This is a genomic window from Blautia sp. BCRC 81119 (assembly GCF_003184505.1).
Taxonomy (GTDB): Bacteria; Bacillota; Clostridia; order Lachnospirales; family Lachnospiraceae; genus Blautia_A; species Blautia_A fusiformis.
In genome coordinates, this window is the sequence record NZ_QJHD01000035.1 from 1 (window position 1) to 46,971 (window position 46,971).

The window sequence follows — 46,971 nt, forward strand, 5'->3', positions numbered from 1 at the left end:
CCAGAGAGTCGGCATTTTCGTTTTAAGATAGGGAAATTCCTGTCTTAAAATTCTGGACGTATAGCCTTTAAATGACTTTACAGCTTTGTGGATGCCAAACTGAGGATCTACTTCCAAAAACATATGAACATGGTCTGGCATGATCTCCATTTCCAGGATGTCTACAGAAAGATTTGCAGCATACTCTGTGAGCAGCTCCTTCAGCCGGACGTCCACACCATTAATTAATACTTTTCGTCTATACTTTGGACACCATACTACATGGTATTTACAGGAATAGACGACATTGTTGTTTGATTTATATGTTGTGTTCATATTTGTATTATACTATGGTTTATTAGTTAATACAATTACTATTTTGTCCCTCTTCAATTATCCCCATAGTTGAAGCAAGGGGTTTTACGACGCATTGGATAAAATACTATATTCCAAAACGACACAAAAAAATCGCCGAACCCCAGTAAAATCAAAAGGTACAGCGATTTTTTTGTTTAGCAACTGTCAAAGACAGGAGTATAAAACGGTTTCTGACCAATGTCAAGCCAGAAAGATTTAAGCCCTCTTACATTGTCTGATTTGCAAGACAGAATTCTTATAATTCAGGAATCACTGTCGTCCATAGATGATTTCCTATTTTCTGGAAATCCCCCTCCAGAGACATTACAGTTACTACTGCATCCTTGTCAGGAAACGCCAGACAGAACTGACCATAATTTCCATCGGATCGATAGGAACCGGCTTCCGGATTCATGACAAACTGATATCCATATCCAAAACCGGAATAAAGATTTCCCGGACTTCCTGCCACTGAATTATCCACCAGATTGGACGTTGCCATCTTCATATACGACTCTGGCACCAGCTGTTTTCCATTATAATTTCCCTTGTGAAGAATCATCTGTCCATACCGGGTAAACTCATCAATATTCACATAAAGTCCATTAGCCGCATGCACATGCCCTTTCGGACACAAAGTCCAGTCTGGATTTCCAATTCCCAGCGGCTCAAAAAAGCGATTTCTCAAATATTCCAGAAGATTAACTCCCGCACGTTTTTCAATCGCGCAGCTGATCATATAAGTATTAAAATTGCTGTACAGCCATTCTGTTCCCGGTTTTTTTATCACTTTCGCATTCTCGAAGAAATATCGGATCCAGTCCGGAGTTGTGTAACGCTCCGGCCAGTCACAGAAAAACAGAGAGCTTTCCAAACCTGTAGTCATTGTCAGCATATTTTCCAGCGTTACATCCCCCAGATATCCTTCCGGATTCTCCGGTGCATACTCTGGAAAAATATCCACAATCTTCTCATCAAGTCGAATCAGCCCTTCATCAAGTGCGATTCCTGCCGCACAGGACACAACACCCTTGCAGGCAGACCAGGTGTTAAGGCGTGTCTTGACCGGCATTCTTTTATATTCTGCCGTTAACTGTCCTTCACGCCATATCTGCGCATACATAACATTGAGATTTTCTTTTAAAGTTTTGATAGCAAATTCATTGATCAGGTTCTGGTCTTTATTCATAAACATTAATCCTCCCACACACTTGTTTCCATCTTTACATCAGGACTTACACTTCTAAACCATCCGTAAGCCATGCATACTACAATGGCTATCAGACTGATGATTACTACCGGAAGTTTCAGGCTTCTGCAAGAATTGATAAAAATGCAGATATATGCAAACAGGCTCAAACAGCAGAGGAAATAATATTTTCCGTTAGAAATATGCATTGGTGATTTTTCCCATGCTTCTGCATGTTTTTTCGGAAGCTGGAAATACGCATAAATCTGCAGAAATGCCAATGCTGATGCCAGAAGCATAATATTATTTACAACATCACTGATAGAAAAGTCCAGTAACACAGGTAATATTCCCATAAGATAAGTAAATGTCATCAGTTTCCAGTAAGCCCCTCTTCTGTTCTGAGCTGCCCATGATTTCGGAAGCCATCCATCTTTACAGGACTGTGCAACCGGAATACAGTTATTGGAAATTGTTGAATTAATGGATGAAGACAGTGCAAGTACCGGACCACCAATCATAAATACTGTGAAAAGTGCCGGATTTAAAATATTTTTTGCAACCAGGGTAAGCGGCTGTCCGGCTACCTGATCCAGAGGAAGCACACCACTTGCTACAATTGCAACACCGCCATATACAACCATCAGTGTCGGAATACAGTACAGAAGTGCCTTTGGAATATCTTTATGCGCTTCTTTTGCCTGTTTACCATAATTCATAATGCAGGAATATCCGTTTGTTGAATATACATACAGCATAATTGCGGAAAAGAATCCGGATGGACCATTGGAGAAAAAGTCTGGTGCTGTAAACTCAAACACCGGATTTTTCAGCTGGAGGCATCCCAGAACAATAAACAGACCAAGTGCAACAAACAGCAGGATAACCAGAATTTTCTGTACCTTCGCCATTACATCCACACCACACAGATTGATGGCAAAGAACACACTCAGGGCTGCAATTCCAAACCATTTCGCATTGATCTGCGGCCACAGGGAATTTGCATACATACCAATTGCCACACCATAAGTCGCCAGATTGATCGTCTGTGGCAAAAATCCTACTGCATACATACCGGCAACTCGTTTGCCGGCCATATCTCCTACCAGAGAATAAAATCCTCCTCCAAGTTTCAGTGTAGATGTGATCCATGGAATTGGTGCAATCATCATAAATCCCCAGATACATGCAGCTACATATGCCAACCATGCCGACTGACCAGTCAAAAGAATTGCCGGTCCGATCAGTGTCAGAACACCCGATCCAATCGCCTGTCCTACACCGATTGTATAAAGATCACTTCGTTTCAGGTAACCTGTTTTTTCTTTTATTTCCTTTACTGTTGACGACATAAAAGCCCCCCTTTTTTATTGACTTTAATATTAATAGTGTAATTAATTCTTTTTCTGACGTCATGTGAATTATTTAATGCTATATTAGCATCTAGGTTTCAAGATTTCTATTGACAATATTATTAAAAATACACGCTTTAATTTGTGCATTATTTACATCTTTCTTGTATTAAGAAGAATTTTTTACTTCATTATATTGTAAGCAAACTTTACACCTGTTATAATTTATTATACTAATCGTACAATACAGGAGGTTTTCATGAAAATAGAACAGTTGATCCGTGAAAAAGTATCTTTCCTTTCTGCCGGTCAGAAGAAAGTCGCCGAATATATATTACAACACCTTGATTCATTCAGTTATTCCACCCTTGCCAAACTTAGCAAGGAAATTTCTGTGAGCGAAACCACTATCATACGCCTTGCCTATTCCCTGGGATTTGAAAGTTTTTCTGAAATGCAGCGTACTGTACAGAATGATATTCTTTCCGTTCCTACAGTTATAACAGACGATTCACGGCTGGATAGCGGAAATTTTTATCAAAACATCATTGCCAATGAACTCCATTCCATGGAAAGCTGGGCATCTCATCTGAATCAGGAAGATATGGATCAGATTGTTACCCATCTGAGCAATGCCAAAAAACGCCTCATTGTTGGTGCACGCTCTTCCTACAGTGCCGCTCTCTGGATGGGAACTCTGTTGAATCAGCTTCTTGGAAATACCAAGGTGGTTCACGAATTTTACGATTCCAATTTCGAATATCTCACAGAAGCATCCGAGGATACAGTTGTTCTTCTGATCTCTTTTGCCCGCTATACCAAATGGTCTCTGAAATATGCACAGATTGCCAAAAATCATGGTGCAAAGATACTCGCCATCACAGACAGCATTTCATCACCGGCATGGGCGCTGGCAGACCACGCTATCATTACAGAGATCAATCTCAATGAAATGGGATTTAACTCCTTCTCATGCCTCTATTGTCTGTTTGACAGTATTGTTGCAAAAATCCGCAAAACCAGGTGCAAATCTATCAGTACACGACTTCATGACCTGGAAGAACTTTATTCAGACTTTGATCTTTTTTACGAATAATAATTTCAGGGGGGGATTATCATGCAGGAAATTTTAGATATTTTTCTTGAGAAATCAAAGCAACATCATTCCAATATCATCTACGCACAGATATATAAAAATGATCTTCTAAAAGAAGAATTCAGACTTTTTCCGGTCAAAACCCGTTTAAATATATGGTCTATCAGCAAGCCTTTTGTTGCAATGGCCGCAGGTATCGCAGAACGTGAAGGACTGATCACTCTTGATGAATACATTTATCCCTGGTTTGAAAAATATTTCCCTTCCGACCCTTCTGAAAATCTGTACAAGATAAAGATCCGTGATCTTCTTACCATGTCATCCGGTCAGAAAGATCCGCTCTTTTTCTGCGATGGACCAGAGCGATACAGAGAAAAGGACTGGGTGAGATATTTCTTTCAGAATGATTCTTTTCCATATACACCCGGTACTCATTTTGTGTACAGCAATTTTTGTTCCTATATTTTATCTGTTCTTCTGGAAGAGAAATCCGGAACGGGTCTGCTGAATTATCTGCGATATCGTTTCTTTGAACCGGTTGGCATTCCGAATCCGGACTGGACCCTCTGCCCTCAGGGACATTGTATGGCAGCTAACGGACTGTATCTGACGATTGATGAATTGGCTCGTTTTGGACATCTGCTTCTGCATGAGGGTTCCCTGAACGGAAAACAGATCGTCCCAAAAAAATTCGTGATTGATGCCTGTCAGAAACATATCGATTCTTACAATCCACTGACGGAGCATCCGGATTACCAGAGCTATGGTTATGGATATTTCATATATATGGGACCTATGGAAGATACACTGATCCTGTCCGGCAATTACGGCCAATACTGCGTCGTTGATAAAAAACGTCAGATGGTATCCTGTGTCATGTCCCTGGATGGCAATGACCACAAAAAAATCCGTGATGATCTGGTGGATTCTCTTGCAGAATATTACGGTGTGAAAATTTCACATATATAAAAAAATGCCGCTCCCGCGGCCACATCATATGTTATTCGCAATCCGCTAACGCTACTTGCTCATAAAAAAATGCCGCTCCGCGGCATTTTTTTATATCACTAACCAATCCTCAACCATAGCTGTATTATGTAGCAGTACTGCCTCATTTCCCTTCGTTACAAAAATCCTCTGCACAAACACATCCACAACTTCGCCTTCCCGGACGGGTTCTTCGTCAAGGCTTCTTCTGGCGCTGAGTGTGGTGTTTCCTACACGGACTTTCAGTTCCAGGCTGCTGCCGCGGAATGCGACTCGTTCTACGACGCCCTCTGTTGCGGAGCTTTTATATTTCTGTTCCTCGTTCTTCTTAGTCACTTTTACAAACTCCGGACGGACAATGGCTTTTTCGCCTCCTGGAACTTCCTCGAAGTGATTGAACACCTGGTAATCATCGATCACAGAAGTCTGCCCGAAAAATCCCGCCGTAAACGCAGTATCCGGATTCTGATAAACCTCCAGTGGAGTTCCCTTCTGCTCGATCCGTCCACGGTTGGTAATAATAATTTCATCCGCCACCTCAATAGCCTCATCCTGGTCATGGGTAACAAAAATACTGGTGATCCCCAGCTTCTCGATCATATCCTTCAGCCAGCTTCGAAGCTCCGTACGGATCTTTGCATCGATCGCCGCAAAAGGCTCATCCAGAAGGAGAAGCTGCGGATTCGGAGCCAGAGCCCGGGCAAAAGCAACTCGCTGTCTCTGACCACCGGACAGCTGACTCGGATATCTTTTCTCCAGGCCCTTCAGCCCGATCAGCTCTACCAGTTCCATAACCCTCTGCTTAATATACTTCTTGTCCGCCTTCTGCACCTTCAGGCCAAATGCAATATTATCATACACCGTCATATACCGGAAAAGAGCATAATTCTGGAACACAAATCCAATGCCTCGCTCGCTGGCCGGCACATCATTGACCACTCTTCCGTCGATGATGATCTCCCCGCTGTCTGGCTGCTCCAGACCGGCGATCATACGGAGAATCGTAGTTTTTCCGCTTCCGCTGGGCCCCAGAAGACCGATCAGCTTCCCCTTTTCGATACCAAAACTTACGTTATCAGATGCCTTGTAATCCCCATATGTTTTATTGATATTTTTTAACTCAACGTACATCGCCTTTTTCCCCCTTTCCTTTATGCTCCAGAACATTTCTTGCGATCAGAAGGATCACCGCCAGGATCACCAGGATCGAAGAAACCGCAAATGCCGGAACATACTGGAATTCGTTATAAAGAATTTCCACATGAAGCGGAAGTGTATTTGTTTTTCCACGGAGATGTCCGGACAGTACGGACACGGCTCCAAACTCTCCCATGGCTCTGGCTGTACACAGCACAACACCATAGAGAAAAGCCCACTTGATATGCGGAAATGTCACCTTGGTAAAAATCGTCCAGCCTTTTGCTCCCATCAGTGCTGCCGCCTCTTCCTCATCGGACCCTATGGATTCCAGAACCGGTATGATCTCTCTGGACACAAATGGAAATGTGACAAAGATCGTTGCCAGGACAATTCCAGGAACTGCAAACACGATCTGTATCCCTGCACTTTCAAGAACAGAATAAAGAGGACTCTGCTTTCCAAAAACCAGGATATAGATAAGACCTGCGATAACCGGTGATACTGTAACCGGAACATCGATCAAAGTGGTAAGGAGCTTTTTTCCCCGAAAATGAAATCTGGTCATTGCCCATGCCGCACACAGACCAAAGATCGTGTTGCATACAACAGCCGCAGCCGTCGCCCCAATGGTCAGCTTCAGCGCTTTCAGCGTGTACTCATCTGTCACCGCCTGCACATAGCACTGCCAGCCCTTGCTCAGCGCCTGGGTTACAACAACCACCAGAGGCAGTACCAGCATCACAAAAAGAAAGATCACGGAAATCCCGATAAGGATCCATTTCACCGGCCCGGAAGCCTGCTTCTTTTTTTCATCCATTATGCATCCCTCCCTCTGATACGTTTCGTATTTCTTGCCTGCACCAGATTCACACCAAACAGGATCAGAAATGATACTGCCAGTGTAACCAGTGCGATAGCTGTTGCGCTTTCATAGTCAAACTCCTGAAGCTTTGACATGATGATCAGCGGCGTGATCTCTGTATAATAAGGCTTGTTTCCTGCGATAAAAACAACGCTTCCGTATTCTCCCAGGCAGCGTCCGAAGGCAAGTCCCGCCCCGGAAAGCATTGCCGGCAGAAGCTCCGGAAGAATAACCCTGCGGAAAACGGTGAATGGTTTTGCACCCATAACACGGGCCGCCTCCTCATAGGAACCGTCCAGTTTCTCCAGAACCGGCTGAATGGCCCTGACTACAAAAGGGATTCCCACAAAGATCAATGCCACCGTGATACCGATTCTGGTATATGCGATCTTAATACCGAAATTTGCAAAAAAGCTTCCCACCAGACCTTTATCGGATGTCAGGGATGTCAGTGAGATACCGGCAACTGCAGTCGGCAGTGCGAAAGGCAGCTCGATCATTCCATCCATGATCCTTTTTCCCGGAAAATCATATCTTACCAGCACCCACGCAAGGACCAGTCCCATAATAGCATTGATCACTGTGGCCGCAAATGCGGTAATAAAGCTTACATAGAATCCGGACAAAACCCTCGGCCGTGTGATCACCTCAATAAATTCCCGAAAACCCAGCCGCGCCGAGTAGACTGCCAGAGACGCAAGAGGGATCAAAACTACGATACTCAGCATCGCCAAAGTCACTCCCATTGTCAGTCCAAAGCCTGGTATCACACGTTTACTCTGTTGTTTCTTCATTTCTGTCTCCCCGCTTTTCTATTCTAAGTTTCTGGTCTGTTACAAATTCCCGGTCTGCTGCAAATCTCTGACTCTTCTACAACTCTCTGGTCTGTTACAAAATCTCAGGCTCTTCTACTCTTCATAGATCTCATCAAACACTCCGCCGTCTGCGAAATGCTTTTTCTGAACTGCATCCCAGCCGCCGAAATCTTTGATCGTTGTCAGCTTCACCTTCAGGTTAAAAGTATCTGCATGCTTTTTCAGGATCGTCTGATCAACCGGCCTATAGTAATTCTCCGCGATCAGCTCCTGAGCTTCATCGGAATACAGATATTTCAGATATGCTTTCGCAGCTTCTGCATTATCATGCTTTTTCACATTTTCATCTACAACAGCAACGGATGGCTGTGCCAGGATACTGATGCCCGGCGTTACGATCTCGTAATCATCCGGATTATCCCTTACAGAAAGAAACGCTTCATTTTCCCAGGCGATCAGCACATCCCCCTGCCCGTTTTCCACGAAAGAGGTTGTGGCACCTCTTGCTCCGGAATCCAGAACCAGGACATTTTTGTAAAGCTTCTTGATAAAGGCTTTCATCTCTGTCTCGTTGCCGTTATATTTCTCATTGGCATAAGCCCAGGCTGCCATGTAATTCCAGCGGGCACCACCAGAGGTTTTCGGATTGGGAGTGATCACCCCCACACCATCCTTTGTCAGATCATCCCAGTCGTGGATATTCTTCGGATTTCCCTTCCGAACAAGAAATACAATGGTGGAAGTATAAGGAGCACTGTCATCCGGATATTCATCGATCCAGCCCTTGTCGATCAGACCGGCATTCCGGATCGCATCAATATCATATTCCAGTGCAAGTGTCGCCACATCCGCAGGAAGTCCATTGGAAATCTCAAGGGCTTGCTTTCCGGAACCGCCATGAGACTGGATCACATCCACACTCTGACCTGTTTCCTCTTTCCAATATTTTGAAAAAATCTTATTATATGCTTCATAAAATTCTCTGGTCGGATCATAGGACACATTGATGATCTCCACATGATTTTTATCTTTTGTATTGTTTCCCGATACTGCAAAAGTTCCTGCCAGTACCACTGCTGCCAGTGTGATACAGACACCTGCAATGCGTTTTCTTTTCATGATCTGTGTACTCCTTTACAACCACATTTTTATTTGGAAATCTTTTTCCCACCAATGTAACTGCTTCATTTCGCTGTCAAATCATACCTGTTCTTTCCGTTTACTGTGGTTCTGTAATTTTTTTATTTGAATTGAATACATTAAACCATATTATTCCCATTAATTAAATAGGAATATCTGAAAACGTTTTCACGCAATACTCTGGTCATAGCGTAACCGCATCCTGTCTGTCACTATATCTGCGCATCCGCAACACTCAGATACAATAATCGCTCCACATACTGTCCTCCACACTGCTGCAGCTGTTCCGTATCATCAGTCTGCCTTCCAGCTCCATTCGCACAATACCGGAATGCCCGCCCTTCAGCCGGTCCAGCAGCAGGTATAATGCAAATTTTCCCATATCCTCCTTGGGCAGGCTCACCGTTGTCAGCATCGGTCTGGTAAACTGTGCCTCCTGTATATCATCGCTGGATATGATCGAAGGCATATAATACCGGTTCCGAAATTTATTCAGGCACTTCAGCATTCCGATCGCCGAAATATCATTGGCACAGTAGATTCCGGTTGGCATGTCGTCCGACTGAAAGAACTTTTCCATAGCCTCGTAGCCCTCGGCCTCAGTCTGCTTTGTTTCGATAACATACTCCGGTATCACATCCAGATCATACTTCTTCAGTGTTTCCAGATACCCGTTATACCGGTCCTCGCTGTGACACTGGCCAATATAACCGATATTTTTGTGCCCCAAGGAGATCAGATATTCCACTGCCGCTGCTGCGATCTTTTTCCCATCGCAAAGGACCTCATCCACTTCATAATTGGTAGAATTCCGGTTCACCGATACCACACTCTTATACTTCTTATTCAGCTTCTTCAAAGCCTCTTTATTACATCTGCCGATGATGATCAGTCCGTCCCTTTTCCCTTCCACCTCATCATACATTCCGTCGATCAGCCGGTCCAGATTCTCCCTTCGGCACTTCCGGTCATCGGAAAACACAGACATATACCATACTTTGGAAAGAATACAGTTTTTATCATGGATCTCACTTTCGATCACCCGAAGGAGCTCCGCAAAAAACGGATCCGTTGTGGAAGAATCGGTTCTTGTCATCAGGATATTGATGTACCAGGTTTTCTCCTGCTTTGCGGAAACGCCTTTTTTCAGATTCCGGGCCGCCTCGTTGGGCACATAATTCATCTCGATAGCTGTCTTCCATATCTTATCCCTGAGTCCGGGAACAGAACATTTATAATTGGGATTATTCAAAACTCTGGAAACCGTCGCCGGTGAAACCCCTGCCTTTTCTGCAATCTTCTTGATGGACATGTACCCGTCCCCTCCCTCTAAAAAAAGTCTGCCCGCTGCCAGTCCTGTACGCTGCTCAACGTCATCTATGTAACTCAGCATCATCAGTGTAACAGAATTTTTTATCATTCCTTATTTCATAGTAATTAAATATGTTTTATATGATAATAAGAGTTTTGAAAAAAGTCAATCTTATTTTGTGAAAACGTGTTCTTTTTTTGCCTGCAATATATAAAAACAGACTGAGAACCTGATATATATTCTTATCAAGCTCCAGTCTGTTTTGCGTGCTCAAACATATAAGATATAACTATGAGTAAATAACAAATGCTGATTACTAATATCCTTTGAATTATTTAACCGTTACCTTACAGGTCAGTTTTTTGGAACCACTCTGAACGGTAATGGTTGCAGTTCCTTTTTTGATGCCTTTTACAACACCTTTGGATGTGACCGTTCCCCCATTTTCCAATTCACATTTATACTAAAATTATAAATTTCCCATCACATTTAATCAAACTTTGTTTAGAATATTTTCGTCATATTTTGTCTGTTTACAGACATTTTTTAACATTTTTTCTACTATAAAAACCTGGCAGCTGCACATGTGAAACCTTTTGTACCTGCTTTATTACCAAAATACCAAAAATACGACGCACAGTTATTCAAAATAAATATCTGTACTTTCTTCTCCTGTTCATAATAATCTCAAATACTCTTTCTTTATATTCCTGCGGATAATAACTTTCCATATCCAATATTTCTTTTACGTCTTTTTTAGTAAATTCCAGACTTATCTGCTGACCATACAATTCTTCCGCAATCTCGATCTGCTCATCAAAATCTTCACACAGAGTTTTCGATCGTGCCTCCTCCATCAGATTATTTATGTTTTCTTCCATCGGATAATCCATCTGTATATCTGATAGCAGTCCTGCACCGTTATCAAATATTGGACATAAATGATATTTTTCTTCTGCATCCATTAAAACTCCAATATTATGCATATGCCGATCTTCATTCATAAAAAATGTATCAATTGCCAGGATCTTACTCATATACTTTCCAAAATCGCTAATTCCCGTAATGCGTTCCGTCTGATCTACTATAAATTCCAGTCTTTCCGAATGTTCTGGAATCGTGAATAATTTTTTATAAAGACTTTCATTATAAAATCCATAAAAAAGTCTTTCTAATGTAATAAGCTGCCATCCCTCAGGCAAAAAATTTTCACTTTTACATCCCAGATATTTTCTTCTCTTATAACTAATCTCTTCTGTTTTATATAAAACATACTCTTCCTGTTTCAGTGAAGATTTTTCCAACAAACGTGAAACAACATATTCCACCAATCCCTCATATCCCATATAATCAGCTTTATACCATACATTGTTCCTGCACCATTTCAATTGGTTTCCTTTTGACGATTGTCTGTCATTTGTTTTGATATCCTGTTCAAAAAGCTGCACCATCTTTACCTCTCAATCCTGATCCAGAAATCATCCTCTGCCATTCTTCCTTCGGTCTTTTCTATGATCATAAACGGATCATAGAATGGCAGATTCAAATCTTCTAATACCAATTTTATTTTGTCTCGTTGTCTCGGGAAACAACGAGATTCCAGAAATTCCTCGTATTCTTCAAAGGTTGGTTTTTCATTTCGGCCAAATGCTTTTTTAATAAAATTGTTTGTATAATTATATATTTTTACTTTTCTGCCTCTCTCATCCACATCAATAATCGTACATATTTCACTCTTAAACATGTACCATAAGCGTATCGGATATTCTTTTTCCGGCACGCGGAGGTTTTCCTCTATCTGAGGATACTCGTTTAAAATATGAACTAATGTCGTAACCGGTCCTGTAATATCCCGATTTTCACTTTCCCATCTTTCTATTGTTTTCTGAGATACATTTACTAACTTTGCAAAATCTTTTTGTGTAAGCTTCAATTTCTTCCTTAAAATTCGTATATCTTCTGCCCGTATCGAATGTTTCACAGCATATCCTGTCATTTTAGATTCCCCCTTTTCTATTAATATACCCTTATTTTAAGGGTATAACAAGCTATTTTATTCCTTATTTTAAGTGTTTCTATATTTATAAAAAACCCGGCAGCTGCACATGTGATAACTCTCCATGTTTCATCTGCCGGGCTTCTGTTTTTATTTTCTTTTGTATTCTTTCACTGTTATGGCGATTTTACGTACGCCTGCTTCATCGTTACTTCACCGTTATCTTACAGTTTAGTTTTTTCGCTCCGCTCTGCACGGTGATCACGGCCGTCCCTTTTCGGATTCCCTTTACAACACCTTTGGAATTTACCGTAGCGATCCTGCGATCCGAGGAACGGAAAAGAATCTTTTCGTCGCTGTAATACGGCACGGTCACTGCCTGGATCGTATATGTTTTTCCACGAAGTATGGTTTTTGTTTTGGGCACGCCGGTCATCTTTGCGGTCCTTACTGCGGCAGTATTGTTCAAAAAACGGAACCCATTTTTCTTTGCGTAAGTCTGAGCAGTAGAACCCTTTTTTCCGGCAATGACAAAAGTTTTATTTTTTCCACTATTGAAATTATAGCCGATCGCTTCTTTTTCTATCACTGTTTTACTGTTGAGGATCGTAATCTTTTTCATTGCCAGGCAATCATAAAAAGCATGGCTTCTGATCTTTTTCACACTGGCAGGTACTGTAATATTCCCCAGTTTTCGACAATTACTGAATACACCGTTCCCGATCTCTGTAAGCTTCTTCGGCAACGACACCTTTCTGAGATCTGGACAAAAAGAAAACGCACCTTCACCAATAACCGTAACACTGTCCGGAAAGCTTACTCCTGTCAAACCGCAATGCCGAAAGGCCGCTCTTTCTATCCTGGAAACGCCCTGTCCAAGCGTAACCTTTTTCAGCTTCATATCCGCCTCAAATAACGATTCCGGTAATATTTTCACACTTCCCGGAATGCTGACAGATTCCAGATTGTTACAGTAACTGAAAGCATATTCATCAATTTTTGTCACAGTTTTCGGTACATCCAGGCTCATAAGCTTACTCTGGTAAAAAGCATATGCACCAATGCTTTTCAGTCCATCAGGAAGCTTGATCCTGGTGATCGCAGTATCTCCAAATGCTCTTACTCCAATACTCCGCAGAGTTCCCGGCAACGAAATCCTCTTCATATTTCTGCAGTCTGAAAAGGTTCTGTCACCGATTCCCGTGATCCCAGATGCAACGGTTACCGTTTTTATCGTTGCTGATCTGTATGAAAAATCATCGGTAACCTTAACCTCCCCTTTTCCCTGTATCTGCAGGTTTCCATTGGAGTACAACCGGTAAACAGCTTTGCTTCCACAGGAGCCCTTCGCAACAAGCTTTGCAGTGCTCTGCACACCTGCTGCCGATGCTTCCTGTGCATATTCAGCCGCATAACCAGTCTGTGCATGTACAGCCACAGAAGATACACAGGACCCTGTCAGGATCATTGCCGTTGATAACAGTATTGCGATTTTTTTCCCAAACATAAAAGCTCCCTCCCTGAGAATCGATCGGATATCCACGATCTTCTCCCATGTAGCAACAAAAGGACCGACATACATCCGGTCCTCATGTTCATCATTTAGAATCTGTTGGTTAATCCAACCACATACATATCTTCTTTATATTCCGGAATCTTCACAAGAAGTCCTTCTGCAGTATCTTCAGTTTCTACCTTCACTGCCGGATCAAATGGTCTCAGCGCTCCGTGATAGCCCTTGATCAGGAATTCATTGGCGCCTTCCTTCAGATGATCTGCAAACACATTCAGATTTCCGTCTTTCTGTGTATAATGGAGCTCGATTCCACTCTCAAGCAGCTCAGATTCACGGTCACTGCAGCGTGTTCCGTAAATACCGTCATGGTTTACCTTCAGCCATGCACCCAGGATCTTCAGTCTTCTTACCTGCTCCTCCGGGATAGTTCCATCTGCCTTCGGGCCGATGTTCAGGAGAAGATTTCCGTTATTTGCCACTGTTCCGACAAGAAATGAGATCAGATCCGGAACAGAGATCAGCTTGTCATCGCCTTCGTTGGCATTATAACCGAAGGATAAGCCCATTCCACGGCACATCTCCCATTTCTCATTTCTGTTTACAGAACCGGATTTATATTCCTTAGTAAGGAAATCGTGATAACGTCCGTTGAAACGGTCATTTACCACACCCTCCGGAACCTTATTGTAATAATGTGCAAAGAAATACGGCATCATCTCTTCACTCTGTGTCGGCCATCCGATATCATTCCAGAACACACTCGGTGCATAATCATCTACAAGCTCTTTCATCTGATTATAGGAATAATCTGCATATGCAAATGTCGGGCTGGCTGTTCCAAACAGATCATCATCCTCAAAAATAGGATCGTTTGCATACTGCCAGTCGATCAGTCCGGAATAATACAGACCCATGCGGATTCCTGCGTCACGGACAGCTTCTGTCAGCTCACCGGTGATATTTCTCTTCGGTCCCATTTCTACGGAATTGAAATGTGTATATTTACTTGGGAACAGGCAGAATCCGTCATGATGCTTGGTTGTCAGAACAACATACTCCGCACCTGCTTCTTTGAAGATCTCTGCCCACTGCTTCGGATCCCAGTTTTCAGCTTTCCACATAGGAATAAAATCTTCGTATTTGAAATCTTTTCCGTATTTTTCTATATGATGCTTATATGTAGGGCCTTTTCCAATGTTCAGAGAATTGTAATACCATTCTGCATACGGATTATCCGCAAACCATTCCTTGGAATCAACCTCTCCCAGCTCCCATGTATGCGGTGCAAATGCCGGCACGGAATAAATTCCCCAATGGATAAAAATTCCAAATTTACAATCCTCATACCATTTTGGAACTGTGTGTGCATTTACAGAGTTCCAGTTTCCTGTGAATCTTACATCTCCCATAATTAAAATACCTTATCCTTTCTGTCCTTTCAAAAAGACATTATAATTTACTCGCTTCCCCCAACAGCTATTCTACTGTGATCTTCAATACCACCGGCATATCTCCCGCCTCAATAACCCCTCTTCCGCAGGAAATATCCAGTTCTTTATTTCTCGCAAATGCCGGATGCAGATCTGTTCCGAGGATCTCAATATCCCGGATCGTGGATTTCAAAAGCTTCATATCATTGCCAAGAGCTTTGATATGGATCTCTCCATCCTCCGGCCAGTGCAGAACAGTCGCATAAATATGATTGCTCTTACTTGTAAAACGGATATCCTCAGAAGTAAAGTGCTTATCATAGGTATCCGTGAAATGTCCTTCCGGAACCACCGTCGGTCCCTCTCCGAATATCTTCCAGTATCTGGTTCCGTATATCGCCTCTCCGTTTACCTTCAGCCATTTTCCCATTTCTCTCAGGCTATGTGCATCCTCTTCCGGAATTGTTCCATCCGGCTTCGGTCCGATATTAAGAAGAAGTGCACCATTTTTGCTGACTACATCGATCAGATCCAGCACTACATCGGAAGGCTTCTTATAATCATTTCCAATGGTATAGCACCAGGAATTCTTAGCTACAGACGTATCATTCTGCCACAGATCCGGTGTGATATGGTCTAACTGACCTCTTTCCAGATCATTGACTGCGCTGCCGTAAACATATGCGTCAAATTTGGCATCAATGGCTGTTTCTTTTCCCCACTGTGCAGAACGGTTGTAATAATATGCTGCAAATTTACGAAGATACGGTTTCCATGCATACTGCTGGATCCACCAGTCAAAATACACGATGGATGGCTGATATTTATCCACGATCTCGCAGGTGCGGACAAGCCAGTCCTGCATATGCTCCTCTGTCGGAGGATTGTCATAAATATCACTCATATCTCTGGTGATTCCTGCTGCCGGCCCATAAAGATCCGCATATTCCGGATCATTGACATCAGCCTCCGGGATCTGACGACCTCCATTAAAGAACCAGTAATGCTCTGCTCTGTGAGAAGAAGCACCGAGAACCATTCCCTCTTTCTCAACCTCTGTCTTCAGCTCTCCGAGAATATCTCTTTTCGGTCCCATCTCAGCAGCGTTCCAGCGACAAAGGTCACTTGCATACATCTGAAATCCATCGTGATGCTCCGCTACCGGAACTACGAATTTCGCCCCCGCCTCTTTAAATAAGGCCGCCCATTCCTTCGGATCAAACTTCTCAGCCTTAAACTGAGGAATAAAATCCTTGTAGCCGAATTTATCCAGAGTTCCGTATTTCTCTGTATGATGCAGGTTCTCCTTAGAGCCTTTCACATACATATTTCTGGGATACCATTCATTTCCGAAAGCCGGAACACTGTAAACACCCCAGTGGATAAAAATTCCGAATTTATCTCTTGCATACCACTTCGGCGTAGGATGCTCACAGAGAGAATCCCAGGTATCCGTGTACGGTCCCTGTGCGATCACCTCATCGATCAGAGAAAGGTATTCTTCTTTTTTCATCTGTTCGTCCTCTTTACATCTTTTATTTATATTGTATGGATGTCTCTATGTTATCATCAAACCTTTTGGTTGTATATGCCCAACAATCCACAAATAAAACGTTTCGTTTTTATACAAAACATACAACAAAAAAAAGACCTTGATGATGTTTTTGTTCCAACTTCATCAAAGTCTTTTCTTTTTTACATAATATTCTCTTCGATCACCTTTTCGATCCGTCTCTTCACTTCTTCTGCGAGCTCTGTGGTATGCATATCTTTGTATTCCTCATAATACATCGGAGGAAGGATATGCACCTGTACGGTGATCCTCTCTGTAGAACCGGTATCAAAAGCCTTAAAGGAATCGATCAGTGCAACCGGAACGATCGGGCATTTCGTCTTGGTGGCAGTCTTGAAGCTGCCGCCCTTGAACGGTCCCGGATGATTTCCGTTTTTACTTCTGGTTCCCTCCGGAAAGATCAGATAATTACGACCAGCCTTCACTTCCCGTATTACATTGACAATGACCTGCATGGACTGCTTCAGGTCTTCCCTGTCAATGATAAAGGCCTTCATACAGGCAAAAACCTGCTTCAGAAAAGGAATCTCTCCAACTTCCTTCTTGGCAACTACCGAAAAAGGAACCGGGCATGCCCGGATGATCGCCAGCACATCAAACAGTCCCTGGTGATTCGGAAAAAACATAAATCCCTTTTCTTTTGGGATATTTTCAGCTCCATGCACATCAATATGGATATTTCCGCCTTCGATGGCATGCTCATCTACCAGTCTCAGGAATGCGTATTTCTTCTCTTCCGGATAATCATCTGTATGCGCTGCATACCAGCAAAGCTTGATCCACCAGTAAGGAACAAAGACTATATTTCTGAGCACCATCAGCAAAATCCGCTTCATTCTTACATCCTCCCGCCTCTGCTTTATCCGTTCAGTTTCCCTGCGATCTTATCCTCGTATCCCGGATTCTTTTTCAGAAAAACCTCATAAGCCTTTGTATAATCTGTATAGGTTTTCGTAGTCATAAATTTCTGATAATCCTTGGCAGCCTGCTGGCTGATCTTATCTGAAATCTCAGAAGGCGCATACAGATAATACTTTTTGTCCTGGACCTTTACAAGATAGGTACTGATACATGGATATTCCTGCTCGTTCTCCAGAACAAGATTATAGCGGATATAAACATAAGAATAATTTTTGTTTTCAGAAATGGAGCCACAGCTGTCGATATTTACATCCTTTACTCCATGGGCCTGAAAATATTTTATCGTGGAGGAAATCTCTGTTTTCGCCTCATCCGATAACTTATCCGCACTGTAACAGCTCTGCATCTTTTTATTCTTGCCTGCTGCTGCCGCTTTGATGTAGCCTTCCACAACCCCCTCCGGAGTTCTGTGGCTGATCTTTCCGCAACCTCTGGCCGCCAGAACGATCACCAGCAGGATCAGAATGATCCCCGCCAGTGTCGCAATGTGGACAAAATTCAGTTTTTTATTAGAGTATTTCAGCTTCTTTACTGATTTTTTTCTGCGTTTTTTCTTTGTCGTCGTCATGACTTATCCTCGACCTTATTCCTCTTCACTGCCTGTGACAGTTTCCTCTGCAGAGCCTTCTTCGTTATCGCCGGTTTCTCCGTCAGCTTTTTCGGTAGTTGTATCTGCTTCCGGATCTTTATCTCTTACCTTGGCGATACTTGCAACGGTTACACCCTCTGTAAGATTGATCATCTTCACACCGGAGGTGATCCTTCCAAGAACAGAGATATCCGCACACTGCAGACGGATAATGATACCCTCTGTAGTGATCATCATGATCTCGTTCTCTTCGTTGACAGCCTTGGCGCCAACAACATTTCCGGTCTTCTCGGTGATCTTGTAGCACTTCACACCCTTACCGCCACGGTTCTGGACAACGAACTCACTCATAGCTGTACGTTTGCCCATTCCGTTCTCGGAAACTACAAGCAGATAATCTCCCTGAGTGTTCAGCTGCATGGCAACAACTTCATCACCGTCAGTAAGATTCATACCTCTTACTCCCATGGACGCACGGCCTGTGCTGCGGACATCCGTTTCCTTAAAGCGGATACACTGTCCGTCCCTGGTCACAAGAATAATATCTTTATTATTATCAGTAGCCTTAACCTCGATCAGCTCGTCATCATCACGAAGAACGATTGCTGTAAGACCTGTCTTACGGACATTCTCGTAATCCTTGATCGGAGTTTTCTTCACAAGGCCTTTCTTGGTGGCCATCATCAGATAATGCCCCTCTTCATATTTACGAAGCGGGATCACAGCTGTGATCTTTTCTCCCGGTGCAAGCTGCAGAAGATTGATGATCGCAGTTCCTCTGGCTGTACGACCAGCCTCCGGGATCTCATATACCTTCAGTCTGTATACACGTCCTGTATTAGTAAAGAACATGAGATAATGGTGCGTTGTCGTCATCAGAAGCTCTTCGATATAGTCATCCTCAATCGTCTGCATACCCTTGATTCCTCTGCCGCCACGGTTCTGGCTGCGGAAGTTGTCAACGGTCATACGCTTGATATAACCAAGCTTTGTCATTGCGATCACTGTATTTTCTCTCGGGATCAGATCCTCTGTAGAGATATCATATACATCGTATCCGATGGAAGTCTTTCTGTCATCGCCGTATTTCTCTGCAATGGCAAGGATCTCCTCTCGGATCACCCGGAGAAGGAGCTTGCGGTCAGCAAGGATTGCCTGGAACTTGCGGATCTTCTCCATAAGCTCTGCATACTCAGCCTCCAGCTTCTCTCTTTCCAGACCTGTCAGTGCACGGAGACGCATATCCACGATCGCCTGTGCCTGCACATCTGTCAACTCAAAACGGTCGATCAGCTCCTGCTTGGCGATCTGTACGTTGCGGGAACCACGGATGATGCGGATCACTTCGTCAATATTATCAAGTGCCTTCAGAAGGCCCTCCAAAATATGGGCTCTCTCCTGTGCCTTATTAAGATCATACTGTGTTCTTCTGCGAACTACATTCTCCTGATGCTCCAGATAGTACTCCAGCATCTCTTTCAGGTTCAGAACCTTCGGTTCCATACTTCCATGATTTGGAACAAGAGAAAGCATGATCACACCAAAAGTATCCTGCAGCTGTGTATGCTTGTAAAGCAGATTCAGGATCACGTTGGCATTGGCATCCTTACGAAGATCAATACAGATTCGCATACCCTCACGGCTGGAATGGTCGTTCAGGTCTGTGATCCCGTCGATCTTTTTGTCACGGACAAGCTCTGCGATCTTCTCGATCAGACGTGCCTTGTTTACAAGGTACGGGAGCTCGGTAACCACGATACGGGATTTACCGTTTGGCAAAGTCTCGATATTCGTCACCGCACGGACACGGATCTTGCCACGTCCGGTACGGTAAGCTTCCTCGATCCCTCTCGTTCCGAGGATGGTCGCTCCTGTAGGGAAATCCGGTCCCTTTACGATCTCAAGAAGCTCCTCCATAGCTGTTTCTCTGTCTTCTTCTACAATGTTATCAATGATCTTAACAACTGCATTGATAGTTTCACGAAGGTTATGCGGCGGAATATTGGTTGCCATACCTACCGCAATACCTGTAGTACCGTTTACTAAAAGGTTCGGAAAACGTGCCGGAAGTACAACCGGCTCACGCTCTGTTTCATCAAAGTTCGGCTGAAAATCAACCGTATCCTTGTTGATGTCAGCAAGCATCTCCATGGATATCTTGCTGAGACGTGCCTCTGTATATCGCATGGCAGCCGCACCGTCACCATCCACGGAACCAAAGTTTCCATGCCCGTCAACCAGCGGATATCTTGTGGACCATTCCTGAGCCATATTGACCAGCGCACCATAGATGGAGCTGTCACCGTGCGGATGATATTTACCCATGGTATCACCGACAATACGCGCACATTTTCTGTGTGGCTTGTCAGGACCATTATTCAGCTCGATCATAGAGTACAGAACTCGACGCTGTACCGGCTTCAGACCGTCTCTTACATCAGGCAAAGCTCGTGAGGCGATAACACTCATGGCATAGTCGATGTAAGATTCCTTCATCGTTTTTTCCAGATCCACTTCGTGGACTTTGTCAAAAATATTATCTTCCATTCTTCTTTATTCTCCTAGATATCAAGATTCTTAACGAATCTTGCATTTTCTTCGATAAATTCACGTCTTGGCTCTACCTTGTCTCCCATAAGAGTGGTAAATGTCAGATCGATCTCAGATGTGGCAGCTTCGTCCATGGTCACACGGAGAAGGATTCTCTTCTCAGGGTCCATAGTAGTCTCCCAGAGCTGCTCGGCATCCATCTCACCCAGACCTTTATAACGCTGGATCTTATTGTTTCCGTCACGTCCGATCTCGGTAAGGATATTGTTCAGCTCATCATCGTCATATGCATACCATACCTTTTTGTTCTTCTCCACTTTATAGAGAGGAGGCTGCGCCAGGTATACATATCCCTGCTTGATCAGCTCCGGCATGAAACGATACAGGAAGGTCAGAAGCAGTGTTGCGATATGCGCACCGTCAACATCGGCATCGGTCATAATGATGATCTTGTGATAACGAAGCTTGGAAATATCAAAATCCTCATGGATTCCGGTTCCGAAGGCAGTGATCATTGCCTTGATCTCTTTGTTTCCGTAAATCTTATCCAGACGTGCCTTCTCAACATTCAGGATCTTACCACGCAGCGGAAGGATTGCCTGTGTGGCACGGTTTCTCGCTGTCTTGGCAGAACCGCCCGCGGAATCTCCCTCTACGATATAGATCTCACAGTTCTCCGGATTCTTGTCAGAACAGTCTGCAAGCTTTCCAGGAAGTGACATGCTGTCCAGTGCGGATTTTCTTCTTGTAAGGTCACGTGCCTTTCTGGCTGCCTCTCTGGCTCTCTGTGCAAGAACAGATTTCTCAACGGTAGCCTTGGCAACTGCAGGATTCTGCTCCAGGAAAATCTCCAGCTGTTTACTTACAACACTGTCTACCGCACCTCTTGCCTCACTGTTTCCAAGCTTCTGCTTGGTCTGACCCTCAAACTGCGGATTCTCGATCTTAACACTGACGATCGCAGTCAGGCCCTCACGGATATCATCACCGCTTAAGTTCGGCTCACTGTCCTTGAGAAGCTTGTTCTTACGTGCATAATCATTAAATGTATTGGTGATCGCATTACGGAAACCGGTAATGTGTGTACCGCCCTCCGGTGTATTGATATTGTTTACAAAGCCATAGGTGTTCTCTGTATAGGAGTCATTATGCTGCAGCGCAACCTCTACAGACACGCCGTCCTTCTCACCCTCACAGTAAATGATCTCCGGGTAAAGAGCCTCCTTGCTTCTGTTCAGGTAGCTTACAAACTCACGGATACCCCCCTCATAGTGGAATACCTTCTCGCGCTCCTGACCCTCTCTCTTATCCTCCAGAACGATACGAAGACCCTTAGTCAGGAAAGCCATCTCACGAAGTCTCTGTTTCAGGATATCATAATCATAAACAGTCTCCTCAAAGATCTCCTTGTCCGGAAGGAAATAAACCTTCGTTCCTGAAAGCCCCGGATCACAGTCACCTACCACCTTCAGCGGGTACATAGTCTTGCCACGCTCATATCTCTGTTTGTATTCCTTACCCTCTCGGTAGATGATAACCTCCAGCCATTCGGAAAGTGCATTTACAACAGATGCACCAACACCGTGAAGACCACCGGAAACCTTATATCCTCCACCGCCGAACTTACCGCCTGCGTGAAGAATGGTAAATACAACCTCAACTGCCGGAATACCAGCCTTATGATTGATACCAACCGGAATACCACGACCATTATCTGTAACTGTAATGGAATTATCCGGATTGATATCTACATGGATCTCCGTACAAAAACCAGCCAGTGCTTCATCGACTGCGTTATCCACGATCTCATATACGAGATGATGAAGTCCACGGCTGGAGGTACTTCCGATATACATTCCAGGCCTCTTACGTACGGCTTCCAGTCCTTCCAGGATCTGGATCTGATCCGCGCCGTATTCTGTATTCTCTGCGCCCATGTCATTCCTCCTGTTCTTGTCGTCCGGACGTGTTTGAAAATTCATTTCTGCAGAACCATAGCAGCTTCAGAAATCATTACATCAAATCCTGAGCAAGATAAACTGATCTGTTAATTTCAGGAAATACTGTATTTTCATTTTGCAGAAAGCAATTCTCAAACCCGCTCCGGAAGTGTCATTTATACCTGTAAAATAAATATTTTTTACATACGAATACAGAGTTTATTATAGCACAAAAAAGCCTGTATTTCCACGCAAAATCATAGGAAATACAGTCAAAAAAGTATCTTATTAAATGCAATCCCAAAACATAGCACAATATGCTCTTAAAACATATGGAATATTCAGCTACTCCGGCAAAAGCCCAAATTCCTTTAACAATTTCTTCTGGTATTCCGGATCTGATGCCGATCTTATAATATCAGACGTCCTCCCCAGCTCAGCAAGGCAGAGGATCAAACTGTTAATACTATGTTCTCCCCGCTGCATTCCCTGCTGCATTCCCTGCTGCATTCCCTGTTGCATTCCCCGCTGCATTCCATCCTTTATTCCATCCTGCATTCCAATTCCATACCCTTCATCATAGCCAGCCTGTAAACTTTTTCTTATCTTTTCCTCGATCTGATCCTGTATGATCCGATTTAATGCTTCACACATACAATCCGCCTCCCTGAATTTTTCTTCATTAGCCCTTACGATCATCTGCATAACTGATTCGTACAAAGGATTTTTCTGCTTTTCTCTGTATTCATTGAGAAGTCGTTTCATATCTTCCTTATCTTTTATTCTATCAGTCAGACTTCTCAGCCACAGATTTTTCTTCTTTGACAACTGCTCTGTTACAATGACCTGGATTGGGATCTTAGATCCTGTTACGTAATAAATTCCTTCTTCCATCTTTTTTACCCGGCATTTCCAAAACTCCCTCAAATGACGGAGCATCTTCCGGGGATATGCCCTACTTACCAAAGAGATTGTAATCTCCTCAATTGGGATTTCATCCTCAGTTACCGTATCTGCTTTATAAAAAAAGGCATATCCACACACCTTATAAAAATCATTGATGCTTATATAATCCGTCGGACTCTTATATTCAATGATATTATATTTTCGGAAGATCCTTCCTATGTTTTTATTAATGGGGATATCTGATTTCTTTTTGATCACAAGCGCATCGATCTCCATTGGTTTCGTCCCAAGCTGATGCTCATTCTCAAAAATCAGATTCTCCCTTTCTGCCTCCAGTTCTATCTGGATATCAGCAAAAAATGCAGGATGCCACTGCCGCAGGTTAGAGCTGTTTGTTCTGTTATTGTTTACGATCATACACGACTCCTCTGTTTTGATCTCAAGGAGCCTCATCTGAAAACTCCTGCTGAAAAATGGAAAAAAGCATGAATTTTCTGAGATGACAGGCAATCTGCCTGATATATGAAATGTAATAGAAAAATAAGATTATTTTTAGAAAATATGCTTTTACAGCATTTCCATAGAATCCCGGAACTGCTTTTTATTTTTGATAAGATCAGCTTACCACAATATGGTCTATACTGCAAGCAAATCATTTCGACAAAATCCGCACAGTACTTTTTATTACCACAAAAAAAAGCCACATACGTTCCCAAAAATCCTTGGTCACAGTATGCAGCTTATTCAATCATCCACGATCACGTTACCTACGATCCGTACCACAATTACACCTGATCATTCAGCAGAATCTTCTCCATCCAGAAGCGCCTTATAAATATCCCGCTTGGAAACACCACGATCCTTGGCAGCAAGCTTCATGGCATCCTTCCTGGAATTCCCCTGCTGCTCATACATCGCCACATGCTCCGCAATGGAAATCTCCTCCCAGGAAGCACGCTTCTCCGCCTCCATCTCACTGCGGCTCCTGCCCTCGATCACAAGAACACACTCACCCAGCGGCTTCTCATCTTTATAAAAATCCATCAGATCATCGATCGTAGTCCGGAATGCCGTCTCATGCTTCTTGGTCAGCTCTCTGCAAAGAGTCATCCGGCGGTTGCCAAGCGCCTCTCTGAGCTCACCAAGAGTCCGTACAAGCCTGTGAGGTGCCTCATACAGAATAATAGTCCTGGTTTCACAGGAAAGCTCCTCCAGGATCGTTTTTCGTTCTTTCTTATCCGCCGGAAGAAAAGCCTCGAAAGCAAAACGCCTGGTATGCAGGCCTGACAAAGTCAGAGCAGTGATACAGGCAGCAGGACCCGGAAGTGAAGTCACTTCAATTCCGGCTTCATAACACATGGCGGCAAGCTCCTCCCCGGGGTCTGAGATACCCGGAGTACCTGCATCTGTGATCAACGCAATGTTTGTACCCGCCAGCAGCTTTTCCACGAGGACATGGCCCTTATCGATCTTATTGTATTCGTGGTAGCTGGTCATGGGGGTTTTTATATCAAAATGATTCAGAAGTTTTATGCTGTTGCGGGTATCCTCCGCAGCGATTAAGTCCACTTCCCGAAGGGTTCTTAGTACTCGAAGGGTGATGTCTTCGAGGTTTCCTATGGGGGTGGCGCATAAGTATAGTTTTCCGTTTTGTTTCATATTTGCCTCTTTTCTCGCTTGACCGCGGGGAGTTGTTTTCCACTTGGCCGTGGGGGAGTTGTTTTGCTTAACCGCGGGGGGATATTCCGCTTAACCGCGGGGGATATTCCGCTTGACCGCGGGGGTTTGTTTAAGTTTGGGAACTTTGAAAACCGCAAAGGGGCCGCAAAGCCGCGCCCCCTCTGCACACCCCTTGGGCTTTTTTTAAGTAGTGCAAGGGATTCGTTGTTCTTATTTGTTGACTTGTGTCTGTATGCTTCGGTATTCAGCGCACTACGCTGTGCCGATGTTGTTTTATTTCTTCACTTTCTCTGTGATTCACTTCCGGCAAGATGCCTGTATTCTTCGGTACTCAGCGCGCCACGCTGTGCCGATGTTGTTTTATTTCTTCACTTTCTCTGTGGTTCACTTTCGGCAAGATGTCTGTATTCTTCGATACTCAGCGCACTATGCGTTGCGATCTCTCGCTTTGAATCTCAGCCTGCCTCCCCTCGCCGTCCCTTCACCAACCGAAGTACCACAGCCACCACTACCTCCCAGCCATCCAGCGCAGCGCCGATGGCCCAAAACCTCCCGAGTAGCCTCCCAATCTCTCACAACCAAACAACCAACCAGGCAGCCACCCTAAGCCACAATATCACAACATTCACACCATCCGATACAACTCCAAAACATCCTCCGTATAAACCCCAGGCCGCTCATAAACCACCAGCGGCCGCTCAACCCGGATCCTGGAATTCCCGCCCTTACAAGCCTCGATCAACACCATATTCGGCTCCTTATCAATAAAAGGATACACCAGCTGCATCCTCTTAGGCTCCAGCTTATACTTCGTCAAAGTCGCCATCAGCTCCACCAGCCGAAACGGCCTGTGCACCAGAAAAAACCGCCCCCGGTCCTTCAGGACCCGGGCAGCCTGACAAGCCACATCATCAAACGAACACAAAATCTCATGCCTCGCGATCGCCTTCGGAAGATGCGGATTCGTCAACCCATGCTGCCCGATCATATACGGCGGATTACACGTCACCACATCAAAAGAAGCCGCCCCAAAAATCCCGGCAGCCTCCCTGATATCACCCTCAACGATCCGAACCCTGTCCTCAAGACCATTATACCTCACACTACGGTCAGCCATCTCCGCACACTCATGCTGGATCTCCAGCCCCGTGAAATGCTCCCCATCCGTACGATCAGAAAGCAAGATCGGAATGATCCCCGTACCGGTCCCCATATCCAGCGCAACCTCACCCCTCTTCACCCGGGCAAAGCCAGACAACAGAACCGCATCCATCCCAAAGCAAAACTTCTTCGGATCCTGGATCACAAACAACCCATTCTGAAGATCATCCACACGCTCACCGCAATAAACCAGATCACTTCTCATTCGGCTTCGAATCTCCCTTTTTAACCTCTTTCTCCTCGTGGTCAGCAGAACCACCCTTACCCTTTTTTCTCTTAGGGCGGAACCTCAGATCACGGACCGGAAACTCCTGGATCTCCTTCTCGTCATTCACCTCAACCACGATCTTAACCATCTGCCTGAGAACATTCACACTCTGGACCGTACCCGAAACACCCTGCGGCGTCGTTACCATATCACCGATACCCGGAAGATTCCGGTTCAGCTCCTCATAAGTCTCCTGCTCATTCTTCAGACAGCACATCAGACGACCACAGACACCAGAAATCTTCGTCTGGTTCAGAGAAAGATTCTGCTCCTTCGCCATCTTGATGGAAACCGGCGCAAACTCCGAAAGATACGTATGACAGCAAAGCGTCCTTCCACAGATACCAATACCGCCAAGGATCTTCGTCTCATCACGGACACCGATCTGACGAAGCTCGATCCTGGTCTTAAACACAGACGCCAGATCCTTAACCAGCTGCCGGAAATCAATACGGCCATCCGCTGTAAAATAAAACAGCACCTTGTTATTATCAAAGGTATACTCCGCATCGATCAGCTTCATATCAAGCCCATGCTCACGGATCTTCTTCTTACAGATCTTAAAAGCCTCTTTCTCCTTCTGGCGGTTCTCAGCCTCATGATCCTCGTCCTCCTTCGTTGCAACACGGAGAACCTCCTTCAGCGGATGGACCACCTCGTCCTCCTTCACGCTGCGCGGCTCCAGGACAACACGGCCATACTCCACACCACGGGCAGTCTCCACGATCACATGATCGCCGACCTTCACCTTATAATTCTTAGGATTAAAATAATAAATCTTACCAACGTTACGAAATCTGACTCCAACTACCTTTTCCATTCTATTTCTCCCTAATTGTCAGGAACAGGAGCTCCAAGGCAAGTTCGAGATTAACATTGGCACGGAGACGCACCTTCGTCTTCTCCAGTGCCTCAAGGATTTTTTCGATATTCTCATAAGAACGCTCGCTGGCCTGCTCTCTGATAAAATTAATCTCCTGTTTAAAAACCAGGTTGTCAATTTCCCTTGTTGCCTTAAACATCAGAACATCGCGGAACCAGAACTGGAAAATATCCAGATAATCATTGATATTATTCTTATCAGCAGTCAAAGTCTTGATCGCCTCTGTCAGCTCATAAACCTCCATGGAATTGGCATATTTCAAAATCTTCAGGGCATTGGCAGTCATATCTGCAAACTCCTGAGAAGTCGCAGCCTCCTTCGCCTTGCCGATACTGCCCTGCGCATAAGACGCATCGATCTCAGCCTGATAATCCGGCACCTGAAGATGCTCCATCAGATATTCCTTCACAAGACTGTCATCCACCACCTTCAGATCCAGACGCACACATCTGGAACGGATCGTAGGAAGAAGACTGTCGATATTGCTTGTCAGCAGCATGATCACCGCATATTCCGGCGGTTCCTCGATAGTTTTCAAAATGGCATTCTGCGCCTGCACCGTCATCATCTCCGCATCCGGAATGATATAGATCTTATACGGACTGCAGTACGGCTTGATATCCACATCACGCACAACCTGATCACGCACCTCGTCAATGCTGATGCTTCCAGGCTTCTCATGAGTTACTGTAATGATATCCGGATGATTCTTGCCGATCACCTTCTTACAGGAATCACAAGTCATACACGGTTCAGACTCTCCCGATTCACACTGCAGCGCTGCCGCAAAAGTCCCCGCAAGAAGCTTCTTGCCGGATCCCGGTTCCCCTGTAAAAATATAAGAGTGGGATACCTTCCCTGTCTCTATCGCATTCTTCAAATGCCTGATTATATCGTCATGGCCGATGATGTCATGAAATCCTGCCATAAGAATCACCTCTTTCTGCCTTTTGTGCCCTCCGTTATACCCGGCGGACATCTTTCAACTAATTATAACATAATCTTCTGTATAAAAAAAACTATTTTTCCTTATTGTACAGATTTTATATAATTTACGATCTCCTTCACACATTCATCCAGATTATGATTCTCAAAACGCTTCCATATACCTGCTTTAAGAATATTTTCCTCAGAAAAATCATTCTGGTCTGCAAGAAAACGCCTGCACATCTCCTCGTACTTCGGCACCTCCTGGGTCTTCTCCCTGGCAAGCGCACGCTCCAGACGCTCTCCGTCTTCCACCTCTATATAAACCGGCCACATCACTTCATTGCCGTAATACTCCCGGAGCCTCACAAAAGACTCCAGTGTACCGATCCCCAGATAGCTGTCATTACCCACAGACACCTGCCCGTCATCCGCAGTAAAATATGTCCACGGCCCGTAAACTGTCTGATAAGTACGCGCCTCGATCAGCTTCCCGTTTCTTCGGAACTCCTTCAGTTTATTCTCATCTGCAAAAAAATATTCTCTTCCGTTCTCCTCTCCATCCCGGATCGGACGGGTAGTATAGATCACAAGCCGCTTAAGCCCCAGCTCCTGGTTCCCCTCCAGCTGTCTGTAAATACTGTCCTTACCGGAAGAGCTTTTTCCCATAATGTAAAAAATCTTTCCCATATGTCTCCTCTGTTACATCTCATTTCTCACAACACACACCGTCTCACTGGTCTGGTCGCTCAGACCCTGGACCTCAAAGCCCTGTTCCAGGTATCTTCTCACATTTTTTACGAAATGTCCAGAAATCTGTTCCCCCGGAACGATCAGCGGGATCCCCGGCGGATAAAGATACGCAAACTCCCCGGACGTACGTCCGATACACTCATCCAGCGGACACCGCTCACTCTCCGCATCCATAGCCTGGGAGATCCGCATGATCTGCTTCATTTTTCCGTTTTTCAAAGGCTCCTTCTCCACAGCCTCTTCTCTGTATTTTAACGATTCACGGCGGTCAATTTCTTCAATAGCATCACAAAGCCGCTCAAAGCCCTCCGCCGTATCACCCACAGCCGCCAGCGCCAGCACATAATTCTCCGCCTCCATCTCCATTTCCAGATGAAACTCCCTCCGGAGGATCTGATGCAGCTCCCGTCCGTTCAGCGAACTGTTCACAGTAGAAAGCAATATCTTGGACCTGTCAAAATCAAAAACTCTCTGGCACTCACAGGCCTGCGGCGTTACCAGCCGGATATACTTACACTCGGAAAGACGCCTGCGTGCTTTTTCCAGATTCTCCGTAAACACACGGAACATCTCATCCCCCTCACGCTCCAGCTTATCCATGCACGCATCAATGCTGCCCATAAGAATATAAGAAGGACTGCTGCTCTGATAGATTCCTAGAAAACGCTTCAGTTTTTCCCGGCTCACACGATCACTGCACAGGTGGATCACCCCCGTCTGGGTCAGACAGGGCAGCGTCTTATGCACACTGTTGATCACCACATCCGCACCAAGCTGCGCCGCAGACACCGGAAAATAATCCGAAAACCGAAAATGCGCCCCGTGAGCCTCATCCACGATCAGCGGCACACCATAGTGATGCGCGATCTCCGCGATCCTCGCCACATCCGACACGATCCCGTCATAAGTCGGTGAAGTGATCAGCACCGCCTGGATCTCCGGATTTTCCGCCAGATACATTTCCACACGGCCGGGTGAAATCCCTCCGTTTATCCCCAATTTCGGATCCTCATGTGGATAAATATACGTGGCACTCAGCTCCCGCAGATAAATCGCATGGTAAACCGCCTTATGGCAGTTCCTTGCCACCAGGATCTGTCCCCCCTTATCCACAGCCGCAGACACCGCCGCCAGGATCGCCCCGGAGCTTCCATTAATACTGTAAAAACTCTCCGGCACACCATAAAGCCGTGCGACATCCTCCTGCGCCCTTTTCAAAATATCCTCAGCATGATGCAGGTTATCAAACCCGTCAATCTCCGTAATATCCCTCTCCACCGGAAAATCCCCCTCCACAGCCAGCGGATTCCTCTTATGCCCCGGCATATGAAACGGATAAAAATCACTCTTACCGTACGCTTCCAGTTTCTTGTATAATCTGTCTTCCATAATTCGTCCTTTTCATCCTAAAAACAAGGAGGGGCTATCACCAGACGATATTCCCCTCCATTTTTATCACATCTCAGCAAAATCGATCCTCAGATCCTCATAGATTCCCACCTTGATCAAATCCTGAAATGTATACTGCTCCGTATCCTCATTTTCAAAATCATACACCATTACCAGCTTCTTCACAGGATCCACGATCCAGTACTCTCTCACACCGGCAGTCCTGTATTTAAACAGCTTGGTATAATAATCCATACGCCTGCTCGCCGGAGAAACGATCTCGATGATCCAGTCCGGAGCCCCCTTACATCCCCTGTCATCCAGCTTATCCGGATCACAGATAACAGAAACATCCGGTTCCACATAAGTATTCGTCTTCTCATCCAGATACACCGCAAACGGTGCGGCAAACACCTCACATTTGCCCTTGTTAGAATCTATATAGTTACCTATCTTTCTGGACAAAATACTTGAAATCCTCTGATGCATCGTATTCGGCGGCGCCATATAATAAATATGTCCATCGATCAGTTCCGCTCTTTCACCCTCCGGCAAAGCATAAATATCCTCTATCGTATAAATTCTTTCCCTCAACAGCGGCATATCTCCACTCCTCTCAAAAGCACCCGACAGATCATACACCATCATTCCGATCTGCACTCATACACCTGCAACAGCTCCATCCGAAGCCTTCCCCGCAGGCTCACACCTTAAACCGGTACCCCACACCCCAGATCGTCTCAATATACTGAGGCTTGGCCGTATTAAACTCGATCTTTTCACGGATCTTCTTGATATGCACCGTAACCGTAGCGATATCACCCACAGACTCCATATCCCAAATCTCCCGGAAAAGCTCCTCCTTTGTAAAAACCCTGTTCGGATTCTCAGCCAGAAAAGTCAAAAGATCAAACTCCTTGGTAGTAAACGTCGTCTCCTCACCATTGACCCACACACGCCTGGCCGTCTTATCGATCTTAATACCACGGATCTCAATCACATCATTCTTATGCACATTGGAACCAACCAGCCGGTTATAACGCTCCATATGCGCCTTCACACGTGCAACCAGCTCACTTGGGCTGAACGGCTTGGTCATATAATCATCCGCGCCAAGACCCAGTCCCCGGATCTTATCGATATCATCCTTCTTGGCCGAAACCATAATGATCGGCGTATTCTTCTCCTCACGGACCTGCCGGCAGATATCAAAGCCATCCACCTCCGGAAGCATCAGATCCAGGATGATCAGATCAAACTCCTCCTTCATAGCACGTACAAGCCCCGTATCACCACGGTTCTCGATCTCCACTTCAAAACCCGAAAGCTCCAGATAATCCTTCTCCAGATCCGCGATCGCTTCCTCATCCTCTATGATCAAAATCCTACTCATTCATCGGTACCTCCTGATATTTTCTGAGAACAAAATACATGATCGTTCCGATCCCCAGCCGGCTTGTGGCCCAGACCTTTCCACCATGATCCTCCATGATCTTCTTTACGATGGAAAGTCCAATACCGCTTCCTCCCTTGGAAGAATTTCTGGAAACATCGGTACGGTAAAAACGGTCAAAAATATACGGCAGATCCTTGGCGGCAATACCCTTGCCGTTATCCTCGATCTCCACCTGGATAAAATCACCCACATCCTTCACCCGAAGCTGGATGATCCCCCTTGGCTTCTCCATATACTTAATGGCATTACTCACGATATTATGGATCACACGGCGGATCTGCTCACCATCCGCAATAACCTGCACACCCTTCTCCACATAATTGGCATACACAAGCTCGATCCCCCTGGTCTCCATCTCAAGCCCAAGCTCCTCCGCACAATCCGAAAAATAATCCTCCACATTCAGCTTGCTGAACGTATACGGAATACGGTTGGTATCGATCTTGGAATAAAAGGTCAGCTCATTGATCAGATGATCCATCTCATTGGTCTTATTATAAATGGTACGCACATACCGGTCCATCTTCTCCGGCGTATCCGCCACACCATCCATGATTCCCTCCACATAACCCTTCACCGCAGTGATCGGCGTCTTCAGATCATGGGAAATATTGCTGATCAGCTCCTTATTCTCCTTATCCATCAGGATCTTCTCTTCCGTGGACTCCTTCAGACGCTTACGCATCTCCTCAAAATCCTGGCAAAGCTGGGAAAATTCATCATTCCCCTCAACCTCCAGCACAAAATCCAGATTCCCCTCCTTGATGTTCTTGGTAGCCTTCTTAAGCTTCACCAGCGGAACCGCAATGCTCCGATAGATCCACAGCCCTACGGACAACGCAGTAAAAACAAGGATGATCGTTGCGGTCAGGATCATATCCTTGGCCATCAGCTTCACCTGGCTGCTGGAAGACTGCGGCAGCGAAATATCATAGACCATCTGGCTGGAATCCGAAGCCTGGCTGCTGCTCTCCTGCACATGCTTCGCCTGCGTCTGGCTGAACCCGTACAGACTTGCGGAAAAAAGAAGCAGCGGCAGCAGGATGATCGCAACGAAGCCCACAATAATACGTGTTTTTAACTTCATCTGTATCTCCGTCCTTTATAAATTCACACATTCACATACACGTATTATAACATAAACTATATTCCCTATCTCTAAATTTTCTATAAAAAACCCCATCTCACCATGCAAGAAGCCCCCGGTACTGGCACTACCGGGGGCTTCACTCTTTATTCTTCTGAAACGATTATTCGTAGCTGTTGCAAAGATACTTCTTCAGAGTCTCAACCTTGTCCAGATGCTCCCATGGAAGATCAACATCTGTACGGCCGAAATGACCATAAGCAGCAGTCTGCTTGTAGATCGGACGGCGAAGGTCAAGCATCTTGATGATACCAGCCGGACGAAGATCAAAATTCTCACGAACGATCTCAACAAGCTTAGTCTCAGAAAGCTTACCTGTTCCGAAGGTATTCACACTGACAGAAGTCGGATGCGCAACACCGATCGCATAGGAAAGCTGGATCTCACACTTGTCAGCAAGACCGGCTGCAACAATGTTCTTTGCAACATAACGTGCAGCATAAGCAGCAGAACGGTCAACCTTTGTGCAATCCTTACCGGAAAAAGCACCGCCGCCGTGACGTCCTGTTCCGCCGTAGGTATCAACGATGATCTTACGACCTGTCAGACCACTGTCACCGTGAGGTCCGCCGATAACAAAACGACCTGTCGGATTGATGAAATACTTCGTATCCGCATCAACCATATCAGCCGGAATGATCGCATCAAAAACATACTTCTTAATATCCTCATGGATCTGCTCCTGAGTAACATCCGGATCATGCTGTGTAGAGCATACAACAGCATCGATTCTCTTCGGCTTGCCGGCCTCATCATACTCAACAGTAACCTGAGTCTTTCCATCCGGTCTTAAATATTTCAGAGTGCCGTCCTTACGAACCTTTGTCAGCTGCTGAGCAAGCTTGTGAGCCATGTTGATGGCATATGGCATATACTCCTCAGTCTCATTGGAAGCATAACCAAACTGAAGACCCTGGTCACCGGCACCGATGGAATCCAGCTCGTCCTCATTCATATCGTCCTCTTTCTGCTCAAGAGCCTTGTCAACACCCATAGCGATATCTGTGGACTGCTTGTCAAGTGATGTGATAACCGCACAGGTATCTGCGTCAAAGCCATAATCCGCATTGTCATATCCGATCTCACGGATAGTATCGCGAACGATCTTCTGGATATCAACATTAGCCTTGGTTGTAATCTCGCCCATAACAAGTACAAGACCTGTTGTAGTAGCAGTCTCACATGCAACACGGCTCATCGGATCCTGTGCCATCATAGCATCAAGGATCGCATCGGAAATAGAGTCGCAGACCTTGTCAGGATGACCCTCAGTTACAGATTCAGATGTAAATAAAATTTTCTCCATAATCTTCTCCTTTTGTAATAAAACAATGGTTATATACATAAAAAACAGCCCGTACAATCCGGACTGTTTAAGTTCTGTAAACAATCCTCTTATTGTTCGATTGCTCGCTCAGGTTGGCACCTTCCTGGGTTCTCCGGGGTTGCCGTGGCTTCATAGATCCTTTGTATCTCCACCACTCTGAATAAAAGGCTATCTTTTATGAAATTTACTGCAACACATACAATATACTTATCATACCAAAATGTCAAGAGCAATTTTCGATAAAAAATATCACCCGCTGCTTTTTCATCCCCAATACGTAAATATTCCAAAAAAAGAACCGGGCATCCACATCGCCCGGTTCTTCCATCGATCATCCTTCAGAATGATCCGTTATTTATTTTTTCTTCTTTCTTTTAACTCCATAAGCTGCACCACCGCCAACAATGATCGCTGCTGCAAGGATTCCAACCCATACGCCGATCGGTGTATCATCGCCGGTCTTTACAGAACGTCTTGCTGTACCACTGGTATCGTTCGGAGCAGTTCCGCCCGCTGTACCGTTATTCGGGATCGGAGTGATCCGATCATTTCCACCATGATTTGTTCCAGGTGTAGCAGTCGGAATCGGTGTCGGCTCGGAAGAAAGACTGTTGGTGATCTCCTTTGTTACAGTATATCGGTTATCATTATTCAGTGTAACCTCACCCTGACCGGTAACTGTATACTTAAAGGTATCATCATCAACCGGATTTCCATCCTTATCCGTCTCCAGAACAGTATACGTAACACTGTTGATCTCCTGATCCTTTGGAAGATCCAACATTACCTGAACACTATCATTCTGTTTCAGAGTCACTACCTTCTCAAGCGTCAGCTCACCGTTACTCTCAGTGGAGAACACACCTGCATAGAACGTATCATCCACAGTAGAAGCAACACCATCGATCATCACATTCTTCTTAATGTTGATAAATCCGTTACGGCTGAATATATCGGAAATCTTTGTATAATAGTTATTTACATAAGCCGCTGCCTCAGTAGCACCACTATCTCCACCGATCACAACCTGATTGGACTTCTCTTCACTCTCACCATTCGGCTTCGTTACATTGTAGTAGTAAAGATTCTCCTCATCCACCTCGATCTTCGTATTCTGCTGAAGAAGATTTCCATCCTCATCCAGCTCAAATACATAATAGGTGCCATCCGGAACATCCGTCCATGTAGCTGTACCACTGGAAGCATTCTGGATATGGATATCCTGTAAATAATCATCACGGAACGGGATCGTACCTTCCTGATCCGAAAAAACGCCAACCTTATAAGTTACATCCTCTTTCGTTTCCAGAGGAATCACATTCCCGTTATCATCAACATTATAGATCCTCTTCGTAACCTGGATCTGTGTATGCTTCGGCGGATTACTTACAGACTTCGGATAAGCCTGTACATCGTACATCCAGCCCTGCTCCTGATCTGCAAAAGGAACGGAGATCAGCATCGGTGAAACCATAACACTGCTGTTTCCATCTGTCTGCACCACCAGGTACATACCCTCAGCCAGATCAGCGAAAGTCATATTTCCCTCTGCATCAGAGGACTTAGACATACCCCACACATCCACGCTTCCGCTGACGATCATAGCCGCCAGCTTCTCTGCCGCTTCATACCAGCCATCAGCCGTCGTGATGGAATCAAAATCGATTGCTGCAACAGACAGTGCCTCATCCAACACGAAATGCACATTGCCATCAAAATTCACACTGCCAACCTTGTAGATCGTCAGCCCTACATCCGGCAGCGGAGTCTGGTTGCCCTCCTCATCCGCCTGCTGAACCGTCAACGTCAGATTACCTGTTTTTCCAGCTTCATAATCCCCGGCGAAAACCGGCTGCAAAACACTCGTGACCAGCATAGCCGTCAGCATCAGAACAGCCAGAAGGCTCCGGAATATTTTCCCTTGCTTTCTTCTATTTTTCATCGCTCTCTGCCTCCTCTTTCCTTTCTGAAAGCTGCTTCTTTTTCCGTTTTTTGTCCCTATGACGGACGATCAGATAAATCAGCAGGATCAGAACAACAAGCACTGCAGCGCCGCCGGCCAGAACCCTCTTCGGATCCACAACAGCAAGCTTCTGCGGTATCGTTTCGTCATTCTTTGTATCTTCCACCACATATTTCGTCCGCACTCCCCGGACAAGAAGCCTGTGGGTGTTAACTCCATAAGGGGTACACGTGATCAGAGTCACATAATCTTCACCCTCGATAATATCCAGGTCACTGGTCTCATCCGGAAGCACCGTCTTGATCTGATCCACCTTGTAGGCCAGATGCTTGCCAAGAATATGCAGGATAAAAATATCTCCCTTTTCCATCTGATCCAGATCTGTAAAAAGCTTCGCATTCGGAAGACCTCGATGCGCCGCCAGAACCGCATGGGTGCTCTTGCCTCCGATAGGAAGACTGGTGCCCTCCACGTGACCCACACCCTTTTCCAGCACGGTCTTGCTCAGTCCGTGATAAATAGCCAGCTTCGCTTTGATCTTCGGGATCTCGATACTGCCCATCAGTCCGTCACCGTTCGGATCCAGAACCCTGTCATAAGGATGACTCAGCTCATAAGTATCCTCTTCCTCAAAAGCATCTACAATGGCATTTACCGGATGCTCGGCGTTGTACTCCTTCGCCTCTTTCCACAGCCTGTCATAGTCATTGTCCGAAAGCTCTGTTACCGCTTCCTCGTACTTACTGACCAGCTGGGCGTTACGGTACTGGTTCCACATATCACTGATCGTAGGATAAAGGAACACCCCCGCCCCCGCCAGAAATACCAGGGCGATAAAAATGTTCAGGACAACATTACTCTTTTTCTTTTTTTTCTTTTTAGCCATAAATCATTTCCTGCGTCGTTTTTTGTTCTGAACAGAATTGATACCGGCAACCAGGATCACCGCGATCACAATTCCGATCACAACACAGAGAGCAAGCATCGGAAGCGTCGGATTGGTGATTCCGGTAACCTTCTTCTCTGTTTTCTGAACCGCCTTCGCAGCCTTCATTGGAACTCTGTGTCCCCTCACCAGAAGTCTGTGCGTATTCACCGCATAAGGCGTACACGTAACCAGCGTTACATAATCATCCCCATCCGTGATACCCAGAGACTCTGTCTGCTCCGGAAGAACGGTAAGAATCTGATCCACCTCATAGGCAAGCGTCTTACCCAGCACATGCAGGTAAAAAATATCTCCCTCTTCCACAAGATTCAGATCTGTAAAAAGTTTCGCACTCGGAAGTCCTCTGTGTGCCGACAAAATACAATGGGTACTCTTGCCGCCAACCGGAAGACTGCTGCCGAACAAATGACCGGCACCCTTCTCCAGAGACTCATCTGTCGTGTAATGATAGATTGGAATGCTCACATCGATCACAGGAATCTCCACATACCCCATCATTCCATCACCATTCAGGTTCAGAAGAGACTCATATGTACTGTCCGTCTGGCCATCCCTCACGGAAAAAGCATCCGGCACACTTTCCTGCTTGATCTGTTCGTTATACTCCTGCGCTGCCTTCCACATGCTGTCAATCTTCTCCGCATTATCATCCGAAGAAACACTGCTGCTATAATCACTGATCAGCAGGCTGTCCCTGTACCGGTTCCAGGCATCACTGACCATTGGATACAGCAGTATGGACAACCCTATCAGAAACAGCAAACCAAGTCCAATATAATTTTTCTTCTTATTCTTTCTCATAGGTTTCTCCATACTGTTGTATTACCCTCCGGCCCCCGAAGGGGCCGGGCGGTAATGATTTCTTCAACAGAATAATCAGAAACTATTCTGTTTTAATACTTGCTTTGTCGTTGCTTATAAATAATTTTTGAATTGAATCGATCCGGCAATCAAACGATTACTCCTCAGATCCTTTTCTGCGGCTGATGAAGAAAGCACCAGCAGCGCCAGCCATAACTACAACACCGATGATAGTGAAGAGGTATGTTCCCATGCCACCTGTGGATGGAAGGGAGTTGAGTTTTGTATCGCTCATAGTAGCTGTACCAGTACGATTTTCTGCTGTCTGATTTGTTCCCCATGTTGCTACAGAATCTGTTGTATTAACAGAATATCCCTCTGGAGCTTTAATCTCTTTGAAGTTATAAGTATAGGAATCATCCAGACCTCTTACAACTGCTTCACCATTTGTATCAGTAATAATTAAGTTATCATCTGCTTTTGCGGTATCAAATCTTTCAGTCCAACCTGTAACTACATATTCATTATTTTTTTTCTCAGCGTCTTTAGAAACAAGTGCATAATATGTTTTTTCGCCATCTACTCTGTAAATAACAAATCCTGCATTTGCAAGTTTTACCTTTTCTTTACCATCATCAGTTTTTGTCATTGTGATTTTTCCAGTATACAGAGTATTGATTTTTGGTGTAAACGTATGTGTTCCATCATTTGGTACAACAGAGTTGTTTACAACTTCAGATTTAACAATAGCCTTGTAACTAATTACTACGTCTGCGTTAGCATTAGTTCTTACTTTTGCTACATCACTTAAATCTAAAACAAACTGCTTCTTACCATTTTGGAGAGTTGTGACATCTACAATCTTATTGATTGCTGCACCAGCACCAATTTGTACAGATACTACTAATTTACCATCATCATTAACACTATAGTCTGCACCCTCAATTGTATCAGTAATCGTATAGCTTACATCCTTATCTTCAACAGCATCTGAAATATACGGAACGTTTGTTCTCACTGTATAAGTAACTTCTTTATTAATTTCTACAACACCATCTGCTTCATCACTGCTCTTCTCAATTTTAATGGTTGTTCTTTTTGCATTTACTGTTTCATCTTTTAACTCAGTAGGAACATTTGTATATGGTTTAAAAGATACAAATGCTGCCATTGGACTATACACATAATTTGCAGTATCAGTTGTAGTTGCTTTAATTGCATAAACGCCAGCTGTAGTTGCTGTGATTTTATTTCCGTTACCTTGTTTATAAGAATTACCTAAGTTTGTCTCTACATTTGTCATTGCGGCCTGAAGTTCTGTTGCACTTGCTGGTTCTATACCTGTTGGAACCTTTGCCGTACCATCTTCATATTTAATTAATTTCCAAATAATCTGCTGATCTGATAATCCGGAAAATACTTTCTTAAATTCATCAGCTGCACCGTTAGAAAATGCCCAACCTGTTTCTGTTGTCTGATCTGGTACAATAATCTCTAAATAGCTTATTGTTGCTTTAGCATCCAGATTATTAACTGTAATTGTTGCTTCTTTAACTGCTGCAAAAGCCGCTGTGCACATAGACAGTACCATAACCGCTGCCACTAATAATGCACCAATCTTTTTAAATAAATTTTTCATAAGGTTTGCTCCTTTCTTTCTCTGCATTTTTCTTTTTCGCCCTTCATCGGCCATTTACAATTAATGTGTTACGATCTCTTTGCTTCTTCCTCCCTTCGTTTATTATTTATAAACAACAGGAGTGCAGTTGCAAGAATCGCTACACCACTGATTGTAAATCCATAAGTACCCGGTCCACCGGATTCTGGTAAGGAATATACCTTCGCGTTTTCGAGCTGGTAGATTGCCGGTTCACTTCCACTCTTACTAGCAATAGCACTTCCGTTACTGTCTTGAACTGTTACTGTTCCGCCACTTCCAACTATAATTCTCCATGGCTCTGTCGGACAGGTATAACCGGTTGCCGCTTCTGTTTCATATAACAGATAATTACCAACTGGAAGATTTTTCATTTCGATTTTTCCATTATTTCCGGAAACGATTCCTCCATATCCTTCAACCGAACTCTCAGAAGCTTTTCCCCAGTTTTCATCTGCTTCATATAACGCAAATTTAGCACCTTTTATAGTTATACTATGATCTGCCTTATCAACTTTTTCAAGTTCTACATTTGCTACAGATTTCTCATTGGTAAACTCAGCTACTCCAATTTTTCCGTTTGTTGTATCCGCATTTCCATTTTTCAGAACTTCTTTACTATTTGTGTCTGTTCCGATTGTAAATTTAACTTCTTTACTGCCTAAAACTTCAGACCAACAATTTGTCTTCTCACCAACAGTTGCTTCTTTCAGAGTATAGCTTGAATCCGGTATCTCCGTGATTGTGTAAACACCTCTTGACAATTTAGTCAATGCCGGCGTTTTCTCATCAATTGTTGCTGTCACATTTTTTTCAAGCTCAAAGGTTACTTTTGCCTCAATCTCACTTTGCTTAACCTCAGCTGTCGCTGTTGCGATCTTGTCTTTACCTTTCTTAACCTCAAAGATAAACGTTGCATTCTCTTTTGCTGGAGATTTCAATTTCTTGATAATCTGAATTTGTCCGGCGATAATGTGAATAGTATAAACTCCATATTCCCGTTCCTTATCATCCTGGGAATTATGAGCTTTCAATGTACCATCACCATTTCCAGAAATCTTTCCATCAGTATTATTTTTTTTATTTTCGTCTGTAACTTCTTTTAACCCATCGTTTTTATAAGTTACCTTCAGATAATACGTTTTAGAATCTGGCTCAGGTTTAACTTCCGCTATATTTTCTTTCAAGATTTCTGTTGTACAGTTCTCATCTTCATACCATTTTAATTCAAACTCATTTGAATTAATTGGGTTTCCATCAGCTCCTATTGTATAAGTTACTAAGCTTTCTGTGCCATCTAACTGTTTTACATATCCCTGCGGTGCATTTTTATTAAACAACGCATTTATAATGTCTTCAGTTGTCGGGACAGCATCGCCATAGAAGATCGTTGTTTCGTTATTTTTAACAACCAGATCTGATTTTACATTAACCTTTGGCTGTGGTAAAACAGCTTCGCCGTATCCTGTAGTAATCTTGGAATCCGGTGAAACATTGGTAGGAACATTGTTACCACCGATGTATTCGTCTTTGGCTCTTACGGTAATGGTTCTACTCCATGTACCTTTTTCAGCATTTGGAATAGTTTGATTCGTCCATTTTACAACTTGGTTTCCGGTACTTTCATCTACGGAAACCACTCCACCATTTCCTAAATCTATTGAACCTCCGGCATTTTTTATCATTTCATTGGTTACGGACTCGCCATCTTTCACGATTACAAATCGCGGATCAATCACATCCTTAATTTCAGCACCAGCAATATCAATATTCTGAGTAATCGTCTGCTGAATTTTTTCAAATATAACTTTCAGCTCATCAATTGATTCAGCCGTATAAGCACATCCCTCTGATGCAATTTTACCAGATAACCAATCCTTTGTAGTATCATTTAATTTGAGTCCTATTGTAAATACTTTAACTCCCGCTTCTCTTAAAGCTGTTGCTTTATTTTCCGAAGCCGTTTTATCGTCTTGAGTAGATGGATCTCCATCTGTGAACAGAATTGCATATTGTGGAACATTCTCTCTCTTATTACCTTTCAGCTGATTCTCCTCTATCTCTAATCCTGTCTGTGGAGATGTTCCTCCTGATGCATAAACACAACCCGTTGCCTTGATCAAACTATCCTTGGCACTTCCAACTTCTGTTAATCCCTGTTTTAAGGTTCCGGACGTATTAAATGTAGCTAACCCTATTCTGCTCTTCGAAGAAGCCTCCGCAGTAGAAGCTATAAATGCTGTTGCAGCCTCTTTTAAACCAGTCAGACTACTATTCAGAGTGTAAATCTTATTTGAGGAATTATCAGGTACTTGTTTCCATAATTTTCCAGTGTAATATATCCACTCATTTAAATAAATCATTGGACATTTAGCATTATAATACTTCCAATCGCTGTATCGTACACCGGTTGTCTCGTCGGTGTAATAGTATACTTTCGATGTATCTAGAGTTGTTTTACAGTCTTTATATCTTCCAACTTTACTAAATCCCTTTTCATCACTTCCATTCCCATCATATAACATACTTCCCGAAGTATCGAATACCATCATAATATCCGCAACACTGTCTTTTTCCTCAGTTGCACTGCTGGTCATCTTTGAATCAGCACTGATAGTAATGTCATAAGTCCTCTTATCCCAATCAGACACTATTGCAGTTTTATTATAATCCATACTGGATTCAATAATCTCCTCCTGCGTGTAATTCATAATATGATACGACAAATCTGTATCTTTTTCTATCTTTGTCTTGCCATCTGCTTTATAAAGAGTTGCCACTGCTTTATTATCAGCAGATGGCGTAACCTCTACAATCCAAGATTCATGTGATGCTTCATAGCCACTAGGTGCAGCAGCCTCTGTTAATGTATATTTTCCTGGTCTTAAGCTTGTAAAATTAACAAATCCTGTTCCATCTACGGATTCAGCAGTCTGTAATTCATGGGTATCTGAATTTACAAGATTAAATCGAGCACCACCTAACGCTTTCTGGCTTTTATTTACTTTTTTTAATACAAGATCTGTTGTAGGTACATTCGTAACTTCAGAAATACGCGCGGAAGGAAGGGTAAATTCCATCTGGCAGTTTGAGTCACCCGCACCTCGTTCCATATACAGAATAGTCAGAGTATGCTCTTTTTCTTTATCCTTATCGTCAACATACTGCCATAGATTTACTTTCTTGTTAGCTGCCTGATGAATTCCACCTAAATCGATTACAATTTTATTTCCATCCAAAACAACCCATAAATCATCATCACCTGTAAAGGTATAATCTAATGGACCTTTGTAATCTCCAATTTTAAAAGTTACATCATATCTCATTCCAAAATAGTAATTGTTACTATCATCACTATATTCTATTCTGGATTCTCCGTTCAATGGGTAGAAGTTAGCTCCTGCTGTTGCAAGCGTATTTCCATTCTGATTAATTACTTTTGTAAGTGTATAAGAATCTCCATTCTGAGCAAAAACTACTTTGTAATCCTTAATGAATTTTCTTAAATAAGTTTTAGTATCATCAATCTTGACAATTGCATCGTTATCTACAAAAAATCCTGGCTCGGGGTATTTGAATTTTACTATTCCATTTTCTACCCCTTTTAATAATCCTTCTGTCCTTCTGACATCTTGATTATATTTATTTACAAAGGCTTTAATTGTGCCTCCGTCTTCTTTATAACCAGAATCAACTGTAAAATCATATTGATAAGACTTATAATTTTGCTCCAGTGTACCTGCTGTTATTTTCTGATTACGCTTAGCACCCTTTGCATCCTCTCCTAACATATTAAATGAATACTCTTTCCCAGTTTTATCAGTACCAGCCTTAACTGTATAATCATAGAAAGATGCCGGTCCCTGGATCTCATTATGCTTTGGTTTATAATACACTTTTATCGTACTAGTATCCCATGCAACTTTAATCTTTTCGTAATTGCTAACTTCCGTATCATTTACTTTTACTTTTGAAACATCCCAGTTATTTGCCTTGGTATAATCATTTATATTTATATTTCCGCCAACTAAGATTGTTCTCTTATCTTCTGAATAAATCGGCGTACCAGCCTCATCCAGATGCTGAATTGTTACTTCAACTTCATTTCCGCCTTTCTGCACAATTACATAAGTAGAAAAATGCGTCGTCTCGAACTCAATATCACCATTCTTAGCAACGCTACCATCCATATTTTCAACGTTATCATTCTCGTCTACGTGATATACATCTGCATCCTTGATCTTCTTCTCATCATTCAGAGATACAGATACCTTCACTGTAGCACCTGGCTGAACCTCTTCGCCGTCTACCAGGAATTTGATATCATAGGAGTGAATCTTCTCGATAGCTTTCTTTTCTTTGATTGCTTCTTCGGTGATCTGGTCTTCCGCTTCCTGGCTGAGCTCTACCGGTGTTACGGAAAGCTCTGCGTTGTCCGGAAGGTCTGCCGGATCGGTAAGGGTGACTTTTACGTTGACTTCGTCACTCGTGTAATCATATCTGGTGATCTCAGGCTGAATTTCTTCTTCCTGCACATCCTCAGGCTCTTCTGCCTCATCACTGCTGTCAACAACCTGTGCCATATCACTTCTTATGTAAGCCTCGGTTCCTTCCCAGGAAACCTTGTACCAGGTTGCTCCGTCCTCTGCTGTTACGGTATCCAGAAGTGTGAGCTGTGTTCCTGCGTTTACAGTTGCCAGAACCTCTGCCTCGATAGACGGGCTGACACGAAGATTCGTATCGTCTCCCAGAACCTCGATCAGGCTTGTCTCACCATTCTCATCTGCTGCCGGAACATCATCCGGGCTCGCAATATCCTCTGCCGGTTCTTCCACCACATCCGGATCCTCTGCCGGCGCTTCAGTAGGTTCAGCATCCGGATTCTCCGCCGGAGCCTCAGAAGGCTCTGCATCAGGAGTTACCTCCGGATTCTCTGCTGCCGGTGTCTCAGCTACATCCTGCTCAGGCTCGTCCGAAATATCCATTCCGTCCGTAAGCTCCTCTGATGCGATAGACGCCTCGTCCTCATTACCGGAAACAGCTTCCGCCTCGACATCTGCTGTCTCAGGAGAATCCCACATAACGGCAAAAACAGCTGCGTTGCCAGTCTCAACCTGAAGTGTCTGGATCTGTTTGCCCTCGTTGACATTCAGAACCTTCAGATCCTCGTTGGCCTGTAAGGTGTTAACATCAGTATCACCGGTACTGCTGTTATAATGAAGCTTCTCAACGGTTACACTCGTGCTGGCTGCATCGGTAAGCTCCGGTGCTGCCGGTGTCTTGTACTCAAAAGTTACTCTGACTCTGCCGTTCGGCTCGACTCTGTTTCCGTCGCCATCAGCAAAATACACATCATACGCAAAAAAACCTCTCAGGCTGCTGCCCTTGTCTGTAGCTGCTGCTGAAAGCTTCTGAGAAACTGTATCATAAGATACGGATGAATTCTCGTTTACGCTGTCAGCCTTCAATGCTGTATTCTGCGGAAGAGCTCCGTCCTCCAGTGCCTCTGCTGTTACTTTAACAGAATCATTTTCATATGTAAGCGTCGATTGCTGCGCCTGTTCCGTTTCCTCCTGGTCAGCGCTGCTTACATCCGGTGTCGATTCTTCGGCCGCTGGTTCAGATGTAATTTCGCCATCTGTAAATATATCCTCCGTTCCATCTCCGAACGCCTCACTCGCGGAGATCGTATATGCACTCGGCATACAGGATACCATCAACGCCAAAGCCACCATAAATGCCAGGAGTTTTCTGATCTTATTATTCCTTAATTTTTTCATACCTTTCCCGCTTTCCTATGTGTGCATTAACGTGTACTGTATTTCTTATTACTTTACTTCTGTTTATATTCCTTTCTCTTAAAAAAGCTTCATGTTTTTAGCCGGTGAGTAAACAGGTTACACCTTTTCAATATTTTACCCTTATGTGATTGTAGTGTCAATATACCAGGCATTTTTGGTAAGGATATTGACATTATCAGATGCTATCGAAAATCAGTCTTCAACTCCTCCTTCTTAACTTACTCGTTTACTGGTTCTTTTCGTCTGATTTCTCCGATAAAATCTGACTATTCGTGATATTTATTATACAACACTACCAGTTGTTTTGTAAGGCCCGTTTTTTCAAAAAAAAGTGCCTCTGTCACTATTTTAACATGAATTTCTTCAGCTCATCCCGCTTCTTGACATTCAGCTTGCAAAAGATATCCGTAAGGTAATGCTTGACAGTATTAATGGAAATCCCCAGATGCTCTCCGATCTCCTTATTGGTCCATCCCCCACTTGCCAGCATGGCAATAGAAAACTCCATCGTCGACAGCTCCCCCGTAACCTTTCTCCGGTTTTCCGGATTATGAAGCGCCATCCAGCCCCTGCTGAAAGAAATCACACCCTCCGTGATCCGCTGATACGCCTCCGGATCCCGATTCCGGATACATGCCTCGATCAGCCCCCGCAAAAGCCCATGATGCTCAATAAAAGGCTCCAGAAACCCATCCATCTTCGCCAGCTCCCAGCTCCGGAGCATCTCCTCCTGCGCCTCCTGCTTATGCTTTCGGTTGATCGCACACACCGCCATCATACAGTGGATATACGTCATACTGATCGGATACGACCTATCCGCCATAAACAAAGCAGCCTTCCCCATCCCATAAGCACTCCATATCTCCCCGTTAAGATAAGTATGGTGCGCCATCACATACGTGGCAAAAAGCCTCAGCCCCTCAGGAAGCATCCTGCTGTACTCCCCAAAAGCAGGCATCCCATCCGTAGGCAGATGAAGCAAAACCGCCCCCACATACCCCGCCAGAAGACAGGACGCATAAACATCCTTAGGAACCTTCTTCGTAAGCGTCAAATAAAACAGTGTATAGAAAAATAACCGTCAGCCTTTTATACTAAAAGGTCAACGGTTATCGACAGAATTCTTTTACAAGAGGATTCCAAGGCAGATAATCATCCA

The 46,971-nt window shown here is 44.2% G+C and carries 36 protein-coding genes and 1 riboswitch; of the genes, 2 read left to right on the forward strand and 34 right to left on the reverse strand.

Features of this window, described 5'->3' with window-relative positions; genetic code table 11:
* The 3 genes from tnpA to DMI82_RS17465 form a co-directional block, all read right to left on the reverse strand.
* A partial coding sequence (gene tnpA, locus DMI82_RS17455) for an IS200/IS605 family transposase (RefSeq protein ID WP_110104097.1) occupies window positions 1-315 on the reverse strand: 315 nt, incomplete at its 3' end.
* Between the two features lie 277 nt (window positions 316-592).
* Window positions 593-1,525, reverse strand: a complete 933-nt coding sequence (locus DMI82_RS17460; RefSeq protein WP_158526508.1) for a serine hydrolase domain-containing protein — start codon at window positions 1,523-1,525, stop codon at window positions 593-595.
* 5 nt (window positions 1,526-1,530) lie between these two features.
* Window positions 1,531-2,877 carry an APC family permease gene (locus DMI82_RS17465; protein ID WP_021653084.1) on the reverse strand — a complete coding sequence of 449 codons (1,347 nt, stop codon included), beginning with the start codon at window positions 2,875-2,877 and terminating at the stop codon, window positions 1,531-1,533.
* Between the two features lie 259 nt (window positions 2,878-3,136).
* Between DMI82_RS17465 and DMI82_RS17470 the strand changes: the two genes are divergently transcribed.
* Entirely contained in the window at window positions 3,137-3,973 is an 837-nt protein-coding gene (locus tag DMI82_RS17470; protein ID WP_092072444.1) for a MurR/RpiR family transcriptional regulator, read from the forward strand.
* Between the two features lie 21 nt (window positions 3,974-3,994).
* A complete protein-coding gene (locus DMI82_RS17475) occupies window positions 3,995-4,942 on the forward strand; it encodes a serine hydrolase domain-containing protein (protein WP_015526597.1) in 948 nt (315 codons plus the stop codon).
* Window positions 4,943-5,032: 90 nt separating this feature from the next.
* Here the strand turns inward: DMI82_RS17475 and DMI82_RS17480 are convergent, their stop codons facing one another.
* The 31 genes from DMI82_RS17480 to DMI82_RS17630 form a co-directional block, all read right to left on the reverse strand.
* Entirely contained in the window at window positions 5,033-6,091 is a 1,059-nt protein-coding gene (locus DMI82_RS17480; protein WP_092072438.1) for a sulfate/molybdate ABC transporter ATP-binding protein, read from the reverse strand.
* Window positions 6,081-6,917 (reverse strand): sulfate ABC transporter permease subunit CysW, encoded by an 837-nt coding sequence (cysW, locus tag DMI82_RS17485; RefSeq protein WP_021651678.1) that lies wholly within the window; start codon window positions 6,915-6,917, stop codon window positions 6,081-6,083. The genes DMI82_RS17480 and cysW overlap by 11 nt, the downstream gene beginning before the upstream one ends.
* Entirely contained in the window at window positions 6,917-7,756 is an 840-nt protein-coding gene (gene cysT, locus DMI82_RS17490; protein WP_059086488.1) for a sulfate ABC transporter permease subunit CysT, read from the reverse strand. Before cysT ends, cysW begins: the two co-directional genes overlap by 1 nt.
* Before the next feature lie 114 nt (window positions 7,757-7,870).
* On the reverse strand, window positions 7,871-8,896 hold the full coding sequence (locus DMI82_RS17495) for a sulfate ABC transporter substrate-binding protein (RefSeq protein WP_242872633.1): 1,026 nt from the start codon (window positions 8,894-8,896) through the stop codon (window positions 7,871-7,873).
* 256 nt (window positions 8,897-9,152) lie between these two features.
* A complete protein-coding gene (locus DMI82_RS17500) occupies window positions 9,153-10,337 on the reverse strand; it encodes a LacI family DNA-binding transcriptional regulator (RefSeq protein WP_242981868.1) in 1,185 nt (394 codons plus the stop codon).
* Window positions 10,338-10,873: 536 nt separating this feature from the next.
* A complete protein-coding gene (locus tag DMI82_RS17505; protein ID WP_242981869.1) occupies window positions 10,874-11,575 on the reverse strand; it encodes a hypothetical protein in 702 nt (233 codons plus the stop codon).
* 107 nt (window positions 11,576-11,682) lie between these two features.
* Window positions 11,683-12,225: a helix-turn-helix domain-containing protein gene (locus DMI82_RS17510; protein ID WP_015526587.1), complete on the reverse strand. Its 543-nt coding sequence runs from the start codon at window positions 12,223-12,225 to the stop codon at window positions 11,683-11,685.
* 208 nt (window positions 12,226-12,433) lie between these two features.
* On the reverse strand, window positions 12,434-13,732 hold the full coding sequence (locus DMI82_RS17515) for a leucine-rich repeat protein (RefSeq protein ID WP_158526509.1): 1,299 nt from the start codon (window positions 13,730-13,732) through the stop codon (window positions 12,434-12,436).
* Between the two features lie 95 nt (window positions 13,733-13,827).
* Complete coding sequence (locus DMI82_RS17520) at window positions 13,828-15,150, reverse strand: alpha-L-fucosidase (protein WP_110104087.1); 1,323 nt, start codon at window positions 15,148-15,150, stop codon at window positions 13,828-13,830.
* A 67-nt stretch (window positions 15,151-15,217) separates the two neighbouring features.
* Window positions 15,218-16,684 (reverse strand): alpha-L-fucosidase, encoded by a 1,467-nt coding sequence (locus DMI82_RS17525; protein WP_110104088.1) that lies wholly within the window; start codon window positions 16,682-16,684, stop codon window positions 15,218-15,220.
* 182 nt (window positions 16,685-16,866) lie between these two features.
* Window positions 16,867-17,580 (reverse strand): lysophospholipid acyltransferase family protein, encoded by a 714-nt coding sequence (locus DMI82_RS17530; protein ID WP_021651689.1) that lies wholly within the window; start codon window positions 17,578-17,580, stop codon window positions 16,867-16,869.
* Window positions 17,581-17,603: 23 nt separating this feature from the next.
* Window positions 17,604-18,233 carry a hypothetical protein gene (locus DMI82_RS17535; RefSeq protein ID WP_021651690.1) on the reverse strand — a complete coding sequence of 210 codons (630 nt, stop codon included), beginning with the start codon at window positions 18,231-18,233 and terminating at the stop codon, window positions 17,604-17,606.
* A 15-nt stretch (window positions 18,234-18,248) separates the two neighbouring features.
* Window positions 18,249-20,801, reverse strand: coding sequence for a DNA gyrase subunit A (gyrA, locus tag DMI82_RS17540; protein WP_110104089.1), 2,553 nt, complete (start codon window positions 20,799-20,801; stop codon window positions 18,249-18,251).
* 14 nt (window positions 20,802-20,815) lie between these two features.
* The gene (gyrB, locus tag DMI82_RS17545; protein ID WP_059086496.1) at window positions 20,816-22,741 is read right to left on the reverse strand and encodes a DNA topoisomerase (ATP-hydrolyzing) subunit B; all 1,926 of its coding nucleotides are present in this window, start codon (window positions 22,739-22,741) and stop codon (window positions 20,816-20,818) included.
* Between the two features lie 348 nt (window positions 22,742-23,089).
* Window positions 23,090-24,067, reverse strand: a complete 978-nt coding sequence (locus DMI82_RS17550; RefSeq protein WP_110104099.1) for a 3-isopropylmalate dehydrogenase — start codon at window positions 24,065-24,067, stop codon at window positions 23,090-23,092.
* 378 nt (window positions 24,068-24,445) lie between these two features.
* Complete coding sequence (gene rsmI / locus DMI82_RS17555; protein WP_092072414.1) at window positions 24,446-25,309, reverse strand: 16S rRNA (cytidine(1402)-2'-O)-methyltransferase; 864 nt, start codon at window positions 25,307-25,309, stop codon at window positions 24,446-24,448.
* A gap of 646 nt (window positions 25,310-25,955) precedes the next feature.
* Window positions 25,956-26,696, reverse strand: a complete 741-nt coding sequence (locus tag DMI82_RS17560) for a tRNA1(Val) (adenine(37)-N6)-methyltransferase (RefSeq protein ID WP_059086497.1) — start codon at window positions 26,694-26,696, stop codon at window positions 25,956-25,958.
* The gene (locus tag DMI82_RS17565) at window positions 26,686-27,579 is read right to left on the reverse strand and encodes a PSP1 domain-containing protein (RefSeq protein ID WP_021651243.1); all 894 of its coding nucleotides are present in this window, start codon (window positions 27,577-27,579) and stop codon (window positions 26,686-26,688) included. The genes DMI82_RS17560 and DMI82_RS17565 overlap by 11 nt, the downstream gene beginning before the upstream one ends.
* Window position 27,580: 1 nt before the next feature.
* Window positions 27,581-28,570: a DNA polymerase III subunit delta' gene (gene holB / locus DMI82_RS17570; RefSeq protein WP_015526578.1), complete on the reverse strand. Its 990-nt coding sequence runs from the start codon at window positions 28,568-28,570 to the stop codon at window positions 27,581-27,583.
* Window positions 28,571-28,671: 101 nt separating this feature from the next.
* Window positions 28,672-29,259: a guanylate kinase gene (locus DMI82_RS17575; protein ID WP_092072411.1), complete on the reverse strand. Its 588-nt coding sequence runs from the start codon at window positions 29,257-29,259 to the stop codon at window positions 28,672-28,674.
* Window positions 29,260-29,271: 12 nt separating this feature from the next.
* Window positions 29,272-30,711 (reverse strand): aminotransferase class I/II-fold pyridoxal phosphate-dependent enzyme, encoded by a 1,440-nt coding sequence (locus tag DMI82_RS17580; RefSeq protein WP_110104090.1) that lies wholly within the window; start codon window positions 30,709-30,711, stop codon window positions 29,272-29,274.
* A 66-nt stretch (window positions 30,712-30,777) separates the two neighbouring features.
* Window positions 30,778-31,314 (reverse strand): Uma2 family endonuclease, encoded by a 537-nt coding sequence (locus DMI82_RS17585; RefSeq protein ID WP_110104100.1) that lies wholly within the window; start codon window positions 31,312-31,314, stop codon window positions 30,778-30,780.
* Window positions 31,315-31,414: 100 nt separating this feature from the next.
* Window positions 31,415-32,104: a response regulator transcription factor gene (locus DMI82_RS17590; protein WP_015526575.1), complete on the reverse strand. Its 690-nt coding sequence runs from the start codon at window positions 32,102-32,104 to the stop codon at window positions 31,415-31,417.
* Window positions 32,097-33,254, reverse strand: coding sequence for a sensor histidine kinase (locus DMI82_RS17595; RefSeq protein WP_059086499.1), 1,158 nt, complete (start codon window positions 33,252-33,254; stop codon window positions 32,097-32,099). Before DMI82_RS17595 ends, DMI82_RS17590 begins: the two co-directional genes overlap by 8 nt.
* Window positions 33,255-33,417: 163 nt before the next feature.
* Complete coding sequence (gene metK / locus DMI82_RS17600; protein WP_022427323.1) at window positions 33,418-34,620, reverse strand: methionine adenosyltransferase; 1,203 nt, start codon at window positions 34,618-34,620, stop codon at window positions 33,418-33,420.
* An 86-nt stretch (window positions 34,621-34,706) separates the two neighbouring features.
* A riboswitch (SAM riboswitch) is annotated at window positions 34,707-34,808 on the reverse strand.
* A gap of 188 nt (window positions 34,809-34,996) precedes the next feature.
* Entirely contained in the window at window positions 34,997-36,583 is a 1,587-nt protein-coding gene (locus tag DMI82_RS17605) for a pilin N-terminal domain-containing protein (RefSeq protein WP_110104091.1), read from the reverse strand.
* A complete protein-coding gene (locus DMI82_RS17610; protein WP_110104092.1) occupies window positions 36,573-37,490 on the reverse strand; it encodes a class C sortase in 918 nt (305 codons plus the stop codon). The genes DMI82_RS17605 and DMI82_RS17610 overlap by 11 nt, the downstream gene beginning before the upstream one ends.
* 3 nt (window positions 37,491-37,493) lie before the next feature.
* On the reverse strand, window positions 37,494-38,354 hold the full coding sequence (locus DMI82_RS17615) for a class C sortase (protein ID WP_227574292.1): 861 nt from the start codon (window positions 38,352-38,354) through the stop codon (window positions 37,494-37,496).
* Window positions 38,355-38,511: 157 nt separating this feature from the next.
* Complete coding sequence (locus DMI82_RS17620; RefSeq protein WP_158526510.1) at window positions 38,512-39,993, reverse strand: SpaH/EbpB family LPXTG-anchored major pilin; 1,482 nt, start codon at window positions 39,991-39,993, stop codon at window positions 38,512-38,514.
* A 68-nt stretch (window positions 39,994-40,061) separates the two neighbouring features.
* Entirely contained in the window at window positions 40,062-45,791 is a 5,730-nt protein-coding gene (locus tag DMI82_RS17625; RefSeq protein WP_110104095.1) for a SpaA isopeptide-forming pilin-related protein, read from the reverse strand.
* A 364-nt stretch (window positions 45,792-46,155) separates the two neighbouring features.
* Window positions 46,156-46,806, reverse strand: coding sequence for a helix-turn-helix transcriptional regulator (locus DMI82_RS17630; RefSeq protein WP_146207184.1), 651 nt, complete (start codon window positions 46,804-46,806; stop codon window positions 46,156-46,158).
* Window positions 46,807-46,971 lie beyond the last annotated feature (165 nt).

Coding starts and splice junctions, on each gene's coding strand:
- DMI82_RS17550 (WP_110104099.1), bottom strand. CDS start 24,067: ATGATCGTAAACAATAACAGAACAAACAGCTCTAACCTGCGGCAGTGG.
- DMI82_RS17515 (WP_158526509.1), bottom strand. CDS start 13,732: ATGTTTGGGAAAAAAATCGCAATACTGTTATCAACGGCAATGATCCTG.
- DMI82_RS17470 (WP_092072444.1), top strand. CDS start 3,137: ATGAAAATAGAACAGTTGATCCGTGAAAAAGTATCTTTCCTTTCTGCC.
- DMI82_RS17605 (WP_110104091.1), bottom strand. CDS start 36,583: ATGAAAAATAGAAGAAAGCAAGGGAAAATATTCCGGAGCCTTCTGGCT.
- DMI82_RS17580 (WP_110104090.1), bottom strand. CDS start 30,711: ATGGAAGACAGATTATACAAGAAACTGGAAGCGTACGGTAAGAGTGAT.
- gyrB (WP_059086496.1), bottom strand. CDS start 22,741: ATGGGCGCAGAGAATACAGAATACGGCGCGGATCAGATCCAGATCCTG.
- DMI82_RS17510 (WP_015526587.1), bottom strand. CDS start 12,225: ATGACAGGATATGCTGTGAAACATTCGATACGGGCAGAAGATATACGA.
- DMI82_RS17575 (WP_092072411.1), bottom strand. CDS start 29,259: ATGGGAAAGATTTTTTACATTATGGGAAAAAGCTCTTCCGGTAAGGAC.
- DMI82_RS17480 (WP_092072438.1), bottom strand. CDS start 6,091: ATGTACGTTGAGTTAAAAAATATCAATAAAACATATGGGGATTACAAG.
- DMI82_RS17615 (WP_227574292.1), bottom strand. CDS start 38,354: ATGAGAAAGAATAAGAAGAAAAATTATATTGGACTTGGTTTGCTGTTT.
- DMI82_RS17500 (WP_242981868.1), bottom strand. CDS start 10,337: ATGATAAAAAATTCTGTTACACTGATGATGCTGAGTTACATAGATGAC.
- DMI82_RS17595 (WP_059086499.1), bottom strand. CDS start 33,254: ATGAAGTTAAAAACACGTATTATTGTGGGCTTCGTTGCGATCATCCTG.
- DMI82_RS17520 (WP_110104087.1), bottom strand. CDS start 15,150: ATGGGAGATGTAAGATTCACAGGAAACTGGAACTCTGTAAATGCACAC.
- DMI82_RS17625 (WP_110104095.1), bottom strand. CDS start 45,791: ATGAAAAAATTAAGGAATAATAAGATCAGAAAACTCCTGGCATTTATG.
- DMI82_RS17495 (WP_242872633.1), bottom strand. CDS start 8,896: ATGAAAAGAAAACGCATTGCAGGTGTCTGTATCACACTGGCAGCAGTG.
- DMI82_RS17525 (WP_110104088.1), bottom strand. CDS start 16,684: ATGAAAAAAGAAGAATACCTTTCTCTGATCGATGAGGTGATCGCACAG.
- DMI82_RS17505 (WP_242981869.1), bottom strand. CDS start 11,575: ATGGGATATGAGGGATTGGTGGAATATGTTGTTTCACGTTTGTTGGAA.
- gyrA (WP_110104089.1), bottom strand. CDS start 20,801: ATGGAAGATAATATTTTTGACAAAGTCCACGAAGTGGATCTGGAAAAA.
- rsmI (WP_092072414.1), bottom strand. CDS start 25,309: ATGAAACAAAACGGAAAACTATACTTATGCGCCACCCCCATAGGAAAC.
- DMI82_RS17460 (WP_158526508.1), bottom strand. CDS start 1,525: ATGAATAAAGACCAGAACCTGATCAATGAATTTGCTATCAAAACTTTA.
- DMI82_RS17585 (WP_110104100.1), bottom strand. CDS start 31,314: ATGCCGCTGTTGAGGGAAAGAATTTATACGATAGAGGATATTTATGCT.
- DMI82_RS17475 (WP_015526597.1), top strand. CDS start 3,995: ATGCAGGAAATTTTAGATATTTTTCTTGAGAAATCAAAGCAACATCAT.
- DMI82_RS17610 (WP_110104092.1), bottom strand. CDS start 37,490: ATGGCTAAAAAGAAAAAAAAGAAAAAGAGTAATGTTGTCCTGAACATT.
- cysT (WP_059086488.1), bottom strand. CDS start 7,756: ATGAAGAAACAACAGAGTAAACGTGTGATACCAGGCTTTGGACTGACA.
- metK (WP_022427323.1), bottom strand. CDS start 34,620: ATGGAGAAAATTTTATTTACATCTGAATCTGTAACTGAGGGTCATCCT.
- DMI82_RS17620 (WP_158526510.1), bottom strand. CDS start 39,993: ATGAAAAATTTATTTAAAAAGATTGGTGCATTATTAGTGGCAGCGGTT.
- DMI82_RS17535 (WP_021651690.1), bottom strand. CDS start 18,233: ATGACGACGACAAAGAAAAAACGCAGAAAAAAATCAGTAAAGAAGCTG.
- DMI82_RS17590 (WP_015526575.1), bottom strand. CDS start 32,104: ATGAGTAGGATTTTGATCATAGAGGATGAGGAAGCGATCGCGGATCTG.
- holB (WP_015526578.1), bottom strand. CDS start 28,570: ATGGCAGGATTTCATGACATCATCGGCCATGACGATATAATCAGGCAT.
- DMI82_RS17530 (WP_021651689.1), bottom strand. CDS start 17,580: ATGAAGCGGATTTTGCTGATGGTGCTCAGAAATATAGTCTTTGTTCCT.
- cysW (WP_021651678.1), bottom strand. CDS start 6,917: ATGGATGAAAAAAAGAAGCAGGCTTCCGGGCCGGTGAAATGGATCCTT.
- DMI82_RS17465 (WP_021653084.1), bottom strand. CDS start 2,877: ATGTCGTCAACAGTAAAGGAAATAAAAGAAAAAACAGGTTACCTGAAA.
- DMI82_RS17560 (WP_059086497.1), bottom strand. CDS start 26,696: ATGAGAAGTGATCTGGTTTATTGCGGTGAGCGTGTGGATGATCTTCAG.
- DMI82_RS17565 (WP_021651243.1), bottom strand. CDS start 27,579: ATGGAAAAGGTAGTTGGAGTCAGATTTCGTAACGTTGGTAAGATTTAT.